General features: G+C 44.6%; 47 protein-coding genes and 1 tRNA gene (1 of these 48 running past the window's edge). 26 read left to right on the top strand and 22 right to left on the bottom strand.

Going from position 1 to position 57671, the window contains the following annotated elements; genetic code table 11:
* Positions 1-318, top strand: partial view of a potassium channel family protein gene (locus AACT19_RS05660; protein WP_076645682.1) — the final stretch only. It extends 432 nt beyond the left edge of the window; only the last 318 of its 750 coding nucleotides appear in the window; the start codon falls outside the window, past its left edge; its stop codon occupies positions 316-318.
* Between the two features lie 51 nt (positions 319-369).
* Here AACT19_RS05660 and AACT19_RS05655 read toward each other — a convergent pair whose 3' ends face one another.
* The gene (locus AACT19_RS05655) at positions 370-1887 is read right to left on the bottom strand and encodes a CYTH and CHAD domain-containing protein (RefSeq protein ID WP_076645680.1); all 1518 of its coding nucleotides are present in this window, start codon (positions 1885-1887) and stop codon (positions 370-372) included.
* 207 nt (positions 1888-2094) lie between these two features.
* On the opposite strand from AACT19_RS05655, the gene AACT19_RS05650 reads away from it, so the two are divergent.
* From AACT19_RS05650 to AACT19_RS05640, 3 genes are all read left to right on the top strand, one after another.
* The gene (locus tag AACT19_RS05650) at positions 2095-2775 is read left to right on the top strand and encodes a TIGR00153 family protein (protein ID WP_004735960.1); all 681 of its coding nucleotides are present in this window, start codon (positions 2095-2097) and stop codon (positions 2773-2775) included.
* 128 nt (positions 2776-2903) lie between these two features.
* On the top strand, positions 2904-4166 hold the full coding sequence (locus tag AACT19_RS05645) for an inorganic phosphate transporter (protein WP_004735961.1): 1263 nt from the start codon (positions 2904-2906) through the stop codon (positions 4164-4166).
* A gap of 205 nt (positions 4167-4371) precedes the next feature.
* Complete coding sequence (locus AACT19_RS05640; RefSeq protein WP_017084748.1) at positions 4372-4983, top strand: TIGR04211 family SH3 domain-containing protein; 612 nt, start codon at positions 4372-4374, stop codon at positions 4981-4983.
* 128 nt (positions 4984-5111) lie between these two features.
* On the opposite strand, the gene AACT19_RS05635 is transcribed toward AACT19_RS05640, so the two are convergent.
* Positions 5112-6095 carry a general secretion pathway protein GspB gene (locus AACT19_RS05635; RefSeq protein ID WP_076645678.1) on the bottom strand — a complete coding sequence of 328 codons (984 nt, stop codon included), beginning with the start codon at positions 6093-6095 and terminating at the stop codon, positions 5112-5114.
* Entirely contained in the window at positions 6095-7765 is a 1671-nt protein-coding gene (locus tag AACT19_RS05630; RefSeq protein WP_207551954.1) for an ExeA family protein, read from the bottom strand. Before AACT19_RS05630 ends, AACT19_RS05635 begins: the two co-directional genes overlap by 1 nt.
* A 36-nt stretch (positions 7766-7801) precedes the next feature.
* Between AACT19_RS05630 and AACT19_RS05625 the strand changes: the two genes are divergently transcribed.
* Complete coding sequence (locus AACT19_RS05625) at positions 7802-9118, top strand: multifunctional CCA addition/repair protein (RefSeq protein ID WP_076645674.1); 1317 nt, start codon at positions 7802-7804, stop codon at positions 9116-9118.
* 100 nt (positions 9119-9218) lie between these two features.
* Here AACT19_RS05625 and AACT19_RS05620 read toward each other — a convergent pair whose 3' ends face one another.
* From AACT19_RS05620 to folB, 3 genes are read right to left on the bottom strand one after another with little or no spacing between them, the layout of a single operon-like run.
* Positions 9219-10022: an undecaprenyl-diphosphate phosphatase gene (locus AACT19_RS05620; RefSeq protein ID WP_004735967.1), complete on the bottom strand. Its 804-nt coding sequence runs from the start codon at positions 10020-10022 to the stop codon at positions 9219-9221.
* A 15-nt stretch (positions 10023-10037) separates the two neighbouring features.
* Positions 10038-10520: a 2-amino-4-hydroxy-6-hydroxymethyldihydropteridine diphosphokinase gene (gene folK, locus AACT19_RS05615; protein ID WP_004735968.1), complete on the bottom strand. Its 483-nt coding sequence runs from the start codon at positions 10518-10520 to the stop codon at positions 10038-10040.
* Complete coding sequence (gene folB / locus AACT19_RS05610) at positions 10517-10876, bottom strand: dihydroneopterin aldolase (protein WP_004735969.1); 360 nt, start codon at positions 10874-10876, stop codon at positions 10517-10519. The genes folK and folB overlap by 4 nt, the downstream gene beginning before the upstream one ends.
* 138 nt (positions 10877-11014) lie before the next feature.
* Here folB and plsY point away from each other — a divergent pair, with 138 nt between their 5' ends.
* Positions 11015-11611 carry a glycerol-3-phosphate 1-O-acyltransferase PlsY gene (gene plsY, locus AACT19_RS05605; RefSeq protein WP_004735970.1) on the top strand — a complete coding sequence of 199 codons (597 nt, stop codon included), beginning with the start codon at positions 11015-11017 and terminating at the stop codon, positions 11609-11611.
* Positions 11612-11703: 92 nt separating this feature from the next.
* Here plsY and AACT19_RS05600 read toward each other — a convergent pair whose 3' ends face one another.
* Together AACT19_RS05600 and tsaD are read right to left on the bottom strand one after the other, a co-directional pair.
* Complete coding sequence (locus AACT19_RS05600) at positions 11704-12519, bottom strand: alpha/beta fold hydrolase (protein ID WP_076645672.1); 816 nt, start codon at positions 12517-12519, stop codon at positions 11704-11706.
* Positions 12520-12697: 178 nt separating this feature from the next.
* Positions 12698-13714, bottom strand: coding sequence for a tRNA (adenosine(37)-N6)-threonylcarbamoyltransferase complex transferase subunit TsaD (tsaD, locus tag AACT19_RS05595; RefSeq protein ID WP_004735972.1), 1017 nt, complete (start codon positions 13712-13714; stop codon positions 12698-12700).
* 258 nt (positions 13715-13972) lie between these two features.
* Between tsaD and rpsU the strand changes: the two genes are divergently transcribed.
* The 7 genes from rpsU to AACT19_RS05560 all read left to right on the top strand — a co-directional run bounded on the left by rpsU (position 13973) and on the right by AACT19_RS05560 (position 21457).
* Entirely contained in the window at positions 13973-14188 is a 216-nt protein-coding gene (gene rpsU / locus AACT19_RS05590) for a 30S ribosomal protein S21 (protein ID WP_004396009.1), read from the top strand.
* 25 nt (positions 14189-14213) lie between these two features.
* Positions 14214-14657 (top strand): GatB/YqeY domain-containing protein, encoded by a 444-nt coding sequence (locus AACT19_RS05585; protein WP_009847797.1) that lies wholly within the window; start codon positions 14214-14216, stop codon positions 14655-14657.
* Between the two features lie 119 nt (positions 14658-14776).
* Positions 14777-16528 (top strand): DNA primase, encoded by a 1752-nt coding sequence (gene dnaG, locus AACT19_RS05580; RefSeq protein ID WP_017080230.1) that lies wholly within the window; start codon positions 14777-14779, stop codon positions 16526-16528.
* A 99-nt stretch (positions 16529-16627) separates the two neighbouring features.
* On the top strand, positions 16628-18472 hold the full coding sequence (gene rpoD, locus AACT19_RS05575; protein ID WP_009847799.1) for an RNA polymerase sigma factor RpoD: 1845 nt from the start codon (positions 16628-16630) through the stop codon (positions 18470-18472).
* Positions 18473-18635: 163 nt separating this feature from the next.
* A tRNA-Ile gene (locus AACT19_RS05570) sits at positions 18636-18711 on the top strand.
* Positions 18712-18831: 120 nt separating this feature from the next.
* Positions 18832-20036, top strand: a protein-coding gene (locus tag AACT19_RS05565) for an IS3 family transposase (protein WP_102456461.1) whose coding sequence is annotated in 2 segments (ribosomal slippage) — positions 18832-19219 and positions 19219-20036 — 1206 coding nt in all. Because the reading frame shifts where the segments join, the coding sequence is not laid out codon by codon here.
* 152 nt (positions 20037-20188) lie between these two features.
* Positions 20189-21457, top strand: a complete 1269-nt coding sequence (locus AACT19_RS05560; protein ID WP_017080208.1) for an O-acetylhomoserine aminocarboxypropyltransferase/cysteine synthase family protein — start codon at positions 20189-20191, stop codon at positions 21455-21457.
* Between the two features lie 111 nt (positions 21458-21568).
* On the opposite strand, the gene glmS is transcribed toward AACT19_RS05560, so the two are convergent.
* Positions 21569-23401, bottom strand: a complete 1833-nt coding sequence (glmS, locus tag AACT19_RS05555) for a glutamine--fructose-6-phosphate transaminase (isomerizing) (RefSeq protein ID WP_004736010.1) — start codon at positions 23399-23401, stop codon at positions 21569-21571.
* A gap of 107 nt (positions 23402-23508) precedes the next feature.
* Entirely contained in the window at positions 23509-24279 is a 771-nt protein-coding gene (locus AACT19_RS05550; RefSeq protein WP_004736011.1) for a DeoR/GlpR family DNA-binding transcription regulator, read from the bottom strand.
* A gap of 429 nt (positions 24280-24708) precedes the next feature.
* Between AACT19_RS05550 and pykF the strand changes: the two genes are divergently transcribed.
* Together pykF and AACT19_RS05540 are read left to right on the top strand one after the other, a co-directional pair.
* Positions 24709-26121, top strand: a complete 1413-nt coding sequence (gene pykF, locus AACT19_RS05545) for a pyruvate kinase PykF (protein ID WP_017077653.1) — start codon at positions 24709-24711, stop codon at positions 26119-26121.
* Between the two features lie 173 nt (positions 26122-26294).
* Positions 26295-26966 (top strand): GntR family transcriptional regulator, encoded by a 672-nt coding sequence (locus AACT19_RS05540; RefSeq protein ID WP_076645670.1) that lies wholly within the window; start codon positions 26295-26297, stop codon positions 26964-26966.
* Between the two features lie 700 nt (positions 26967-27666).
* Here AACT19_RS05540 and AACT19_RS05535 read toward each other — a convergent pair.
* From AACT19_RS05535 to AACT19_RS05490, 10 genes are all read right to left on the bottom strand, one after another.
* The gene (locus AACT19_RS05535) at positions 27667-29550 is read right to left on the bottom strand and encodes a sensor domain-containing diguanylate cyclase (RefSeq protein ID WP_076645668.1); all 1884 of its coding nucleotides are present in this window, start codon (positions 29548-29550) and stop codon (positions 27667-27669) included.
* A 111-nt stretch (positions 29551-29661) separates the two neighbouring features.
* Positions 29662-30156 carry an acetolactate synthase small subunit gene (gene ilvN / locus AACT19_RS05530; RefSeq protein WP_004735875.1) on the bottom strand — a complete coding sequence of 165 codons (495 nt, stop codon included), beginning with the start codon at positions 30154-30156 and terminating at the stop codon, positions 29662-29664.
* A 1-nt stretch (position 30157) separates the two neighbouring features.
* Positions 30158-31915, bottom strand: a complete 1758-nt coding sequence (locus AACT19_RS05525; RefSeq protein WP_054541385.1) for an acetolactate synthase 3 large subunit — start codon at positions 31913-31915, stop codon at positions 30158-30160.
* A 460-nt stretch (positions 31916-32375) separates the two neighbouring features.
* Positions 32376-34184 carry an AMP-dependent synthetase/ligase gene (locus AACT19_RS05520; RefSeq protein ID WP_004735877.1) on the bottom strand — a complete coding sequence of 603 codons (1809 nt, stop codon included), beginning with the start codon at positions 34182-34184 and terminating at the stop codon, positions 32376-32378.
* A 201-nt stretch (positions 34185-34385) separates the two neighbouring features.
* Positions 34386-35345: a transcriptional regulator LeuO gene (gene leuO / locus AACT19_RS05515; RefSeq protein WP_004735878.1), complete on the bottom strand. Its 960-nt coding sequence runs from the start codon at positions 35343-35345 to the stop codon at positions 34386-34388.
* 346 nt (positions 35346-35691) lie between these two features.
* A complete protein-coding gene (locus AACT19_RS05510) occupies positions 35692-36747 on the bottom strand; it encodes an MJ1255/VC2487 family glycosyltransferase (protein WP_076645666.1) in 1056 nt (351 codons plus the stop codon).
* Positions 36748-36804: 57 nt separating this feature from the next.
* Positions 36805-37329, bottom strand: a complete 525-nt coding sequence (locus tag AACT19_RS05505) for a phosphatase PAP2 family protein (RefSeq protein ID WP_076645664.1) — start codon at positions 37327-37329, stop codon at positions 36805-36807.
* A gap of 302 nt (positions 37330-37631) precedes the next feature.
* Positions 37632-40739, bottom strand: a complete 3108-nt coding sequence (locus tag AACT19_RS05500; protein WP_076645662.1) for an efflux RND transporter permease subunit — start codon at positions 40737-40739, stop codon at positions 37632-37634.
* Positions 40736-42073 (bottom strand): efflux RND transporter periplasmic adaptor subunit, encoded by a 1338-nt coding sequence (locus AACT19_RS05495; protein ID WP_076645660.1) that lies wholly within the window; start codon positions 42071-42073, stop codon positions 40736-40738. The genes AACT19_RS05500 and AACT19_RS05495 overlap by 4 nt, the downstream gene beginning before the upstream one ends.
* The gene (locus tag AACT19_RS05490) at positions 42073-42732 is read right to left on the bottom strand and encodes a TetR/AcrR family transcriptional regulator (RefSeq protein WP_017077646.1); all 660 of its coding nucleotides are present in this window, start codon (positions 42730-42732) and stop codon (positions 42073-42075) included. Before AACT19_RS05490 ends, AACT19_RS05495 begins: the two co-directional genes overlap by 1 nt.
* Before the next feature lie 568 nt (positions 42733-43300).
* On the opposite strand from AACT19_RS05490, the gene leuA reads away from it, so the two are divergent.
* The 5 genes from leuA (at position 43301) to AACT19_RS05465 (ending at position 49161) form a co-directional block, all read left to right on the top strand.
* Positions 43301-44848, top strand: a complete 1548-nt coding sequence (gene leuA, locus AACT19_RS05485; protein WP_076645658.1) for a 2-isopropylmalate synthase — start codon at positions 43301-43303, stop codon at positions 44846-44848.
* Between the two features lie 97 nt (positions 44849-44945).
* On the top strand, positions 44946-46037 hold the full coding sequence (gene leuB / locus AACT19_RS05480) for a 3-isopropylmalate dehydrogenase (RefSeq protein ID WP_004735886.1): 1092 nt from the start codon (positions 44946-44948) through the stop codon (positions 46035-46037).
* A gap of 117 nt (positions 46038-46154) precedes the next feature.
* Complete coding sequence (gene leuC, locus AACT19_RS05475) at positions 46155-47567, top strand: 3-isopropylmalate dehydratase large subunit (RefSeq protein ID WP_076645656.1); 1413 nt, start codon at positions 46155-46157, stop codon at positions 47565-47567.
* 14 nt (positions 47568-47581) lie between these two features.
* Positions 47582-48184: a 3-isopropylmalate dehydratase small subunit gene (leuD, locus tag AACT19_RS05470; protein ID WP_017096005.1), complete on the top strand. Its 603-nt coding sequence runs from the start codon at positions 47582-47584 to the stop codon at positions 48182-48184.
* Between the two features lie 194 nt (positions 48185-48378).
* The gene (locus AACT19_RS05465) at positions 48379-49161 is read left to right on the top strand and encodes a DUF547 domain-containing protein (RefSeq protein WP_029404982.1); all 783 of its coding nucleotides are present in this window, start codon (positions 48379-48381) and stop codon (positions 49159-49161) included.
* Positions 49162-49260: 99 nt separating this feature from the next.
* Here the strand turns inward: AACT19_RS05465 and AACT19_RS05460 are convergent, their stop codons facing one another.
* Both AACT19_RS05460 and djlA read right to left on the bottom strand, forming a co-directional pair.
* Positions 49261-49806: a DUF924 family protein gene (locus AACT19_RS05460; protein WP_076645654.1), complete on the bottom strand. Its 546-nt coding sequence runs from the start codon at positions 49804-49806 to the stop codon at positions 49261-49263.
* 58 nt (positions 49807-49864) lie between these two features.
* Complete coding sequence (gene djlA, locus AACT19_RS05455; RefSeq protein ID WP_017109327.1) at positions 49865-50719, bottom strand: co-chaperone DjlA; 855 nt, start codon at positions 50717-50719, stop codon at positions 49865-49867.
* A 149-nt stretch (positions 50720-50868) separates the two neighbouring features.
* On the opposite strand from djlA, the gene lptD reads away from it, so the two are divergent.
* From lptD to apaH, 6 genes are all read left to right on the top strand, one after another.
* Positions 50869-53220: an LPS assembly protein LptD gene (gene lptD / locus AACT19_RS05450; protein ID WP_019350504.1), complete on the top strand. Its 2352-nt coding sequence runs from the start codon at positions 50869-50871 to the stop codon at positions 53218-53220.
* Between the two features lie 43 nt (positions 53221-53263).
* Positions 53264-54559, top strand: coding sequence for a peptidylprolyl isomerase SurA (gene surA / locus AACT19_RS05445; protein ID WP_017087006.1), 1296 nt, complete (start codon positions 53264-53266; stop codon positions 54557-54559).
* Positions 54549-55538 (top strand): 4-hydroxythreonine-4-phosphate dehydrogenase PdxA, encoded by a 990-nt coding sequence (gene pdxA / locus AACT19_RS05440; RefSeq protein WP_076645652.1) that lies wholly within the window; start codon positions 54549-54551, stop codon positions 55536-55538. Before surA ends, pdxA begins: the two co-directional genes overlap by 11 nt.
* Positions 55535-56350: a 16S rRNA (adenine(1518)-N(6)/adenine(1519)-N(6))-dimethyltransferase RsmA gene (gene rsmA / locus AACT19_RS05435; RefSeq protein ID WP_004735898.1), complete on the top strand. Its 816-nt coding sequence runs from the start codon at positions 55535-55537 to the stop codon at positions 56348-56350. The genes pdxA and rsmA overlap by 4 nt, the downstream gene beginning before the upstream one ends.
* Positions 56351-56432: 82 nt before the next feature.
* Entirely contained in the window at positions 56433-56813 is a 381-nt protein-coding gene (gene apaG / locus AACT19_RS05430; RefSeq protein WP_004735899.1) for a Co2+/Mg2+ efflux protein ApaG, read from the top strand.
* 29 nt (positions 56814-56842) lie between these two features.
* The gene (apaH, locus tag AACT19_RS05425) at positions 56843-57646 is read left to right on the top strand and encodes a bis(5'-nucleosyl)-tetraphosphatase (symmetrical) ApaH (RefSeq protein ID WP_004735900.1); all 804 of its coding nucleotides are present in this window, start codon (positions 56843-56845) and stop codon (positions 57644-57646) included.
* The last annotated feature ends 25 nt before the right edge of the window (positions 57647-57671 follow it).

Here is a 57671-nt window from a genome sequence, read left to right as displayed (position 1 = left end):
GAACACAAAGATCCCAATGCCAACATTACCACTGGCCAAGATGCTTTGTGGTGGGCTTTCGTTACCATCAGTACCGTAGGGTACGGCGATCATTACCCCGTGACGAACTCAGGGAAATTAGTCGCCTCTCTGGTGATCATTTGTGGTGTGGGTGTTTTCGGTATGATTTCAGGCTTGATTACTTCTCTGATCACCTCCCCAACTCACCATGAGAGTCAACGAGCCGAAAACAAAGAGAAGCATCTTGAAAAGATCATAAAGCAACAACAGAAAATCCTAGAGCGACTAGAAAAGCTCGAGCAACAAACAAAAAAATAGGGCCGAAGCCCTATTTTCAAATTCATACTTATACTGATGCCGGTATTGAGTTTAGTCTTGCCAGTATGGCTCAACCTCAACACTGATTTGGCGTGTCTGTTCCATCGCATGCAGAATAGACACTTCTTGGCGAGCCAACCAACGCTCTAGCTGAACCTTCTCATCGCCTTCCAATTTATCAGTCAAAGGCTCTAACGTTTTAAGTGCTAGCAAGTCATCAATGCCTTGCACCATATCGGCCCATGGCAAACGGAAGCTGTTTCGTTCATCGTCATCATACAAACTCGCGAAACCAACGCCAGAATACAGATTACGCATCAAACGGTATTGCTGATCAATATACGCTTGGCTGGTCATCACTCGCTCTGGCGGGAAAGCTTCCATCAAATCGGCCCATGTGCGATCGAGTTGCTGCACGGAAAACCATTCGATACCACGAGCCATTTGCTCACGTGCCTTTTCATCTAAGAAAGGTTGCCAGCCACGAGACAAGATCCAACGGCTCAGATCTAATAATAACCCAGTGTATCGAGCAGAACTCAATAAGGTCAGCAGGTCTTCACGATCTGGCAGTTGCTCTTGCATCTCTTTAAGCTCAGCGACCAAGAACTTACGTGCATCTAGCTTACGCAGCACGTGGCCTTTATCTTCGAGCAAATCTTCGAAGTGGTCATAACTTTTTAGCCAATCAAGTTCTTGCTCAAGCCACTTAAGTTCTTGGCGTAAAATAGCACTCGCGCGTCTTGGAACAATATCACCATAGATAGTGAAGGTTTGACGAATAAAACTTAACGAATGGCTTATCTCATGTAACGCTTCAATCGATTGACGCTCAGTAAAAATCTGCTCGTGAGAGTGCCAATGAGCGAGAGCATGCTCTAAAGATTGAATGAAACACGATTCAACAGTATCACTTTTGTCAGTATCAACTAAGGTCAAAGGAGTGACTTCATCTCCTTGATAACCTTGAGCAAGACGGTAACCCTTAGCGGCTTTGCTGAGATTCCCTAAACGCATGCCACCTTGTTCGCAGAATTGACGAGACAATGTAAATAGAGCATCCGTTTGACCCGATTTAAGTTCCAATTCGACTTCGCAAATCGGTTCTTGCAGATCGCCTGACTCAACAAAGCCTTGATCGAACGCAACCTCAACCTGGCTGCCATCTGGCATACCAATCAACCACTGCTCACGCGTGAAGTTGGTAGAGAACAGAGGAGTCAGCTCAGCTTGCAACGTTTCGATGTCTTTACCCGCTGGCCAGATATCCTCTGGATGTAGGGCTAGCTTAGGTTCATTGCTATCGTGTTCTGCATTGTATTCAGGCCTTTGATGCAGACCAGCAACCACACGACCAGCGGTCTTTACGGTTTGTACAAATACGTCATCAAAACGTCGAATACGCAAGCCAATATCGTGCTTACGTAGCCAGTTGTCAGGGGTGTCAAAGTAGATGTTACCTAGCTCGCGACAACTGTGCTGAAGTACTTTAGTTTCAGCAATTTTATTGCGTAAAGTCTCTGAAAAATCAGGAGAAACAAAAAACTTCAGTTCTATCTCGGTTTCCATAGTTATACCTTTCTGTGAAGATAGGGACAGGATATTGCCAATTTGAAAACTCAGCAAGTCAGAAATATCGCCCTTATGATGATCTAAAACAGTTTTAATGAGACATTGATTAGGTTAACATGCGCGACTTTGTAGCCATCGCTTAACATTTCACCATGAATATGGTGTATGTTGTTTTAAGGTTATTATTTATTAGGTTGGATGACCATGCCAGTAAATACAATTATGGGGTTATTTGCAAAGTCCCCAATTAAACCTTTGCAGCGTCACGTAGTATGCGTGAACGAATGTTGTTCTCACCTAGTTAATTTCTTTGAAGTTTCTTCAAAAGGTGACTGGGAGAAAGCATCAGAAATTCGAGCTCAGATTTCTCACCTTGAGAAAGAAGCTGACGTACTAAAACGTGAAATTCGCCTTAAACTTCCTCGTGGTTTGTTTATGCCAGTTGATCGCACCGATATGTTGGAGCTATTAACTCAACAAGACAAACTCGCAAACCTAGCGAAAGACATTGCTGGCCGTGTATATGGTCGTCAACTCGTCATTCCAGCTCCAATGCAAGAAAACTTCATCGCTTACGTTAAACGTTGTCTAGATGCAGCGAACCAAGCACAAAACGTAATCAATGAACTAGACGAATTACTTGAGACTGGCTTTAAGGGCCGTGAAGTAACACTCGTTGCTGAAATGATTCATCAGTTAGATGTAATTGAAGATGACACGGACGCGATGCAGATCGAATTACGCCAACAATTAATGGCGATTGAAGACGATATGAATCCAGTTGACATCATGTTCTTATACAAAATTCTTGAATGGGTTGGTGGTATTGCAGATCAAGCACAGCGTGTAGGCGCTCGTCTTGAAGTAATGCTTTCTCGATCTTAAATCATACGCTAACTATATAACGAAGAGCATTTTTTAACCAAACCACTTATGCGCTGAGTATTCCTCTCGCTGAGCGGTTTTTTGCGTCTAAATTTGTTCCGCTTGTTATCAAACAACTAGGTATTACGATGGATATCCTTGCTAACTACGGCACTGTCCTGATTATTGTTGCAGCAGCTTTCGGTTTCTTGATGGCTATTGGTATTGGTGCAAATGACGTTGCGAATGCAATGGGCACTTCAGTAGGCTCTAAAGCTCTAACCGTAAAACAAGCGATCATTATCGCAATGATCTTTGAATTCGCAGGTGCTTACCTTGCGGGCGGCGAAGTAACTGACACGATCCGTAAAGGTGTTATCGAAACGTCTCTATTCGCTCATCAACCTGACGTACTTGTGTACGGCATGATGTCGGCGCTACTGGCTGCTGGTACATGGTTGCTTCTAGCATCATACATGGGCTGGCCAGTATCAACGACTCACTCGATCATCGGTGCAATCATCGGTTTCGCGTGTGTGTCTGTAGGTACAGAAGCCGTAGACTGGAACAGCGTTCAAGGTATTGTGGGGAGTTGGATTGTCACACCGTTGATTTCCGGCATTTTTGCCTATCTCATTTTTGTCAGTGCCCAACGACTGATATTCGATACAGAAAATCCGTTGTTTAACGCTAAGCGTTTTGTGCCTGTGTACATGTTCATTACGACAATGGTTATTGCACTTGTAACAATCAAGAAAGGTCTTAAGCACGTTGGCCTTCACCTAAGCGGCACTGAAGCATGGCTATGGGCAGCAGGTGTTTCTGCTGTAGTCATGGTTGGCGGTTACTTATACATTCAAAAGAAATTTGCTAATCGCGAAGAAGACCATGGCTTTGCCGGTGTAGAAGGTATCTTCAGCGTTCTAATGGTTATTACCGCTTGTGCGATGGCATTCGCTCACGGTTCTAACGATGTAGCCAACGCGATTGGTCCATTGTCTGCTGTAGTATCAACCGTTGAGAATATGGGTGAACTTACAGCGAAAAGCAGCATTGCGTGGTGGATTCTTCCATTAGGTGGTATTGGTATCGTTGTTGGTCTTGCTACCATGGGTCATAAAGTAATGGCAACCGTGGGGACTGGTATTACAGAACTAACACCTAGCCGTGGCTTTGCCGCTCAACTAGCAACGGCATGTACGGTTGTACTTGCTTCTGGTACTGGCCTTCCGATTTCAACCACGCAAACATTGGTTGGTGCGGTTTTAGGTGTAGGTTTTGCTCGTGGTATCGCAGCACTCAACCTAGGCGTTGTGCGTAACATCGTTGCTTCGTGGATTGTAACGCTACCTGCAGGTGCTCTACTTGCTGTTGTGTTCTTCTACGCAATTCAGGCTATGTTTACTATGTAATAGCCCTGGCGTTAGTAAATATTAGCGTCAGAAAACGGTGAGCTTCGGTAATGATATGTAAATACCATGTCATTATTGACTCAAACGCACAGAAAGGGAGGCTTTGCCTCCCTTCTTTGTTGCACCGCATAAAGAAACTAAATATTATTTGCTCATTGAGGCTGACTCATACGCCTACCCAATTTGAATCGTTAAGGGATTTACTGTGAAAAAACTGATTAGCTTAGTTTTGCTCGCAATGCTTGCGGCTCCAGCTGCCTTTGCACAAGACCGTTATATTGCTGACAAACTATTTACTTATATGCATTCTGGCCCAAACAACACATTCCGTATCATCGGTAGTGTTGATGCTGGTGAAAAGATTACTTACCTACAAACTAACAAGAGCACGGGTTACACCCAGGTTCAAGACAACCGCGGCCGTAAAGGCTGGGTAGAAAGCAAATTTGTAAGCACTCAAGAAAGCATGGCTCTGCGTATGCCTAAGCTAGAGAAAGAGCTAACTGAAGTTAAAGGCAAGCTAGCGAATGCTCGTCAAAGTGCTGACAGCGAGAAAGCTGGCCTAGCGAGCTCTCTAGACTCTCGTAACAAGCAAATTGCTGAACTTGAGCAAAACTACAGCGAGATTAGCCAACAGCTAACGAGCTCTCAAACAGAGAACCGTGAGCTACGCGCTAAGCTAGACACACAAAAAGATGATCTACTACTGAAGTACTTCATGTACGGTGGTGGTGTTGCTGGTATTGGTCTACTTCTTGGCCTTATCCTGCCGCACATCATGCCTCGTCGCAGAAAGTCACCAAACGGCTGGTCGTAAGCTGACCGCTTTTCCTGTTTGGCTTATCTTGCGCTATACAGAGTAAATTCAGTATCGAATATCAAAAAGGAGCACCTCGGTGCTCCTTTTTATTTGTCTGTTCTCTAAGTCTTTTGGACTTCTAGCTTTTAGCCTTTCCACTCGTACAGAGCGGGGATTTCTATTTTCTGTTGATTAAACTCGATAATCACTGATTGCGGCTTAATTTCGAGTAACTGAATGTCTCTTCCAATCCAATCCCCTTGCGCCACTTCTTGACCATTCACTTTGACCCAGCGCTTGGTTTCGCTACTCGAGTACATGTGAGTTTGTAGATCTAACTTAGGTAATGCCCCTGATAAGCTATTGGTGTGCGTTTCCAACTCAATGACCTGAGACCCTACCTGTCCTGCTGGACGCGAGTCCATTGGCTCAGGTGCGCTTTGTTGCTCACCCATCATTGATTCAAGCTTTAAGGCCAAATCGGGGGGTAACTCACTGAGATCTAGCCCTTGCAGTAAATCACGGTCCGATTGCAGAGCCGTATTCTCATTGTTTACACCTGGCTGAACCTCTTGCTGAGCTAGTGATAACTCTGACTCTTCTGATGTTCGCGCACTACTATCTGAACTAGCCACAGGCACAATAGCTCCACCAGCAACATTCGTACTTTCAGAGCCAATCTGCGCATACACCTCTTGGCGTGGCAGTGCTTTCAAAGGTTGGATTGCCGGCGCTGGGCGAACGGCGAATAATACTTCATCTTCTGCATCCACTGACACAGCATCTACATTGGCTATATCAGCATCAGCGATTTGAGGCTCAAGGTCTGATTGAGATTTTGATTCAGGCAGAGCGACATAGGCAGCTTGGCTAGTCGAGTTTTGTTGTTGGTTATACGATTGATAAGCCAGAACACCACCCACCAACAAAGAAGGCACCAAGATAAGCAGTAGCCCCATTGCTAACGATGAGCCTCGTTTATTGCTAATCCCTTTAACAGAACTTGGCACATGATGATTTTGGTAGCCTTTGAAGCTGGGGCGATTAAAAGATGATTGTTTAAGAGACGCTTGGTTAAGAGGCGGCTGCTTAGCAGACGACTGATTAAGCTCATGCATAATGCGTGACATTAACTTGCGCCTCCATCGAGTGACATCAACTTAGGCGAATCGAGTTGAGCCAATCTTTGTAATCTTGCCAGCGTGCGTTTTCCTGCAATGCCATCGACTGACATCCCTTGCCACATTTGAAACGCTTCAATTTTCATTTTTAACTCATAATCAAATACATCACTGCCCGATACGTCTTCACCCAAAACTTCAGACAATAGCAGATCAAGTAGTGCAATCGCCTCACCTTGATAACCCTCTTTGAGCGTCTCTCTGAGTGGCTGTTTCCAAATCGCGACATAATCACCTTGCCAGATTTTCTTTAAGGTACGCTTAGGCATCACCAAGAGCTTTTCGTTAACGAGGAGCTCGACAGACTCCTCAGACGCACCATAAAGCACAACAAACACTGGCTCTTGATCGATATCCAGATTAAGGACCACGGGTACGCCAAGCTCTAACAATGTATCCAAATTTGACTGTTGTTGCTCGCACACAAAGACACTTTGCGGCTCACTTAAGCACAAGCCATCACGCAGTGAAGACTGATACCCCCAGAGCGTATACAAGTCCTTGATAGCGAGAGAACGATTGGTTCCCTGCATCAAGTGCTGTTGAATATCTTGTGGCAAAGCAAACTTGGAAGATTTTGGCTCAGCAACCAACTGAGGTTCATTCGCCACCAAAGAGCGCTGAGCCTGTGCAGACACTTCTGTTTTCATTTCACTTGAAGTCTCAGTCGACTGCCATGAATTGATATAGCTTGGAGCAAAATTAAAGGTCGCCATTGCGAGGCCGACACTTAATGTAGCAATCCCTGCGTATTGGAATAACTTAGGTACGACGAGAGAAGATCGAGGCTTTTCGACATGATACACATCGGCCTGAAACGACATAACTTGCTGACACGCTCGGTTAACCGTTTCATTGCTCGGTAATGGCTCACCATCATGAAAAGCCAATTGCAGGGCTTTGTCACACACCAAGTTAATGAGCCTTGGAATACCATGAGTATATTGGGCGATCAACTTGATTGAACGATTCGAAAACAGCATCTGCTCGCCACCCGCCGTTTCCAAACGAAACGCGATGTACTTGCCAGTTTCTTCAGTATTAAGAGGCAGTAAGTGATAGCGACCTGTAATACGCTGTGCTAGCTGACGTAATTGAGTGGTTTGTAAGTGCTGTTGTAATTCCGGTTGGCCGACCAACAGTACTTTTAACAGCTTGCGACTGTCGGTTTCTAAGTTGGTCAGAAGGCGTAGCTGCTCCAGCACATCAGCTGCGAGATGTTGGGCTTCATCGATCACCAATAAGGTTTGAATGCCTTCAGCATGACTATCGAGCAGGAAGTGATGAATGGCCTGACTCAGCTGTTTCAACGATGCTTGTTCAGGGTACTCGACCTCAAACTCATCACAGATAGCTTCCAGTAAATCCGTATTCGAAAACGTAGGGTTGAGTATAAGGCCAGCTTGAGTCTGATTATCGAGTGATGACAACATCGCTTTGGCGACCGTTGTTTTTCCTGTACCGACCTCACCAGTAAGCATCGCAAAGCCCCCACCCTCGCCTAAACCGGCTTGTAGGTTCTGCATCGCTTCTTGATGGCGCTGACTCAAAAACAAATAGCGAGAATTTGGTACAATCGAAAATGGCATCTCAACGAAGCCAAAATATTCCTTATACATGTGCTGCCCTATAATTACGATTAATGGAAAGTACCATTGCTTGCAGTAAAGTCCAGCAGTGATAAAACATTTCGAGGTGATAAGTTGCAAATATACGATAGCCTACCAAAAGACAATGGGCTACAACGCTACCTAGTCGGTGGAGCGGTGCGCGATAAGCTGCTCAACATTGATTGCTATGATAGAGATTGGGTCGTGGTAGGGAGTACCCCTCAAGAGATGGAAAACCTTGGCTTTACTGCAGTGGGCAAAGACTTCCCCGTATTCTTACACCCAAAGACGAAAGAAGAGCACGCACTGGCTCGCACCGAAAGAAAGTCAGGTTCGGGTTACACAGGTTTCGAATGTTACTTTGCACCAGATGTGAGCTTGGAAGAAGATCTCATGCGTCGAGATTTGACCATCAACGCCATTGCTCAAGACGATAAAGGCCAGCTTTACGATCCTTACCATGGCCAGAAAGATCTCTCTGATCGTGTTCTAAGACACGTCTCGGATGCTTTTGTTGAAGATCCTCTGCGTGTGCTGCGTGTGGCTCGCTTCGCCGCCAAACTTCACCACCTTAACTTCACGGTTGCACCAGAAACCATGGTGATGATGAGTGAGATAGTTCAATCCGGCGAACTGGCACATCTCACTGCCGAACGAGTTTGGCAAGAATGGCATAAATCCCTTAGCACTCCGCATCCTGAAGTGTTCCTTTCTGTATTGAAAGAGTGTGGTGCATTGGCTGTTGTGTTACCTGAAATTGACGCGCTGTTTGGTGTACCTCAACCTGAAAAGTGGCACCCTGAGATCGACACGGGTATTCACACTCTGATGGTTGCTCAGCAAGCTGCGCGATTAAGCTCATCGTTACCCGTGCGTTTTGCCGCTCAAGTACATGATTTAGGTAAAGGCGTCACGCCAGAAAGCGAATGGCCAAGCCACAAAATGCATTGCCATACAGGCTTAAAAATCATTAAGAAGCTGTGTGAAAGAGTCAGAGTGCCCAATGAATTCAGAGATCTCGCACTGTTAGTTTGCGAGCAACATTCTAATATCCACCGCGCAGGCGAGCTCAAGCCAACCACCTTTCTCAAGGTTCTGAACAAGTTTGATGTTTGGCGTAAGCCAGATAGGCTCGACGATATACTGCTTTGCTGCCAAGCCGATCACGCAGGCCGAAAAGGATTAGAAGATCAGCCGTATCCTCAAAAAGCGCGTTTTGAAGTTGCGTACCAAGCGGCACTTCAAGTCGAAGTAAAAGCGATTATTGCCGATGGTTTTAAAGGCAAAGACATTCGAGAAGAACAAGAGAAACGCAGAGCTATCGCGATTGAGAGCGCCCTATTAGAGCTCGCTGATAGTTAATCGCCATAGCGCTGATTACCATGCATTAAAAAACCCGCGACTAGGCGGGTTTTTCCGTTTCAATCTGTAGGACGAAACATTTGTCTACGTAAGTCGAGTGCTACTGCATCATCAAGAAAGCAAATAGACCAAAACCTAGAATCAGGCGGTAGATAACAAATGGTGTCATGCCCATACGTGAAATAAGCTTCAAGAAGAAGTGAATACAGATATAAGCACTGATGAAAGAAACCACGATACCCGTTAGCAAAGTGCCAACATGGATTGGGTCACCACTAGTCACCAACTTAAGACCTAAATAACCACCAGCCAGAGTGATGATTGGGATAGACATTAGGAAAGAGAATCGAGCAGCGGCTTCACGTGTGAAACCAAGGTAAAGTGCTGCGGTAATCGTCGCGCCAGAACGAGACGTGCCCGGGATGATCGCCATTGCTTGAGCAAGACCAATAAACAGCGCCTTTTTCCAACCCGCTTGGTATTCGTCATCACGCAGGCTTGAGTTTTTATCCACCCACCATAGCAACAGACCAAAAATGATCGTCGTCGTTGCAATCACCCACGCACTGCGCAAGTAAAGCTCAACAATATCTTTCATCAACAAGCCAAAGATACACGCGGGAATCGTCGCGAGAATGATCATCCACGCCAGCTTCGCTTCTTTACTGCGATCACCTTTAAACACGGAACCAAAGAATGCGCTCAACAGAGAGACCACTTCTTTGCGGAAATAGATAACGACGGCAGCCAGAGTACCGACATGGACCGCAACATCAAAAGCCAAGCCTTGATCTTCCCAACCTAAAACAGCCGAAGGAAGGATTAAGTGTGCAGAACTGGAAATAGGTAAAAACTCAGTAAAGCCTTGCACCAACGCCAACATAAACGCTTCAAAATAACTCATTACTTACCTTAAAAATTATAGTGTTATATCTACGACAGAGAGCGAATCTAATTGCTGCATCTTCTGCCATATTTCACTGACGGTTCTTCCATCTTGCGGGATCACTCTCGCAGGACAGAGATCATAAAGTGGTTGTGTTACAAAAGGATATTTATAGATATCACTGCGTGGTAATTCTGGTTCGCTTTCAGAAACCACGTCTCCAAACAGCACAATATCAAGATCGAGCTTTCGATCTTGAAGTTTATGAGCATCTTGAGAGCGACCCCATTTAAACTCAATTTTACGAAGTTGCTGTGAAAATTCAGTCAATGAGAGTGATGTGTCGAGCTCTATCACAAAGTTATAAAACGAATGGCTTTCAAACCCTACAGGCTCACAATGATAGATCTTAGAGCATTTAAGGTTAGTCCCTAACGATTGAAGCTCTGTCCATGCCACCCTTGCATGCTTGTCGCGGTCTATGTTCGTACCAACACCAACATAGGCTATTGTCATGCTTGACCTCGTTCGATGATCACACCGACGGCTTTTGCTTGTGGCACTGCGCCAGGCTTCGCTAAACGGATTTTAATCCAAGGCACTGAAAACTGAGTCATGATTAGTTCAGCGACTTCTTCTGCCACACGCTCAACCAATAGGAATCGGCCATTCGCAATGTGGTCAAGTACGGCTGTGCTGACTGTCGAGTAATCCAAAGCATCAACAACATCATCACTCTTACCTGCAGGGCGGTTGTCATGAGCCATTTCAATATCAAGCACAAGTTTTTGTTTGATCTCTTGTTCCCAATCGTAAACACCGATCGTTGTAATTACTTCTAGCTGTTCAATGAAAACTTTATCCAGTGCCATGACTTGTCCTTTTAGAGGTCGGATACCCATATGGGGGAAAAAAACGTATTATTCGTGTAATTCCAGATATGATATCAATTACTCTTGGATTGAGCATTATTTTCCCATCGTTAGACTTATAACCGTTTAAGGAAAAACATGACCCCTTTGGCACTTATCATGATCATTGCGGCCTATTTGCTAGGTTCAATTTCGAGTGCGGTCTTGATATGCCGAGTCTTAAGACTTCCAGATCCAAGAACGGTAGGCTCCAACAATCCAGGGGCCACCAATGTACTGCGTGTGGGCGGCAAAGGCGCCGCTGCAGCCGTGCTACTTTGTGACATGCTTAAAGGCACCATTCCAGTCTGGCTTGGCTACTACCTCAACATCGACTCGATCATTTTAGGCGTCGTGGCGATTGCTGCATGCCTTGGTCATATGTACCCAATATTCTTCCACTTTAAAGGTGGTAAAGGCGTCGCAACGGCACTCGGAGCCATCGCCCCAATTGGATTTGATCTAACGGGCATGATCATGGCGACTTGGTTGGTTGTGGCGTTTTTGTTTCGTTATTCTTCTTTAGCGGCACTGGTTACTGTGTTGCTCGCACCTTTCTACGCTTGGTTAGTCAAACCTCAATACACACTGCCTGTGGCCATGTTGTGTTGTTTGATCGTCCTACGTCACCATCAGAATATTCGTCGCCTACTCGATGGCAGTGAACCAAAACTCGGGCAAAAAAAATCGGCTTAAACTGTCATGTCTAAGCCGAACCATTTTTAAACCGAGATAAATTTAAACCGACACAAGTCTCAATCGATCAATACTATTCAGTCTTTAAGAGCTTACAGCAGATGTTTATCTAAAAACGTCTTCAGCATTGTGTTCACAAACTCTGGTTGCTCTAGCGAGCTAATATGACCAGCACCAGGAATCACCACTAACTCACTGCCCGTAATGCAATCGTGCATTAAGTATGACTCAAGTGCCGGACGTGGCTTATCTTCTTGTCCAACGGCAATCAAAACTGGCAGTGCAAAGTTCTCTACCGCTTCAATCATATCGCGACGCCCAAACACCATTCGACCGATTCGTGCGACTTCTTCTGCTGTATCACCCTGAAGTTCAGACAAATGCTGAGTAAAGCTCTCAACCAAAGCTGGTGAGTTTGTTTGAGCATCATTGGCGAAGAACAGTGGAACAACCGCTTCTACAATCGGCTGAGGAACCATTTTGGTTTGAGTAATGGTGTCTAACATGCTGAAGTATTTAGCATGAGCAACTTCTGGCTCTAAACCAACAAAGGTATCCATAAGTACCAGAGACTTGATTCGTGCAGGAGCTAACTCCGCCAACTCTGTTCCCCACATACCGCCAACCGATAAGCCAACCACAGAAAATTCATCGATCTTTAAATGATCAAGCAGAGCCAAAACGTGCTGAGCGTAATCTTTCAAGTTACGCATCGAAGCTGGTGCAGCTTGAGACTCACCATGAGACCAAAGCTCTGGAACAATACAGCGATACTGAGTTTTTAATGCATCGATCTGCGGCTTCCACATTGCACTATCCCAAAGGTAGCTGTGGCCTAACACAACAACAGGGCCTTGACCTTCGTCTAGGTACGCCATCAATTGATTGTCTACTGTAAACTTGTTCATTTTCTTCCCTAATCTCTGTTAGCAATTATTTATCGACACATAGTCGGTAAGCTAGGATATAAAAACGGCCGCACAAGGCGACCGTTTATCGAAACACACTGGTTTATTCTGCGCTTAGCTTTTGTTGATCGACGGTTTCTCGTTGAACGATTGCTACTAGCCAAGCGATTGCTATGAGCTAAGCAATTGGCTCTAGTTGGTCAATTGGCCAACGCGGCGTGGCATGAACAGACAAATCAGCCGTTTCACCATTTTTAAGGCGTTGCATACCCGCATAAGCAATCATCGCACCGTTATCAGTACAGAATTCAGTTCGTGGGTAGTAAACCTCACCACCGATTTTCTTCGCCAGCGCTTCAAGCTCAATACGTAGCTGTTTGTTGGCACTAACACCGCCAGCAATCACGATACGTTTCATGCCCGTCTCTACCAAGGCACGCTTACACTTGATTACCAAGGTCGCACAAACGGCTTCTTGGAACGCGTAAGCAATATCAGCACGAGTTTGGTCATCATTGTCATTAGCGCGAATGGTATTTGCCGCGAACGTTTTCAAACCAGAAAAGCTCATATCTAGCCCTGGGCGATCGGTCATTGGACGTGGGAACTTAAAGCGCCCCGGAGTCCCTTTTTCTGCAAGTCGAGATAACAGCGGGCCACCCGGGTAATCTAAGCCCATCAGCTTCGCGGTTTTATCAAATGCTTCACCCGCCGCATCATCAATCGATTCACCAAGGATTCGATATTCACCAATGCCTTTTACTTCAACCATCATTGTATGACCGCCAGAAACCAGCAGAGCAACAAATGGGAATGGTGGAGGATTGTCTTCTAGCATTGGCGCAAGAAGGTGACCTTCCATATGGTGCACTGGCACAGCAGGCACGCCCCACGCATAAGCAATACTGCGACCAATCGTTGCACCCACAAGCAATGCACCAACCAAACCAGGGCCAGCAGTGTAAGCCACGCCATCAATGTCTTTCGACGTTAGGTTCGCTTCTGCCAATGCCGCTTTAATCAGTGGAATAGTTTTTTTTACGTGGTCACGCGACGCTAGCTCAGGTACCACACCACCGTAATCGGCGTGCAGTTTTACTTGGCTGTATAACTGATGAGAAAGCAGCCCTTGCTCATCATCATAAATTGCGATTCCTGTTTCATCACAAGAGGTTTCAATACCAATAATGCGCATAATTTTCTCGGCACGCTTTCGTCTAAAATGGGAAATTAGCGCAATATTACCCTGCCTAAGCTCTTCAAACAAATATTGTACAGACTATAATCGACAAAGTGCTTTACAAAGCCACTGTGATCGGATTAAAATTCCGCACCATTTTTGATCAAGCTGGTTAATGGCCAAACGCGAATAGAGAGTTAGCTCGATGGGTAACTTCTCTGATTTGGTACTGAGTAACCAGCGATAATGAATAACCCCTGAGGTGAAAGGCATATGCCAATAGTTAAAGTACGTGAAAACGAACCGTTCGACGTTGCACTACGTCGTTTCAAGCGCTCTTGTGAAAAAGCAGGTATCCTTTCTGAAGTGCGTCGTCGTGAGCATTACGAAAAGCCAACTACAGTTCGCAAACGCGCTAAAGCAGCAGCTCAAAAGCGTCACGCTAAAAAGCTAGCTCGCGAAAACGCACGTCGCGTTCGTCTGTACTAATAACTTAATCCATAAGGACTGAGTTATGGCTCTTATTGAACAACTCAAAGAAGAGCAAAAATTAGCGATGAAAGCCAAGGACAAACCGCGCCTTGGCACTATCCGCTTAGCTCTTTCAGCAATTAAGCAACGTGAAGTTGACGAACGGATCACTCTGAACGACGACGACATTATTGCTATATTAGTTAAAATGGTTAAGCAACGTCGCGATTCTGTTGCTCAATATGAATCGGCAAATCGTCAAGATCTTGCTGACGTGGAAAAAGCAGAAATTACGGTACTTGAAGGCTTTATGCCTCAACCGCTAACTGAAGAAGAAGTTATTGCACTACTTGATAGCGCAATTGCAGAAGCTCAACCTGCGGGCATGCAAGACATGGGTAAAGTAATGGCTATCTTGAAACCACAAATTCAAGGGCGTGCAGATATGGGTAAAGTTAGTGGTTTAGTTCGTTCTAAACTCGCTTAATCCCAAATCAAATTGCAACAAGCCGTGCAATCCTTCGGAACGCACGGCTTGTTTGTATCTGTAACCTATTCAAACTATTATTATCCACACTCTCAGTTAGTGCATTTTTCTAAGGTTTTATGGCAGGACACATCCCGCGTAGTTTCATCGATGATCTCCTAGCGCGTCTCGACATTGTCGATATTGTGGACGCACGCGTGAAACTTAAGAAAAAAGGCAAAAACTATGGTGCTTGTTGCCCATTTCACAACGAAAAGACCCCTTCTTTCAGCGTAAGCCAAGAAAAACAGTTTTATCACTGCTTTGGTTGTGGCGTACACGGCAATGCTATCGACTTCATTATGGAGTTCGAACGTCTCGATTTTGTTGAAGCGATTGAAGAGCTGGCCTCATTTTTAGGACTTGATGTCCCTAGAGAACAGCGCAGCGGTGAAATATCCACGGCGCCAAGAGCCAACAGCGAACAAAAACGTAACCTCTACGATTTGATGGGCGGCATCAGTAATTTTTACCGCTCTCAGCTGAAAATCTCAGCTAACAAACCTGCGATTGATTACCTAAAAAATCGCGGTCTTTCTGGTGAAATCGTACAGAAATTTGGCATTGGCTACGTCGCTGATGAATGGGACTTGGTTCGTAAGAACTTTGGCCAACAAAAAGAAGCCCAAGACATGCTCGTTACTGGCGGCATGTTGATAGAAAACGATAAAGGCAACCGATACGATCGATTCCGTGGACGCGTGATGTTCCCGATTCGTGACCGTCGAGGACGAGTAATCGGGTTTGGTGGTCGTGTTTTAGAAGACGGCACGCCAAAGTATCTAAACTCGCCAGAAACGCCGATCTTCCATAAAGGTAAAGAGCTTTACGGCCTTTATGAAGTGTTACAAGCATACCGTGAACCGCCTCAAGTACTTGTGGTTGAAGGTTATATGGATGTTGTCGCACTAGCGCAATACGGCGTCGATTACTCAGTGGCATCACTGGGCACCTCAACAACCGGTGATCACGTTCAGATGTTGTTCCGCCAGACCAATACTGTGGTTTGTTGTTACGATGGTGATAGAGCAGGTAAAGAGGCCGCGTGGCGCGCACTAGAAAACGCGCTTGAATACCTGAAAACAGGTAACACACTCAAGTTTCTGTTCTTGCCAGACGGTGAAGACCCAGACAGCTATATTAGAGAACACGGTCAGGCTGCTTTCGAACAGCTGGTCCACAATGCGACGCCGCTTTCGACCTATTTGTTCGATAACCTGATAGAAATACACAAGCTGAATTTAGGAACAACAGAAGGAAAATCGGCACTGCGTGCACACGCGAGCGCCTTGATTAGTAAAATTCCTGACAGTTACTTCCAAGAACTGCTCGAAAAATTGCTCGATGAGCGAACTGGATTTGATAACCAATTGAGGCGTGCTCGCGTTCACACAAAGAACCCGACACCTCAACCGCATAAAGAGCTCAAGCGCACTCCAATGCGTGAAGTTATCGCTTTGCTTATCCAAAATCCGAGCTATGCTGATATGGTACCGGACTTATCAAGTGTCAAAGGCTTACAGCTGCCTGGACTAAGTTTATTCGTCGAAGTACTTGATATCTGCCGAGTGAACCCCCATATCAGCACAGGCCAATTATTAGAACATTGGCGAGAGAACAAACATGAGGCACTTCTGTCTCGTCTCGCGAGCTGGGAAATCCCCCTCGACGAAGACAATCAAGAAGACATATTTTTAGACTCATTGGACAATATCCTTGCCCAGTGCGTTGAAAAACAAATTGAAAACCTGCAGGCCAAAGCAAGAAGTGTCGGTTTATCAGCCGAAGAAAAAAGGGAGCTACTAGCTTTAATGCTAGATCTAAAAGCGTAACCCTGTTTGATTAGTCAGCATTTAATAAATTTGTTAACATAATTGGTTTGCATTTGAGAATGCAACGTCCTTCACCAGACCTGAAGTTGGATATCATCTATGGATCAAAATCCGCAGTCACAGCTAAAATTACTTGTTATTAAAGGCAAGGAACAAGGCTATCTGACCTACGCCGAAGTAAACGACCACCTACCTGCAGAAATCGTGGATTCTGAACAGGTAGAAGACATCATTCAAATGATCAATGACATGGGTATCAAGGTAGTAGAAACTGCACCTGACGCTGATGATCTAGCTCTAAATGATGACGATGCTAATATAGATGAAGATGCAGCTGAAGCTGCTGCTGCTGCGCTTTCAAGCGTAGAAAGCGAGATTGGCCGTACTACTGACCCAGTTCGTATGTACATGCGTGAAATGGGTACAGTTGAACTACTGACTCGTGAAGGCGAAATCGACATTGCGAAGCGTATTGAAGATGGTATCAATACCGTTCAATTATCTGTTGCTGAGTACCCAGGCACTATTCCATACATCTTGGAACAGTTTGACCGCGTACTCGCTGAAGAGATTCGCTTAACAGATCTAATCAATGGCTTTGTTGACCCAGACGACGATGGCACAGCTGCGCCAACGGCGACTCACATCGGTTCAGAGCTCGCTAAAACTGATCTAGAAGACGAAGACAAAGAAGAAGCAGAAGACGACGAGGAAGAAGAAGAGGAAGATACAGGTATTGATCCTGAGCTTGCTCTTGAGAAGTTCACAGCGCTTCGCACTAGCTACCAAAACCGTCAACTAGCAATCAATGAATACGGCCACGAAAGCCCGAAAGCAACGCTTGCAACAACAATGATGCAAGACGTATTCAAAGAATTCCGTCTGACGCCAAAACAGTTTGATTACCTAGTAAACGAACTGCGTACTTCGATGGATCGCGTACGTACTCAAGAACGCCTAATCATGCGTCAAACGGTTGAGTACGGCAAAATGCCGAAGAAATCTTTCATTGCTCTATTTACTGGCAATGAATCTAGCGAAGCATGGTTGGACGAAGTTCTTGCTTCAGACAAGCCATACGCAGAAAAGATCAAACGTAACGAACACGACATCCGTCGCTCTATCCAAAAGCTGGATATCATCGAACGTGAAACGTCTCTTACTGTTCAAAGCATCAAAGATATCAGCCGTCGTATGTCTATCGGTGAAGCGAAAGCTCGTCGTGCGAAGAAAGAGATGGTTGAAGCGAACTTACGTCTAGTAATCTCGATTGCTAAGAAGTACACAAACCGTGGTCTACAATTCCTGGATCTAATCCAAGAAGGTAACATCGGTCTGATGAAAGCGGTAGATAAGTTTGAATACCGTCGTGGTTACAAGTTCTCTACTTACGCTACGTGGTGGATCCGTCAAGCAATCACTCGTTCGATTGCCGACCAAGCTCGTACTATCCGTATTCCGGTTCACATGATCGAAACGATCAACAAACTAAACCGTATCTCTCGTCAAATGCTACAAGAGATGGGTCGTGAACCGCTTCCGGAAGAGTTGGCTGAGCGCATGCAAATGCCTGAAGACAAGATCCGTAAAGTACTGAAAATCGCTAAAGAGCCTATCTCAATGGAGACACCAATCGGTGACGACGAAGATTCGCATCTAGGTGATTTCATCGAGGATACAACGCTAGAACTACCTTTAGACTCTGCTACAGCAACAAGCCTACGCGGCGCAACTAAAGACGTTCTTGCAGGCCTAACGCCTCGTGAAGCGAAAGTACTGCGTATGCGTTTCGGTATCGACATGAATACTGACCACACTCTTGAAGAGGTTGGTAAACAGTTCGACGTAACTCGTGAACGTATCCGTCAGATCGAAGCAAAAGCACTGCGTAAACTTCGTCACCCAAGCCGCTCAGAAACTCTGCGTAGCTTCCTAGACGAGTAATTACACGCTTTAGTGTGGTTAGCTTTTAAGCATAAAATAAAAAAGGTGAGCGTTGGCTCACCTTTTTTGTACCTACGTGATTTAAGTGGCTAAGATGTAAGCGGAATTGCCCCTCATAGTGTCTAGACACCATTGATTGGTTCCCCTATAATCTATGCCCTACGGCCCCTTAGCTCAGTGGTTAGAGCGCACGACTCATAATCGTTCGGTCCCCAGTTCAAATCTGGGAGGGGCCACCAAATTAGAAAAGCCAGAACAGTTCACGCTGCTCTGGCTTTTTGCTTTTCTAGCCCTTTATCTTCTAGCTGTACCGTCCTAAATATGGTTGACACATTTCCAACATGAAATTGGAGAGTGTCATGAAAACAACAAGTAGACGTACTCAACGAGATTATTCTCTTGCCTTTAAATTGGCAGTCGTAAGCCAAGTTGAAAAAGGCGAAATGACTTATAAGCAAGCTCAAGAACGTTATGGGATCCAAGGTCGCTCTACCGTTTTAGTTTGGCTTCGCAAACATGGTCAACTAGATTGGTCTAAAGGAATAGAACAATCGAGAGCGTTAGGAGCGACTATGTCAAACTCTTCCTCAACTCAAACCCCAGAGCAACGAATCAAAGAACTCGAGCAGCAATTAGAAGAGACTCAGCTCAAAGCTGAGTTCTTTGAAGCGGTTGTAAAAGTCATGGATCGAGATTTCGGTGTCCGAATCTCAAAGAAGCGCAAGGCCGAGTTATTAAGGAAAAAACGGTCAGAAAGTTGACCGTCACTAAAGCTTGTCACTTCATAGGTATTACACGACAAGCTTTCTACAAGCGCTGTGTTGCAGAAATTCATCAGACAAAGAAAGATGAATCAGTACTCGGTTTTGTGAAGGAGCAAAGGATGATGCACCCTCGTATAGGAACTCGTAAGATCAAGTATTTACTTGCTCAGAACGATATTGAAATAGGGCGAGACCGCTTATTCTCTCTGCTGAGAATGAATCGATTATTAGTCCAGAATCGAAGGGCTTATCATCGAACCACAAACAGTAATCATCGCTTTTACTGCCATCCTAATCGTGTCAAAGAAGGCTTAATACCGGAAAGACCAGAGCAATTATGGGTTGCCGATATTACTTATCTAGCAACGCGGCGTGGTAGTACTTATCTCAGTTTAGTGACGGACGCTTACTCAAGAAAAATCGTGGGCTATCACATAAGTGATGATATGAAAGCTCGCACGGTCAAGCAGGCCTTTTTAAACGCGTTGAAAGAACGGAAGAATACAGGTGAGCTTGTACATCACTCAGATCGAGGTGTTCAGTACTGCTCTGTTGAATACCAAGAGTTGCATCGACAGTATGATGTATCTTGCTCAATGACTGATGGCTATGACTGTTATCAGAATGCGTTGGCAGAGAGGATCAACGGAATACTGAAGATGGAGTATCTGTTGAATAAGCCTAATGATTTAGATGAAGCAAAGAAAATGGTCGCCGAATCAGTAAAAATCTATAATGAATATAGGCCTCACACAGCTCTAAAATACAAAACGCCCGATGAAGTACATCGAGCGTTTTAGTCAATCAAGTGTCAACCCATATCAGGACGGGTCAAGCTCAACGCTCTGCCCCATTCGCCCAGTTTCTTCTATGTGACTAAACATACTTTTCTTTTATAAAAAAATCGGCAATATGAGAGTACACAAATCATTCAATAGTTCAGGGAAGACTCATGAAAGACGAAACGCTCTCGATTCACTTCGGCTACGACACAGATCCAACAACCAAATCGGTTGCGACTCCTATTTACCAAACCGTTGCTTATGAATTCGATGATGCACAACACGGCGCCGACCTGTTTAACCTTGCGGTGCCGGGCAATATCTACACTCGCATAATGAACCCAACCAACGATGTGTTGGAAAAACGCATGGCAGCCTTAGAAGGCGGGATTGCAGGCTTAGTGGTGAGTGCAGGCAGCGCGGCGATCAACTACGCGATTCAAACGTTGGCACAAATCGGTGACAACATCGTTTCAACACCTCAGCTTTACGGCGGTACTTACACCCTATTTGCTCATATGCTACCAAACCAAGGGATCGAAGTTCGCTTTGCTAAAGACGATAAACCAGAAAGCTTAGCGGCTCTGATCGATGAAAAGACCAAGGCGGTTTATTGTGAAAGTATCGGTAACCCAGCAGGTAACATTATCGACTTAGAACGTGTTGCTGAGCTTGCTCACGCACAAGGTGTACCTGTGATTGTCGATAACACGGTGGCGACACCTGTGTTGTGTAAACCTATCGATTTCGGTGCCGATATTGTGGTGCACTCGCTAACCAAATACGTTGGTGGTCACGGAACGACGTTGGGTGGTGTTATTGTCGATTCAGGCAAATTCCCATGGGCAGAGCACAAAGATCGCTTCCCGGTCTTTAATCAACCAGAACCTTCTTACCACGGTGTGGTGTATACCGAAGCCTTTGGTGAAGCCGCATTTATTGGCCGCGCTCGAACCGTTCCATTGCGTAATACAGGCGCAGCACTGTCACCCATGAATGCCTTCATGTTGATGCAGGGTCTAGAAACGTTGTCGCTACGCATGGAGCGACACACCGAGAATGCACTGAAAGTAGCAGAATACCTTAAGCAACATGAGAATGTGAGTTGGGTAAGCTACGCGGGGTTACCAACCTCTGAGTTCTACCCATTGGCTGAGAAATACATGCAAGGTAAGCCGTCTGCCATTTTATCTTTTGGCTTGAAAGATGGTTATGAAGCCGGTGTTCGTTTCTATGATGCGCTGCAAATCTTCAAACGTTTGGTCAACATTGGCGATGCAAAATCTCTCGCTTGTCACCCTGCTTCTACAACACACCGTCAATTAAGCGAAGCGGAACAAAAGCAAGCAGGTGTGTCACCAGAGATGATTCGCCTCTCAGTAGGTATTGAACACATTGACGATATCTTGGCTGACCTAGAGCAAGCACTTAATGCTTAACGCTTAACGCCGTTAAAGCTAGATCTAACGCTGATCGTTAGCTAACAGACACAAAAAAGCCCATCACAGGATGGGCTTCTTATTATCTAATTTTCTTAGATAGGCTGGCGATTACTCAACTGTTACCGCTTTCGCTAGGTTACGAGGTTGGTCAACATCGGTACCCTTGATTAGCGCCACGTGGTAAGACAACAGCTGCATCGGTACTGTGTAGTAGATAGGTGCTGTTACTTCACTTACGTGAGGCATCTTGATGATCTTCATGTTCTCATCGCTTTCAAAGCCTGCATCTTCATCTGCGAATACGTAAAGTAGACCGCCACGAGCACGTACTTCTTCAACGTTTGATTTCAGCTTCTCTAGCAAGTCGTTGCTTGGTGCAATAACGACGACTGGCATATCTGCATCGATAAGAGCCAAAGGACCGTGCTTAAGCTCACCAGCCGCGTATGCTTCTGCGTGGATGTAAGAGATCTCTTTCAGTTTCAGAGACGCTTCCATCGCGATAGGGTAGAACTCACCACGACCCAAGAACAGTGTGTGATGCTTGTCTGCAAAATCAGGTGCTAGCGCTTCGATCTCTTTATCAAACGCCAATGCTTTCTCGATATCAGCAGGCAGTTGATGCAGTGCTTGAACGATCTCTGCTTCTTTCTCTTCATTGATGCGACCTTGTAGACGACCAATTGACGTTACCATCATCAGCATTGCAGCTAGTTGAGTGGTGAAAGCTTTAGTAGAAGCAACGCCGATCTCTGTTCCTGCGCGAGTCATGAAGGCAAAATCAGATTCACGAACCAGTGAAGAACCTGCAACGTTACAGATAGTCATTGCTGACATGTAACCTTTTTCTTTTGCAAGACGAAGTGCAGCAAGCGTATCCGCCGTTTCACCAGACTGAGACAAAGTCACCAATAGGCTATTCGGACGAACAACGAAATCACGGTAACGGAATTCAGAGGCAATCTCTACGTCACAGCTTACGCCTGCTAGAGATTCAAACCAGTAACGAGCTGCCATGCCTGAGTTGTAAGACGTACCACATGCGATGATCTGCACGTGTTCAACCTTGCTTAGGATCTCTTCCGCTTTAACACCGATTGCGTTAGTGATAACCGAAGTGTCAGAGATACGGCCTTCCATTGTGTTGATCAGCGCTGTTGGCTGCTCAAAGATCTCTTTCTGCATGAAGTGACGGTATTGACCTTTGTCACCTGCATCGTGTTCTGCGTTTGATTCAACGATTTCACGCTCAACACGCTCGCCCGCCACATCAAATACTGTTACATCACGACGAGTCACCTCAGCAACATCACCTTCTTCTAAGTACATGAAGCGACGAGTTACGCTTAATAGCGCTAGTTGGTCAGAAGCAAGGAAGTTCTCGCCCACACCAAAACCGATAACGATTGGGCTACCAGAACGAGCAACAACGATACGGCTAGGATCTTTACGATCAACCGCCACCGTGCCGTATGCACCGTCTAATTGTTTCGCTGTCTTTTGAAGCGCTTCAACCAATGAAGCTGACGTGCGAAGTTCCCACTCAACTAAGTGAGCGATAACTTCTGTATCTGTTTGTGAAGTGAACACGTAGCCACGCTCTTGCAGCAGAGCGCGCAGTGTTTCGTGGTTTTCGATAATGCCATTGTGTACAACAGCAATGTCGCCAGACATGTGTGGGTGTGCGTTTGCTTCAGAAGGCTCACCGTGTGTCGCCCAACGTGTATGAGCAATACCAGTACCGCCAATGACATGTTGTTGATCGACTGCGTCTGCTAGCTCTTGTACTTTACCAAGGCGGCGTACACGAGTTAGGTTAGATTCGCTATCAACTACAGCGACACCCGCCGAATCGTAGCCTCGGTATTCTAGGCGGCGAAGACCTTCTACTAAAATTTCAGCTACATCACGCTGTGCTACTGCACCAACAATTCCACACATAGTTTCACTCCATCAATTTCGTTTCATTCCTATTGGCAGCAAGCAAAGGCCAGATCTTTATTAAGATCAATTATAGGAAGGTAAATGCATAATACTTAAATTTGTTTTTACGCTGGATCGGTCAGGATCACTCGAACATCATGTGATTCTATACTTGCTTTGGATTCTTCGCCTAAGTCTGTATCGGTAATTAAGATGTCAATGTGTTCCCATGCCAGCTCTAAGTTCGGGATCTTTCGTCCCACCTTTTCCGACTCAACCATCACGATCACTTCTCGTGACACTTCAGCCATTACTTTACTTAGACCAACCAATTCATTGAACGTGGTTGTGCCTCTATCAAGGTCGATACCATCAGCCCCGATAAATAGTTGATCAAAATCGTAAGCTCGAAGTACTGATTCTGCGACTTTGCCTTGAAAAGAATCCGAATGGGTATCCCAAGTGCCGCCGGTCATTAGCAGTGTTGGTTCGCTTTCCAACTCATTAAGTGCATTAGCAACATGCAACGAGTTGGTCATCACAACCAAACCACGCTTGCTATTGAGCTGCTGAATTAGCGCCCCTGTCGTGCTACCGCTATCGATCACAATGCGATTATGGTCGCGAATTAAATCTGCAGCGGCTTTCGCTAATGAAATCTTTCGAGTCGAAACTTGTGGACCCAGTTCTTCGTTCACAACCTCTTTCGGTAATGAAATCGCACCACCATAACGGCGCAAAAGCTGACCGTTTTTCTCTAAAGACGCTAAGTCCTTTCTAATCGTGACCTCTGAGGTTTCGAATTTAGCGGATAGTTCATCAACACTAACCTCCCCCTTTTCGTTAACGAGGTTAGAAATAGCATGTCTTCTGAGCTGGGTGTTTCGTTTCGACATTTAAAAAAGGCCAGTAAGTTTCGTTTTGAAACATATTATAGTTACAACGAAACTATTTAGTCCATTTATTTTGATCCAAAAAATTAATAAATAGCGATAAAACCTTGTCCTAAGACAATTGTTAAGCAGTGATATTGAACTGATTAGGTGGTAGAATCCGCACCCGAAAAGAAAAAAAATTACAAAACTGACTGTTATTTTTTTGCAACTTACCTCTTATATAGTGGGGTAAGTCACATAAAACCGATATTGAATCAAAATCTTTTGGTCATAAAATGACTAAAATTGATGAAAGACTTACAACTCTGAAGGACATATTGGAAGTCCCGCGCTTTTACACAACAGGCACAAAATGTTGATGTAGCGGACCAATCTTCAGACCTTAAATAAATTTCAAATTGTAACAATACTTACCGGAGAGTACCTTCCATGAAAAAGACCAAAATCGTATGTACGATTGGCCCTAAAACTGAATCTGTAGAGAAGCTAACTGAACTAGTAGATGCTGGCATGAACGTTATGCGTCTTAACTTCTCTCACGGTGACTTCGCAGAACACGGCACTCGTATCGCGAACTTCCGTACAGTAATGGAAAACAAAGGTGAGCAACTTGCTATCCTTCTAGATACTAAAGGTCCAGAAATCCGTACTATCAAACTTGAAGATGGTAACGACGTAGATCTAGTAGCTGGTCAAGAGTTCACTTTCACAACTGACGCAACAGTTGTTGGTAACAAAGACGTAGTAGCAGTAACTTACCTAGGTTTCGCTAAAGACCTAACTGCTGGTAACACTATCCTTGTTGATGACGGCCTAATCGAAATGGAAGTTATCGCAACAACAGAAACTGAAGTTAAGTGTAAAGTTCTTAACAACGGTGCTCTAGGCGAAAACAAAGGTGTTAACCTTCCTGGCGTTTCTGTTCAACTTCCAGCTCTTTCTGAGAAAGACAAAGCTGACCTTAAGTTTGGTTGTGAGCAAGGCGTTGATTTCGTAGCTGCTTCTTTCATCCGTAAAGAAGACGACGTTAAAGAAATCCGTGAGCTTCTAAACGCTAACGGCGGCGAGAACATCCACATCATTTCTAAGATTGAAAACCAAGAAGGTGTAGATAACTTCGATTCAATCCTTGAAGCTTCTGACGGCATCATGGTTGCTCGTGGTGACCTAGGTGTTGAAATCCCAGCTGAAGAAGTAATCTTCGCTCAGAAGATGATGATCGAGAAGTGTAACCGCGCACGTAAGATGGTTATCACTGCAACTCAAATGCTTGACTCTATGATCAGCAACCCACGTCCAACTCGTGCTGAAGCGGGTGACGTTGCGAACGCAATCATGGATGGTACTGATGCAGTAATGCTTTCTGGTGAAACTGCTAAAGGTAAGTACCCAGTTGAAGCTGTAACTATCATGGCTCAAATCGCGAACCGTACTGATTCAGCTCTTAAAGCTGAGCTAGGTTCTCGTCTAGACAGCCCACGTCTACGCATCACTGAAGCAGTATGTAAAGGCGCTGTAGACACAGCAGAGAAGCTAGCTGCTCCTCTAATCGTTGTTGCAACTGAAGGCGGTAAGTCTGCACGTTCAGTACGTAAGTACTTCCCAACTGCAAACATCCTTGCTCTAACAACTAACGAAAAGACAGCTGCACAGCTAGTTCTAACTAAAGGTGTTAAGCCAGTTCTTGTTGACTCTATCGAGAACACAGACGCGTTTTACATCAACGGTAAAGAAATCGCTCTACAATCTGGCCTAGGTAACAAAGGCGACATCGTAGTTATGGTTTCTGGTGCTCTAGTCGCTTCTGGTACTACAAACACGGCATCTGTTCACGTTCTATAAGAATGAACCGATACGCATAAAATATAAAAGAGGGCTTCGGCCCTCTTTTTTTATGAAACAAATCTTGCCTAACTTTTCAGTACGCTGTATTATCAATCACAGTAGAATTACGTACTGTTAACTTCCATGGGCTCTTTCTAAGAGACGGATTAGCAGACTAGAATCAAATATGCATGAGGTTTGTAATGTCTAGTCCTACGCTCACAGACAAAGTATCAAAGATGATTCGCCAAGATATTCTTAATGGTGAGTTAACCCCTGGCCAAAAACTCGTTGTTGCTGAGCTAAAAGCACGATACAACGTAGGCGCATCTCCAATTCGTGAAGCCTTAGTGCAGTTATCTTGGAGTAAATACGTAAAGCTAGAGCCACAAAAAGGCTGCTGGGTATCTCCGGTCTCAAAGAAAGAACTCAATGACCTATACGAAAGCCTTCGACTGGTCTCTTCCGTTCTGCTTAAAAAAGCGATCTCAGCTGGCGATGAAAGCTGGGAATTAGAAGTGTTGACCTCTTACCACAAGCTATCACGCCTTCAGAACGTAGAAGAAGAATTTGATTCTGTTGAATGGGAAGAACGCCACCAACAGTTCCATGTCGCGTTGCTTGAAGGTGCTGATTCAGAGAACATGTTTAAGTTCTTTGATGAACTTATTAACCAAGTTAAACGTTACCGCTTCTTAGCAATGTCAGCTGAAACAGCATCTGATGATCTGTTCAATATTGATGAGCACGAAATGATCATGAAGCTAGTACTCTCTAAGAATGCAGAACAAGCAACAGAGTTACTTGATCAACATTTACTAGGTTCAATGAAACGAATTGAAGAAGTTATCGAAGCGGCATAACGCCAAGATAGATTCTAACCAAATAAAAACGGAGCCCAACGGCTCCGTTTTTTGTTTCCAGTATCACGACTGAACTACCACCCAAAAAACTCTTTGTGATGAGTATTGAGCAGTACAACCATAGGTAAAAAATACAGTGCACTCAGTTGAAAGCCAAGAATGACTAATGTGCCTATGGTTAACCTCACTAAAAAATCGACAAACATACCAGGCCTCTTTTAACCAGACAGTATGATCCCCAAACTCTTGCTACAGCTAACCTAATTCTACTGTTATCTCTCAAGCCATTGATAAGGCAAGCTAACCAGCTGAATTAAGTTAACGGTGTCATCCCTTTTATATCGGGTAAACACTCTGTTTATTGGTTCGCTTAACACGACGTAACCTGAAGCAAGATAGTTTACTTATTGTTTATTTTAGCTCAAATTTTCATCAGAATTAGACTTTAGTCTAACTACATAAGACTTGTGACATAGGTCGCCTCAAAAGTGAGATTCCTAGTATATATGTTGAAAGGCACTGCTGAAGGCTAGCTTTAAAAGATACGAAGCGAGAAAGATGGCTTGATAGGAAAATGGTTAGTCACTTAAAACGTAAATCTTTTTAAGGGCTAAGTCTATTGAAAGCCAAGTGAAGCAGTGAAAGCTAAGTAAACCGTGAAAACCAGTGAAATATTAAAGACTAATCGAGTAATGAAAGATTAAGCGACATCAGCATGACTAGGGCACATAGAGACGGTATTGCGCCCAGACGATTTAGATTCGTAGAGCCCAACATCGGCACATTTGTATGAGCGAGTGCTGTTGCTTGTCAAATCAGTGAAACCGACACTCACCGTCACTTTAGTCCCTGAGGATAGCTCTATTTCTATTCGTAATCGATCCAATACACGTTTCGCTTCCGGCAGCGAGGTGTGTGGCATCAGTAATGCAAACTCCTCCCCCCCAACGCGAGCAACAAAATCAGTATTGCGTAGGCTGTCTTGCAGAAGCCTTGCAACACTTGCAATCACTCGGTCGCCTTCATCGTGGCCAAGTTCGTCATTGATTCGTTTGAAGTTATCAATATCGACTAAAGCTAAGCAAGTGGTCGCTTCATTAGGGTAACGCTCGACCAAGCGAGAATAATACGCGAGCTGCTCTTCGAACTTTCGGCGGTTCCAAAGGTTACTCAAAGAATCTCGTTCACTTAAGATCCTCAAACGCACCTCAAGCTCCTTCCTTACAGAAATATCAACCAAAGACGTAATATAGTAACTGATCTTTCCAGAGCGATTCTTAACGGCTTGTACTCGCATGATGACGGTGAAAGGGATACGTAACTTGTTCTTACACAGAACTTCCCCCTCCCATACTTCTTCTTGCTCTAAGTGTTGCCAGATTGAATCACTCGAGAGTGTCTGCTCGGTATTTTCAAGCAACAGCTGTAATGCATTTTGACCGATAACTTGAGTTTTGCAGTACCCCGTCATGTTCTCAAACTCGTTGTTGATCATCATAGTACGATGCTGCTTATCAGAGATCATGACGGCCGACATGCCGCTCAATGCGGCACGTGCCAACTTACTTTCTAGACTTCGACGTCGGTAATGAGTCACTAAATAAGCAAACGGAAACGCAAAAACTAGTACCGTTAGCAACACAAACACTTCTTCTTGAGAGAGGTCACTTAAGCTCGGTTCAGCTCGATCCATCAGTTGTTTCTGATTAAGTTGAATCAGTAAATGGACCTTTTGATTATTCGCGAGCATCACCGTGTTAAACGCAAACAAATTGCCATCTTCAAAAACGTGCCCCACCTGATCATTAGAGATCGCTTCCCATGCCTTTGGTGCGATGTTTTTCAGGTTGTAGCCTTTTCTTTCTGGAATAGAATCGCCAAACAGCTTACCGCTATGGTTACTCGCTATGTAATAACTCGCTTCATTAAGAACTTCTGCTCTAAGATCATTATCAGGTGAAAAACTAAGACGCGACGATAAACCCCATACGTCGAGATTAATAACAAGGTAGCCCACTCTTTTCTCAGGTGTTTCTACGGGGGTAAAGACACGAATAACCGGCATATAAGGGAAGGTGATCTCACCATGTTCCATTTCAAGCTCAATGCCCCAACCGCCAATTTGTTCAGCTTCTAGTTTTTGAGCGTATTGAAAGTAGCTCGAGTCAGATTTATCTTGAAGTTGTTGCGGTACCGTTATGTGGCCTGAATCAGCGGAGTAGTTGACACGAACCAGCTCTTTACCCGAGATATCTAGCAGGTGGATCTGTGTATACCATTTTTGGTTCACGAGGACAGACTGCCAAACCTCTTCAAGTAGATCTTTGGTTTGGTCAGAGGGAGAAGAGGCAAAGTTAACCAAGCTTTGGCTGTGGCTTAACAGGCCCATTACGGAAACTAATTGAGTCTTAAGAAGATCGTAGTCTCGCTTAGCGTACACCAATTGATGGACAGCTTGCTTAGCCGAGTAGTCAAAACTCTGCTGCTTCACTTCTTTATATCGCTGCAAGTAATATAGAGCGACAGCTGAACAGAGTGTGATTGAGATGATTAGTAATGTAATTATTGATTTTTTATTTCGCATTACTAGCTCAGGAAGAAAAAGAGAGCGCAAGATTATAGCACTCTAGGAAATTAACAAAATAAAAGCCGCTTAAAAAAGCGGCTTTAAAACTATTTTTTAAATACTTCTTGTTTAGGCTTTCAACGCTCGTTCACCACGTGCGATGCCAACAACCCCACTTCGAGCCACTTCAAGTACTTCCGTTACTTCAGACAATGCCTGAATGAAAGCATCCAGCTTCTCGCTAGTGCCGGCCATTTGCACCGTATATTGCGAAGCCGTTACATCAACGATTTGGCCACGGAAGATATCCGCGGTGCGCTTCACTTCGGCGCGAGCAAAGCCGCTAGCGCGTACTTTTACCATCAATAGTTCACGCTCGATATGCTCAAGCTCAGACACTTCTTGTACCTTAAGTACGTCGATTAACTTGTGTAGCTGTTTTTGGATCTGCTCAAGCTGCATTTCGCTCGAGTTAGTGGTGACATTCAGACGAGAAAGCGTTGGATCATCCGTAGGAGATACATTCAAAGACTCGATGTTGTAGCCACGCTGAGAAAACAAGCCAACCACTCGAGAAAGTGCACCTGGTTGGTTTTCCATTAATAGTGAAAGGATGTGTCTCATATTATGTTCTCTCCGTTTTGCTTAGCCACATGTTATCCATACCCTCGCCTTTGATCTGCATTGGGTATACGTGCTCGGTGTCATCCACACTGATATCGACAAATACCAAACGGTCTTTCATCGCCAGTGCTTTTTCCAAACCTGATTCCAGTTCATCCGGAGATGAAATACGCATGCCAACGTGGCCATAAGCCTCAGCAATCGCAGCAAAATCAGGAACAGAGTCCATATATGAATTAGAGTAACGACCTTGATAAACAATGTCTTGCCACTGTTTTACCATGCCTAAGAAACGGTTGTTAAGGTTAATAATCTTAACGGGAATATTGTATTGCAGCGCAGTCGACAGCTCTTGGATATTCATTTGAATACTGCCGTCACCAGTAACAATCACAACTTCTTCATCAGGTTTCGCAAACTTAACGCCCATACCAGCAGGTAGGCCAAAGCCCATTGTGCCTAGACCACCAGAGTTAATCCAACGGCGTGGCTTGTCAAACGGGTAGTACAAAGCAGCAAACATTTGGTGTTGACCTACATCAGAAGCAACATAGGCATCACCATTGGTTACTTTATGAAGTGTTTCAATAACTTGTTGTGGCTTAATACGACCAGACGTTTTGTCATATGCCAAGCAGTCACGCTCTTGCCACTGTTTAATTTCACTCCACCAGCTTTCCATCGCTTCTGCATCGTTAGTTCCACCTTGCTCAATAAGCAGGTTAACCATGCTCTCTAGTACTTTTTCCGCTGAACCTACAATCGGTAGATCCACTTTTACGTTTTTAGAGATAGAAGATGGGTCGATATCAATGTGCATGATCTTCGCATCAGGGCAGTACTTATCTAGGTTATTGGTGGTTCGATCATCGAAACGTACGCCAATACCAAAGATCAAGTCCGCATTGTGCATCGCCATATTGGCTTCATACAAACCATGCATGCCCAACATACCCAAAGAGTTCTTATGGGTACCAGGGAAAGCGCCAAGCCCCATTAGGGTGCTTACCACGGGTAAATTCAGTGCCTCTGCTAATTTTAACAGCGGCTTATCTGCCTCAGAAATAACTGCACCACCACCGACATAAAGTACCGGCTTCTTCGCTTCAAGAAGGGCTTTTAGCGCCTTTTTGATCTGACCTTTATGACCCGTAACCGTTGGGTTATACGAACGCATTTTGATCGTTTCTGGGTATTCATAAGGAAGCTTGATTTGTGGGTTTAAGATATCTTTTGGCAGATCAATAACCACAGGACCAGGACGTCCTGTCGTTGAAATATAGAATGCTTTTTTAACGACTTCAGGGATATCTTCCGCTTTCTTAACGAGGAAGCTGTGTTTAACGATCGGACGGGATACACCCACGATGTCACACTCTTGGAAGGCGTCATTACCAATTAAGCTATTTGGTACGTTACCAGAAATAACTATCATTGGAATTGAGTCCATGTAGGCGGTGGCAATACCAGTAACGGTATTGGTCGCTCCCGGACCAGAACACACTAGTACTACGCCCGGCTTACCGGTAGAACGAGTATAGCCATCTGCCATATGGGTAGCGGCTTGTTCGTGTCGTACTAATACGTGTTTAATTTCAGCAGTTTTAGCATGCAGCGCATCATAGATATCAAGTACAGAACCACCTGGGTAACCAAAGATTTGTTCTACACCCTCTTCAATTAGAGACTGCACCACCATTTCAGCGCCGGATAACATTTCAGCGCCGGATGACATGGCTGTTTCAGGTTTTGTTGTCATATTGCTCTCCTCACCAGTTTCCAACCATATTTGGTGAACATGTTGGGCTGGTTTTTCATAGTCTAGGGCTTATTCGTAGCCTAATTCGAAATACTTCCACTTTTTCGGCTATGGCTGTCTGTCGTGATAACAACAAACAGTAATACGAAACAACTTTAACGCTTTATTATCATCTGGTCTAACACCTGTTATCCGATAATTACGTCAAAAAACCAACTATTAGCTGAAAGCATTAAATAAAACCCAAACCAAACCCAATAGTTAGATTTAAAAACCAATTAACACCTAAAAAAAAGAGCTTAATATTCAAATGAATCACGGTTTATCGATTAATTACGCCTTTATTGGTGTGCGCTTTCGCACATTGTGCTGTGTCAGCAGGCATAAAAAATCCCCCTAAAAATGCAATCACATTCGTAGGGGGATTTTTAAACAACTGAAAATTTATCTAAGCAGAAAACTACTTATCTTTAGGCTTTTCATTGTACATTTCTTCGATTTCGTCTTGATACTTATCGTTGATAACTTTACGACGCAATTTTTGAGTAGGTGTCAGTTCGCCATCATCCATAGAAAATGCTTTTGGCAGCAACTTGAATTTCTTCACTTGCTCAAACTTAGCTAGCTCTTGCTGTAAGTCATTCACACGCTTCTCTAGCATCTCGACAATCTGGTGATGTTTAACAAGCTCAACACGGTCGTGATACTTGATATTCAGCTCTTTGGCATACTCTTCTAGAGAGTCATAACAAGGAACGATCAGCGCAGAAACGAATTTGCGCGTATCAGCGATAACGGCAATCTGTTCGATAAAGTGATCTTTACCAATCGCGCCTTCAACCACTTGCGGTGCAATGTACTTACCGCCAGAGGTCTTCATCAATTCTTTAATACGATCAGTAATGAACAGGTTACCATTTTCATCAAAATGTCCCGCATCACCAGTCTTTAGGAAACCGTGCTCGTCAAACGTCTTAGCGGTCTCTTCTGGCATCTTGTAGTAGCCACGCATCACCATTGGACCACGAACAAGAATCTCATCCTTAGCACCAATTTTCACTTCAGCGCCCGGCATCGACATACCAATTGAATCAGGGTTAAAACAGCGGTCATCCCAGCACGATACTGTTGCCGTGGTTTCTGTCATGCCGTAGCCAAGTTTTACGTTGATACCGATCGCGTGGAAGAAGCGACCAATGGTTTCATCAAGCTTCGCGCCACCACATGGCATGAAGTTGATGTTACCGCCTAACAGAGCTCGCAGTTTAGATAACACAAGCTTATCGGCAAGCGCATGGCTCTTCTTCAGCATGAATGATGGTGTGCGACCTTCTTGGTGACAAACAGAAAGCTTCGCACCCATGTTCACCGCCCAAGTAAAGAGCACTTTACGGATAAACGGTGCTTTAGATACTTTCTCGTGAATCGCTGAGAATATCTTCTCGTAGAAACGAGGAACTGCAGACATAACCGTTGGCTTAACATCACTCAGCGCATCACGAACTTGCATTGTGTCTTGCAAGTAACAGTTGGTTGCGCCTTTATAAAGGACATAGAAAGTCCAAGCACGCTCAAATACATGTGATAAAGGTAAGAAACACAATGAGACGTCGTCTTTGCTTAAGCTAAGGCGCTCATCATGGCCTTTTAGTTGATAGCCAACGTTCGTGTAATCAAGCATTACACCTTTTGGCTGGCCTGTTGTACCAGAGGTATAGATAAGTGTCAGTAAGTCATCCATACAGGCATCCGCAAGACGAACATCAAGTTCAGCTTGCTGATCTTCAACACCACGAGCCATGAATTCTTTCCAAGAGACGGCAAAGCGATGTCCTTGCAGATCGATATCATCAGACATCGCCACAACAACTTCTAGCTGTTCACACTCTTCAAAAAGGCTAACCGCCGCATCAAATTGAGCTTGCTCGCCAACGAATAAGATCTTCACATCTGCATTTTGGATAATGTAAGAAGACTGCGCCGCTGTGTTGGTTGGGTAGATTGGTACCGTTACAAGACGCGCTTGTAAAGATGCAAAATCTGCCACAGTCCACTGAGGCATATTGTTCGAAAAGATACCGATCTTATCCTGAACTCTCAGTCCGTGAGCCAACAGTGCTAATGAAAGCGTATCGATTTGTTGTCCAAACTGTTCCCAGCTAATACCTTGCCATACATTGTCGACTTTATGCTTCAAAGCTGTACGGTTGCCGCCTTGGGCAATTTGGTCACGAAGTCTTTTTACGATATGAAAATCTAAATTGGCCATCTCTTTACCTTTGGCTTACACCTGTAAGCTTTTTTGAGCGCACAAGTGTACCTCTGATCATGGAAAAGGCAACTGATGAAGCTCAAAGTTATAAGTAATAGTACGTCTCACGCTAAGTTTTCTATCAACAAAAATAGCAGGTACAAAAAAGCCCCAAGCCAGACTCCCAGCTTAGGGCTTACAAATCATAGGGATTAGTGCTTAGTTAAGCGCCACGACTTCGCCACAGATCATCATTAACTGATCTCGTAACCAAATGTGTCCTTTATCCTTTTCACTTGATTCGTGCCAGCTTAGGAAGCCAGAAATTGCCGCATTATCGAATGGGAAATCTAAAATCTGAAGCTGATCTTTGTTCGCTGCATGCTCAACCATCCAACGAGGTGCAATCGTCACAAGCTCAGATTGACCAACAACGTAAAGTACGTTGCTTAAGCTCGTACCTTCGTAGAAAGGCGTGCAATCTAGGTCACGGTAAGCTTGCTCCGAGAAGCTGCGTTGACCATGGATGCGAGACAGTTTTGCGTGCTTTTCGTTAAGCAGCTCTGCCGCTGAAACTTCACCGTTGATACGTGGGTGAGAAGCAGAAGCAACAACAACTAATTCGTCTTGGAAGATCTCAGTGCTTGAAAAGCCCTGCTCATCAAAACGAGCGTAATCAATAACGAAGTCGATTTCTTGGTAGCGCATACGCTCAGAAAGTTGACGATCGAATTCTGCATCCATGTGCAGTTTAACGCTCGGTGCTTGGTCGTTGATTGTCGACATGATCTTAGGTGCAAAACGCATGTCACAAGGGCTACAAATCGCAAGTTTGAACAGACGAGAAGACGACTCTGGAGAGAACACAGAACTTGGCAGTTCATTGCGTACTAACTGCAGTGCTTGGCGGATTGGACCAAACAACTGACGAGCACGTTGAGTCGGCTGAATACCACGACCTTGACGCATGAATAGTTCGTCGTTAAACATCACTTTTAGACGAGCAACAGCGTTACTTACAGCAGGCTGAGACATACCCAGATTATGAGCTGCACGTGTAATGTTTTGCTCTTGCATAACTGCATCAAATACAGTCAAAAGATTTAAGTCGACTCCACGAAGTGTGCTTTCCATTCTGTAGCTTGCAATAGCACTCATTGCGTCTTTTTTCTCTAACATTCAAGTTGCCTCTTGTCGGTTCGACAGCGTTAAATTGGTAATGGTATAGGAATAGATAACCACTAATTCTTATATTTATCAGACCGATGTTTTTCGGATTACCATTACTATTAACCAATAAATCTCGAGCTACCAACAAGATTGATAAAGAATAATTTTATTTTACCTTAATGATTAAATAACATCTAAAAATCAATTATTTATAGAGTTATAAAAAAACATAAAATGCATCACTTATGAGTTTCATTTCGACTTATTTAGCTGTTCTATCGTTTGGTTACATTTGTTACAATTTATTGAACCCATGAATTGTTTGACTGGTTGATTCAGAAATAACACTTATGAGTTAAGTGAGCGATGCATAACTAGGAAAATCGACCTTGTCCCAAAGTTGCTTTCTTAAGTCATCTTGGTTGGACCAATTGCCCGCTAACACCCACTCAACAAGTGCACCTGCCACGTCGGGATAAGTGACCACTTCAGCTTGTTTTTCACCGAGCCAACTGCGCATGATAGCCGCATCTAAAAAGGTCATAGTTTGAGCTAATCCAAGAGCCTCTAGCGTCGCCACATTGCTCTGTTGTTCGAACTGCCCTTCGAGTGGTTTAAGAAGCAATTTCTTCCCCAAAGTTAAGGCTTCCGATGGCAATTCAAAGCCGCCATTCGCAACCACACCAGAGCACTGATTGAGGTCGAATTGGAAGCCAGCATGACTGAGTGGTTTGAACTCAATATTTTCGACTCGGCTATGCTCAATAACATCCGGGTGGTAACAGACAAAGTTGTGCGAAATGAACTTCATCAGCAGCTCTGAGATCGACTCAAGATCCTCAAACGGCAAATAGACCAACGTAAAGTTTTGTGCTGCTTTTGTTTGTTGATCACCAGCCAGCGTGTGAACGATAGGCGGCAGTATCGGTTGTTCAAAGTGATACCAATGCAAACCAATCGAGTGCTCAGTTGGGGCGAAATGTTGAATCACCGAATGTTCAATCCAGTTGCCCCCTTCTTTAGGTACATCGTAGCGGAACGCATTCTGGTGGCTTATGCCAATGCATGGCACACCTTGCCTCTTAGCTGCCCATGCAGTCACAGGCTCAAAGTCATTCAACACTAAGTCATAAGGCGTCAAATCGATCTGATTAATCTCACTGAGAAATCGCCAGATGTTGTTCTTGATGAATGTCTTGCCGTATTTAACCTGCCCCTGCTCGCTGTAAAAAGTTAAGCCGCTGCGGGTCTGATAATTACCAAACGCTTCCATCGAGAAGTACTTGCTCTCGTCTCGCCCAGAGAACAGAAAGTCGACATCGATATTTTGCTGACGAAAAGCCACAGCCATTGCCCTCGCTCGAGCGATGTGCCCATTCCCTGTGCCTTGTACGCCATATAAAATTTTCATGCATGTTCCTTTATGTTTGCCACTTAAGCTCGGCAGTGGTTGTTGCCAACAAAATGATTACAGGATGAAGCTGATAGCAAGGCTAGTACAAGCGATGCCCAAGGCTGCGCCAATCAGTACGTCCGTTAAAAAGTGCACACCAAGTAGGATTCGAGAGCCAGCAATCGCAGTCGCCCAAATCAGGCTAAAGAGGTACAAGCTCGGATAGAAATGTCCGATTAGAGTCGCCATAACAAAAGCCGCAGCGGAATGCCCAGAAGGCAGGCTGTATTTATCAGATGGCACAATATGGGAGTAAAGCAATGAAGAGAATTCAGCGGGTCTGCGACGCTTGAGGGTATTTTTGGCAAACCAGTAAATAGGTAACTCGATTGCAAAGGCAGTTAAGCCCACCAATAGAAAATCTCGACCGGTGTAACTGTCAGCCAGTAGTGCAACCAAAGCAATCAAAACGTAAAGGTGTCCATCTCCAGTATGAGACACCGCCTTACTGAGTGTCGCCTGTTGTCCGCTATAACGGCTCTTTAAACAGAAAACAGAAAATGCCACATCCCAGCGGACAATAGGTTCGATAGTACGCATACAATCTCCTTAACAATCCTTATTCAGTTAAGGCTCAAGTTATGCTCCTGAAATGACAGTTAAGTGACGTTTTGAATGAACTAAAATGAATTTTGAGGCGAATTGACCGCTTTCGCTAAGCAAGCTGATGGGGCCTAGAAACTGCCGATAAAAATAAAGCGACCCAAGGCCGCTTTATTCTTCTACGTTTTTACTTCTTTATATAAGCAAGCAAACGCTACTTCTATCGTGTTAATGGTTATAGCGTTCGATAATGATAATAGCGCTAAAGGTTATAGCGCTAAAGGTTATAGCACTAAAAGTTATAGCGCTAATGGCTCATGCTTTTTCACTAAACCAAAGTCCGCTAATATTGCGTAAGCCGCTGGGATCATAAACAGCACCAATAAGGTTGAAGCAAATATGCCAAACACAATCGAAATAACCAATGGTTGGATAACCTGAGCCTGCAAGCTGGTTTCCGTCAACAGCGGTAGCAAACCAGCTGCGGTCGTCATTGAGGTCAAGAATACCGCTCGGAAACGCTCGCGACTGGCTTTCACCACCGAGTCATGCACGCTATCTCCCTCATCGACATGGTGACGAATGTACTGCACCAACAAAATGGAATCATTAACCACAATCCCGGCAAGCGACACAAAGCCCATCATGCTTGGCATACTCAAAGAGTGGCCAAGTATCCAGTGACCAACCACCACCCCAATAAAGGCGAGTGGAATTGCTAGCATCACGACCACAGGCTCTAAGTAGCTTCGGAATTGATAGCTAAGAATCGCAAACACGCCGAATAAACCAAGCAAGAAGCCTTTACCCATCGAGGCTCCTGTCTTCGCGGCATCTTTAGCCTCCCCTTCAAAATCAAAGCGTAATCCTGGGTATTTTTGAATAAGCTTGGCTGCTTCATCTTTTTGGAACTGAGCCAAAATAGCTGATGAGCTCGCCTTCTTATTATCAATATCACCAAAGATACTGATGGTTCTCAAGCCATCAATACGCTGGATTCGCACGTAGTTACGTTGGAAATCTAATGTCGCCAATGTTGCTAGCGGGATCTGACTGCCATCTGCAGTGATGATTGGGAAGTTAGCCAGTTGCTGTAAATCGCCAGCCTGTTCTTTATCAAGACGCACTTCGATCGAGATGTTCTCAACACCGATTTGAATCTCGTCTGCTGTTTGTCCAAAAAAGGCTGCACGTAACTGAGACGCAATCATCTGCCCATTCACATTGTAGGTTTCAGCTCCAGGGCGAAGTTTAACTAAGATCTCTTCCTTACCCATGCGCATGTCATCAAGCACACCATGCACTCCGTCAAACTGATTGAGGTACTCCTGAATCTCCAGAGAAGCAGACTTCAATTCAGCCAGATCATCATGCTTGGCACGGATCTCGATAGCACGACCGCCCGGCCCCATAGTAGGTTGCTTGAACACTAATGAAATAGGATCAGCCAAATCGCCGATATCCTCTCGCCATGCATTGATGAAATCATCGATAACGGTGTTACGGCTCTCTGCACCGCGTAAGTCTAGGCGCACAGTGGCTAAGTGTGGGCCTGATTCGTTGGCGTCTGCGTTAGCATTGAATTGGCTGGTGATATGCTCAACCAATTTATTACCGTCCTCAACCTCTTCGCTCCATTGCTCATTCAAACGCTCAGCAGAAGCGACAATTTTGTCTACAACTCTCTCGGTTTGAGACAATGATGCGCCCGGCGGAAGAATGATACGCGCCTCGGCAATATCACCATCAAGCTCAGGGAAAGGTTGGAACTTAACAACGCCACCAGCAATCAAGGCTACCGAAAGCAACAGCAGGGTCAGCACTCCGCCCATAAAGGCGTAGCGGAATGTCACCACTTTCTCAACCATGTTCATCAAAGTGGTATTACGAAAGTTCTCAAACTTCTCTAACAACACAACTTTGAAGCGCAGCGCTGGCTTGTCATTCTTTTCTTTGTGTAATGAATGAGACAAGTGATTAGGCAAAATCAGGAAGGCTTCAATCAAGCTCAACGACAGCACTAATATCAATACTTGAGGAACAGCCTTAAGCACCGCGCCCATCTCTCCATCGAGAAACAGCAAGCTACCGAAAATACACACCGTAGTTAAGAAAGAAGATAACACTCCGGGAAGCACTTTCTTAACGCCGTTGTACACTGCATCATCAACGTTTTGCCCCCGATCTAAATGGGACGCTATCGATTCGGCTATCACGATGGCGTCATCCATCATGATACCAATCGCCATTAGCAAGCCAACCAATGACATGATGTTAATCGATAAACCAAGGTTAGCCATTAAGAATAAGCCACCTAGGAAGGCAACCGGTAAGCCAGCCGCAACCCAGAATGAATAGCGTAAACTGAAGAACAGCCACATGGTGGCAAATACCAGCACAATACCTTGCCAGCCATTGCGAACCATCATGGTAAGGCGATCCCACAGCACAGAGGAGAGATCGTTGGTCATTTGTAGCGTCACGCCATCAGGGGCAATCGCGCTCTGATCTTCAACGAAACGCGTCACGTTCTCTTTGATTCGTAACGCATCATCTTCTTTGTTTTTACTGATTTTCAACAGAGCCGATGGCTTTCCATCAAACAACACCTTCTGTTCATCAAGCTCAAAGCGGTCGGTTATTTTTGCAATGTCTCTCAGACGGATCACTGATCCATTAGGCGCAGAGCCAACCACGATGCTTTCCAGCTCAACCGGTGTAATTCGTCTTTCATCAAAACGAATCAGAAAATTCTTGTCTGGTGTTTCAACGTTACCGCTTGGCAGTTTTACATTCTGACGGCCAATCTGGTCTGCGATATCACCGACACTCAAACCCAGCTGGCGAATCGCTTGAGTATCCAGTTCAACGCGGTATTGATGATCAGAGAAGCCGCTAACATCGACCAGTGAAACATCATAATCAAGCTTCATGATACGTTTGAGGTCTTCAGCGTAGGCCTTAAGCTCCGGCCACGACGTTTCTGCTGTGATGGCGATATCAACAACTGGTTCATTCCAATCCAGTTCTTGAACAACAGGCGATTCAATCTCAGTCGGGAAATCATTGATCGAGTTGATTTGAGTTTGTACATCCACCAGCATTCGGCCGATATCCGCTTTCTCATTCAACTTCAGGATTAGACGTGCGCTACCTTCGATGGCTTCACACTGAGTCTCTTCAATGTTAGCTAGGCCATCGACGGCATCTTCCATTCGCACACACAAGCTTTCTTCCACTTCTTGTGGTGATGCACCGGGATACACGATGGCAGCCATAATGTAAGGCGGATCATAAGCGGGGAAGGTTTCACGCTTGATGGTTGATAATGAGCTGATACCCATGATCAATAACCCAAGCATCAACAAGTTTGCCGCTGTTGGGTGCCTAGAAAAGAACTTGATCATGACGCACTCTCCTGAGTATCCGATTCAAGCTTAATCTCTGTAGAGTTCGACTCTTTCAGTAACATGCCTTCGATAGCTGGCAGGACGTCATTAAGAACCAATTTATCTCCCGTTTGTAGCTCGCCACTCACAACCACTTGGTTATCTCTGCGATAAAGCACTTCAACATTCACCACTTGCAAGCGCTGATTGTCATCCATCAGGTAAACCTTGTCACCGTGCAATGCTCGCTCTGGAACCACCCAACTCAGATTGGCTACACCTTCAATCTCAGCTTTTACAAACATGCCGTTGACCAAAGGGGTCGCATTGCTTGGCTGCAGTTGTGAATAGTCTTGAGCGATCTCGAGAATAATTCCTGCTGTCGCTTGGTTTTCATCAACCGTCTCACTGATTCTTGCTACCTTCGCAGGCCAACTCAGTTTCAGGTTGCCGCTGTTAAGTTGAATCGTCGCTTTGATTGGCGCTTCATAAGGATTAGGGATTCCTGCAACATCGCGAGGGAATTGATTAAAGCTCGAGGCTAAAGTTTGCATATCGTGAATAGAAAGTTGCGCCTCCACTTCCATGACATCAATTCCGTGAGCAACAAACATCTCTTGCTGAAGGTTAACCACTTGGTTTTGTTCGATATCAACCTGGGCAATTCGCATCGCTCTTGGCAAAATGATGGTGGTCTTATCGAGAGAGCGCTGCGCCTCTTTCACTTTAGATACATTGACCTTAATCACCGCTTCCGCAACACGTTTTTCATCTGGCATTAAAGCGATTTGGTTCGCGATATCCAACACTAGCTTCTGTTGAGACAGTGCACTTTGTTGTTGCAGGTCGACATCCGATTGAGAAGTCAGCCCTTTCTTACGCAGATCTTGTTTACGTTGTAGCTCTTTGTTGCTGATCACTAAGCGATTCTTTTCGATCTTAAGAGTCTGATTCAGGTTGTCTTCTTCTTGATTCAATTTTGCTAATGAGGTTTGGCTTGATTTTAGATCCGCCTCTGCTTGTATCAGTTTCAATTCGTAATCCAATGGATCAACCTTGAGCACAACCGTTCCCGCAGGGATCACCTGACCTTTCTCAAGATCCGGATGACGATAAACGATCTGTCCAGTCACCTCGGCAATCGCTTTCCATTCGACTTTCGGCACCACTTTGCCAAAGCCAACCGCTAACGGTGCTATCAGTTGTTGCTCTAGGCTTACTGTATCAACTAAGCGAGCTCTATCACCCGCGGGCTTGGTTGGAAGATCCGGCTTCAAGTTAATTGCAACCACAAGGCCAATGACACCAACCGCAAGTGCCGGAAAGAAGAGTAGTTTTTTATTTATTTTCATTATCTTTGGTCCTGCACGGAAGAAGGGCTAGGCGTGTTTATAAAGCCTTCTGTCATCAATTGAATGTTGTGTTCGATTAAACGGTTAAGAAATTCTTCATTAATCTCAATACCATGGATTGCTAATAGAGGGGGCGGCGCAATGAACGGAAATACCATCAAGCTTATATACGACACGCGACAGAGCTTGGGATCCATCTCTTTTCTTAAGACACCCTGTGCCACCAACTTTTCAAAAATGACATCTTGGGCTGGCTTGGCCACATCGAGGAAAACCTTTTCGAGCAACTCTCTTTGCACTTCAGAGGGAGGCATATTCATCACTTGGGCAATCAAGCGAGGAAACTTGGGGACCTTGACCATCTCTTTGTAGTAAGTCCGCATTAAATCAAGAAAGTTCTCATGACTGCTTTCTTCAACCAACCTTTGCATCTGCAATTGCATCGGTCGTAGGGTTTCACGTAGCATCGCCTCAAATAACCCAGCCTTACTGCCAAAGTAATAACGGATCATCGCAATGTTCACACCCGCACGATCAGCAATCAGACGTGTCGAGACCTTGTCGTATGGCTGAACAACAAACAGATCGCGAGCATGCTCAATCAATAACTGTCGAACATCTAAGTTCTGTTGAGGTCGCCCCGCTTTTCGTGCCGTCATGGCAAAAATCCATCTCTATAATTAATCACCCGATTAATTATAGAGATAAACAGGCGTAACAGTAGAAGATTAATTACTCACTATTTAATCAAGTGATTAATTAATTGGGTAACGCTTGTGATTTTTTTGGTGAATCGTTCCATCAAAAAGATTTACTACAAAGTTTTAACCTACACATCAGCCAAACGATAAACTAACCCGCCAATACAAAACCACCAATCAGTCGATTTATCCAACTACAGAATAAAAAACAGCACAAACCAAACCAAAACACTGCCAATGTACGCTGATATTGGATTTTCTTGTTTGACGCTCAGAATAAATTACGGTAAATATGGTGTTAACAGTTTATTTACGGATATTTGTGTAATGATTTTTTCTTCTTCTCTACTGCTGAAACTTCTCCTTATCGTGAACCAATCGCGCGGGTAAGTTGTGGGTCAAGAACTACACAAATATTAAAACCCGCACTGAGCGGGTTTTTTTGTAACTGGCACTTTTAAAAGAACATCATTCTTAATAATAATTTGGATAGCAATCGATTCATTATCGATATAAGGAAGCACCCATGAACGATCAAGTAATAATTTTTGATACTACCTTACGTGACGGCGAGCAAGCATTGGCTGCAAGCCTTACGGTAAAAGAGAAGTTACAGATCGCTTATGCTCTTGAGAGACTGGGTGTCGATGTTATCGAAGCTGGCTTCCCTATCTCTTCGCCAGGTGATTTTGAGTCTGTACAAACCATCGCTAAACACATCAAAGACAGCCGTATTTGTGCACTTTCTCGTGCCGTAGCGAAAGATATCGACGCCGCTGCAGAAGCGCTTAAAGTTGCTGACCAGTTCCGTATTCACACCTTCATCTCTACATCGACGGTTCACGTACAAGACAAATTACGCCGCAGCTACGACGATGTTGTCGAGATGGCAGTGAAAGCCGTCAAACACGCGCGTAACTACACTGACGATGTTGAGTTCTCATGTGAAGATGCCGGTCGTACCCCTATCGACAACCTATGTCGTATGGTTGAAGCCGCGATTAACGCTGGCGCAAAAACCATCAATATTCCAGACACGGTAGGCTATACAGTACCGAATGAGTTTGGTGGCATTATCAAAACGCTATTCGAGCGCGTACCCAACATCGACCAAGCGATCATCTCTGTTCACTGTCACGATGACTTAGGTATGTCGGTTGCAAACTCAATTGCCGCTGTGCAAGCGGGCGCTCGTCAAATTGAAGGCACAATCAATGGTATTGGCGAACGTGCAGGTAACTGTTCTTTAGAAGAAATCGCAATGATCATCAAAACTCGTCAAGAGCTTTTGGGTGTTCACACCGGCTTGGATCATAAAGAGATTCACCGTACCAGTAAGTTGGTTAGCCAGCTTTGCCACATGCCAATTCAAGACAACAAAGCAATCGTCGGTGCTAACGCATTCAGCCACTCTTCAGGTATTCACCAAGATGGCATGCTTAAGAACAAGAACACTTACGAGATCATGACGCCTGAGTCTATCGGTTTGAAAAACAAGGCATTGAACCTAACAAGCCGTAGTGGCCGAGCGGCTGTTAAGAGCCACATGGACGCGATGGGCTATAAAGACAACGAATACAATCTAGATTCATTGTACGAAGACTTCTTGAAGCTGGCTGACCGTAAAGGCCAAGTATTCGATTACGACTTAGAAGCACTAATGCACTTCGCGAACCTACGTGACGAAGATGACTTCTATAAACTTAACTACCTAAGCGTACAATCTGGTAGTGTTATGTCTACCACCAGTATCAAGCTCCAATGTGGCGATGAAGAGAAATGCGAAGCGGCTGTCGGTAACGGCCCTGTAGATGCTTTATACCAATGTATCTACCGCTTAACGGGTTACGAAATTGCATTGGATAAATTCGACCTGACCGCGAAAGGCGAAGGCGAAGATGGCTTAGGTCAAGCCGATATTATTGCGAACTATAAAGGCCGTAAGTACCACGGTACGGGCGTTTCAACGGATATCGTTGAAGCTTCTGGTCAAGCGCTATTGCACGTTATCAATAGCATTCAACGTGCAGACACCATCGCTGAAATGAAGCAGCAAAGAATCGCGACAGTTTAAGCACCCAATAACAGAGCCCTAGAGCCGCTGTTGTTGGCTTTAGGGACAAAATTTAAAACGAGCCAACTAGCTCAGTAACAAGAATTAAAGGATTAACATGACTGATAAATCATACAAGATTGCCGTACTACCTGGTGATGGCATTGGCCCAGAAGTAATGCAACAAGCACATAAAGTGCTAGACGCGATTGAAAAGAAGCACGCGATTAGCTTTTCTCGCGAAGAGTATGATGTTGGTGGTATCGCAATTGATAATCACGGCTGTCCACTTCCAGAAGCGACAGTAACGGGTTGTGAGGAATCTGACGCGGTACTTTTCGGCTCGGTTGGCGGTCCTAAGTGGGAACACCTTCCACCAAACGATCAACCAGAACGTGGTGCCCTACTTCCTCTACGTAAGCACTTCCAACTGTTCTGTAACCTACGTCCAGCGCAAATCCACAAGGGGTTAGAGTCGTTCTCTCCTTTGCGTGCTGACATCTCAGGTAATGGTTTCGACATCGTTGTTGTTCGTGAATTAACTGGCGGCATCTACTTCGGCCAACCTAAAGGTCGTGAAGGAGAAGGCGCAACAGAGAAAGCCTTTGATACTGAGGTTTACCACCGTTACGAAATCGAACGTATTGCGAAGATTGCTTTTGAATCTGCTCGTCTACGTAACAAAAACGTTTACTCAATCGATAAAGCAAACGTTCTTCAGAGCTCTATCTTATGGCGTGAAGTGGTTGAAGAAATCTCGAAAGACTACCCAGATGTCACGCTAAACCACATGTACATCGACAACGCGACCATGCAGTTAATCAAAGATCCGTCTCAGTTTGATGTAATGCTATGTTCAAACATCTTCGGTGACATCATCTCTGATGAGTGCGCAATGATCACGGGTTCTATGGGTATGCTTCCTTCTGCAAGCTTGAACGAAAGTAACTTCGGCCTATACGAACCAGCAGGTGGCAGCGCTCCAGATATCGCAGGCAAGAACATCGCGAACCCAGTCGCGCAAATTCTTTCTGCAGCGCTAATGCTTCGTTACAGCCTAGGCGAAGAAGCCGCAGCTCAAGATATCGAAACAGCGGTATCTAAAGCACTTTCTGCAGGCGAGCTAACCGCTGACCTTGCAGGCAAAAACCAAGCGCTGACTACCTCTGAAATGGGCGACAAGATCGCTGAGTACATCTTAGCTTCATAAGCTAGATGCTTAGATTAGAAGCAAGTACATAAGAATAATATCAAGCCAAGTCAGCTTAAATAGCATGACTTGGCTCGAAACAAACACTGGGACTGATGCTCCCAAGGAAGAAAAGCTATGTCGACAAACCAGCAAGCAAAAACCTTATACGAAAAAGTTTATGACGCTCACGTTGCGGTTGCAGCGAAAGGCGAAACGCCAATTCTTTATATCGATCGTCACTTAGTCCATGAAGTAACGTCACCTCAAGCCTTTGATGGCCTGCGTGAAAAAGGCCGTAAAGTTCGCCAAGTAGGCAAAACTTTTGCGACCATGGATCACAACGTATCGACACAAACTAAAGACATCAATGCTTCTGGCGAGATGGCTCGTATCCAAATGGAAACGCTATCGAAGAACTGTGAAGAGTTTGGTGTCACGCTCTACGACCTAAACCACAAATACCAGGGTATTGTGCACGTAATGGGCCCTGAGTTAGGTATTACTCTGCCGGGCATGACCATCGTTTGTGGTGACTCACACACGGCAACTCACGGTGCATTTGGTTCTCTTGCATTTGGTATCGGCACTTCTGAGGTTGAACACGTTCTAGCGACTCAAACGCTAAAACAAGCTCGCGCTAAAACCATGAAGATCGAAGTAAAAGGTAAAGTAGCAGAAGGCATTACAGCCAAAGATATCGTACTCGCGATCATCGGCAAGACAACGGCAGCTGGTGGTACTGGTTATGTAGTTGAGTTCTGTGGTGAGGCGATTACTGACCTTACGATGGAAGGTCGTATGACGGTATGTAACATGGCAATCGAGCTGGGCGCGAAAGCGGGTCTAATCGCTCCAGATGCAACGACATACGAGTACATCAAAGGTCGTAAGTTTTCTCCTGAAGGTCAAGATTTAGAAGCAGCGATTGAATACTGGAGCACACTAAAAACCGATGCTGAGGCAGAGTTCGATGCGGTTGTAACGCTAGAAGCCGCTGACATCAAACCACAAGTCACTTGGGGAACAAACCCAGGTCAGGTTATCTCAGTAGACACACCAATCCCTGCACCAGAAAGCTTCGCAGATCCTGTTGAAAAAGCATCTGCTGAAAAAGCTCTGGCTTACATGGGCCTTGAAGCGGGTAAATCTCTATCTGATTACAACGTCGATAAAGTTTTCGTGGGTTCTTGTACTAACTCTCGTATCGAAGACATGCGCGCAGCAGCAGCGGTAGCAAAAGGCCGCCAAGTAGCGAAACATGTTCAAGCATTGATCGTTCCGGGTTCTGAGCAAGTAAAAGCACAAGCTGAAGCTGAAGGCCTAGATAAGATCTTTATCGAAGCAGGCTTTGAATGGCGCCTACCGGGTTGCTCTATGTGTCTTGCAATGAACAATGACCGTTTAGGTCCACAAGAGCGCTGTGCTTCTACATCAAACCGTAACTTTGAAGGTCGCCAAGGCCGTGATGGTCGTACGCACCTAGTTAGCCCTGCAATGGCAGCCGCAGCGGCAATCGCTGGTCACTTTGTCGATATTCGTGAACTTTAATTAGAGGATTTAACATGTCAGGTTTTCAACAACACACCGGATTAGTCGTTCCTCTAGATACGGCCAACATCGATACTGATGCGATCATTCCAAAGCAGTTTCTACAGAAAGTGAACCGTATTGGCTTTGGTAAGCACTTGTTCCACGATTGGCGCTTCCTTGATGACGCAGGCCAGCAACCAAACCCTGAGTTTGTAATGAATGCACCACGCTATAAAGGCGCTTCAATTCTACTGGCTCGTGAAAACTTTGGTTGTGGTTCATCTCGTGAACATGCACCTTGGGCGCTTGCCGATTACGGTATTCAAGTGATGATCGCGCCAAGCTTTGCAGATATTTTCTACGGTAACTCGATCAATAACCAGATGGTTCCTGTTCGTCTTACTGATCAAGAAGTTGATGAGATTTTCCAATTCGTTGAAGCGAATGAAGGTGCTGAGATCGACGTTGATTTAGAAGCAATGAAAGTCAGTGCAAATGGAAAAGAGTACTCGTTTGAAATTGATGAGTTCCGTCGTCACTGCTTGCTGAATGGCCTAGATAACATCGGCCTAACGCTTCAACACGCAGATAAGATTTCAGAGTTTGAAGCTAAGATTCCTAGCTTCCTGAAATAGCATCACACAGTTTTGTGTGCATATAAAAGGTTGGCCTAGTGCCAACCTTTTTTATTTGGCTGAGCTTTTAGCTTAACTTAATGTGCTTATTAAGCTCAGCCCTTTATTCAGAGCAGTTCCGCTATTTAACTGAAGAGCTATGAAAGAAAATCGTAAAGCATAAGGTCTTAGTAGTCAGTCATCAGGAGAATGCCATGAAACAACTACTTTTTATTGTCAGCCTACTTTTCTCAACCTTAGCTTGGTCTGCGCCTAAATCTGATCTTTGGCCATACTGGAACCAAAGCGACGAAACCAATCTAGAACAGGTATCTCACCAAGATTGGCAGCAATTTCTCGATAACTACTTAGTTAAACAAGGGCAAAATACCCTAGTTCGCTATCAAGCAGTGAACACCGCAGATAAGACAAAACTCAAGCAATACATCAAGAGGTTAGAGCAGTTGAATCCACTCGACTACTCAAAATCGGAACAATATGCCTACTGGGTTAACCTATACAACGCAGTGACTGTCGATCTAATTCTCGATGCTTACCCAATAAAATCCATCACCAAGCTCGGCGGACTGTTTAGTTTTGGGCCATGGGGAGATGATGTGGTAATCGTTAACGGGAAGTCACTAACACTCAATGATATTGAACATCGAATCTTAAGACCGATTTGGCAAGATCCACGTACGCATTATGCAGTGAATTGTGCGAGTTTGGGATGCCCTAACTTACAGTCTGAAGCTTTTACCTCTGGCAATACTGCAGCCTTGTTGGAACAAGCTGCTAGTGATTTTGTAAATAGCGATAAGGGCGTGTTGATTGGAAACAACAAACTACAACTATCATCGATTTACGATTGGTTTGCTGTGGATTTTGGTACAGAGAAACAACTCATTCAACACTTAGACCAGTATCGAACAAAGCCGGTGACGAACACTGAAAAAATCAGTTATGACTATGATTGGTCGCTTAACCAAGCAAACTAGTTTTAACGTTAAAGCTCATGAATGCAGCTAAACAAAAAGAGGCTAGAGGTTTTTATTAACCGCTAGCCTCTTCTCAATTCTTTGACCGTATTTCTACAATTAAAAGCTTGAACCCGGTTGCTGCAAGAACTCAACCTCTTCAGGAGTCGAAGTTCGCCCTAGCACCTCATTACGATGAGGGTAGCGACCAAAACGCTCAATGATGACCTTGTGCTTAAACTCAAAATCAAGATTATGTGCTAATCCCGTTTGAGAAAAGAGCTCCACGGCTTGTTCATGAACCAACAAAGATTCACTGTGCATATAAGGCATATACAGGAAGCTTTTTTGTTGCTCGTTAAGCTGGTGATCAAAACCACCCGCTACCGCCTCTTGGGCTAGAGCCAACGCCATCGGATCAGCCGAAAAAGCTGTCGGACTGTTTCTACCAATATTTCGAGAAAACTGATCAAGCACGATAATTTCAGCCAAGCGCCCTTCTGCATTTTGTCGCCATTCAAATAGCTCACCTTGGATAGCGGCTTTGTGCAGTTTAGCAAAACGAGACTCAATCAAAGTATCGATCTCTTCACCGCCAGTAAACCAGTCTTTTGGCGTCAGTTCATCGAACCAAAACTCTAGAACATCCTGATACGTTACCGTCATATAATTCCCTTTAATAAAAAACCGAGTCATTTAATATCATGACTCAGTCTATATTCAATTACTTAAAACCTTTTACTTTCTTTATCAGATCATAAGCGTTCTGAATTTCTTGCGATTTCTCTTTCGCAACATTCATCATCTCAGGCGGTAAGCCCTTCGCCATCAGTTTATCTGGGTGATGCTCATTCATCAGCTTGCGGTAAGCTTTCTTCACCTCTTTACCGTCGGCACTTTCACTCACACCGAGAACTTTAAACGCATCGGCCAGTTGGTTTTGTTGCGAAGCCTGTTGCCAACCCGATGATTGCCCATGGCCTTGATGGCCACCAAAGCTTCCACCTTGCTGTTGAAAACGAAATGCTGCTTCTTGCATCTGCAAGCGGCGCTCTAGCTGTTCTGCAGAAAATCCAAGGCCTTGCGCTATCTTATGCAGAACCTGACGTTCACTCGGGTGCAAGCTTCCATCAGCAAATGCTGCGGACACTTGTAGCTCCAGAAAAAACTGCAGAAGATCAAAACGACCACCCGATGAGATTTTCACACGCTCAAGCACATCGCTTAACGGGAAGTCACTCTCTTTGCCGTCACGGAAAGCATCTTGAGCCGCTTTACGTTGTTCGCCATGCAGGTTCATACGCTCCATCATTGTAGAAGCGAGCTGAATCTCTTCTGGCGTGACCTGGCCTTTGGCTTTAGCAACATGTCCCATAACCGCAAAAGCCGCTTTAAAGAACTCGTTTTGCCTTTCTGCTTGGCTTGGTCCACGGCCAAAACCAGAACTGTTGAACCCCGATTGGTTTAAACGTCGAGCCTTATCAAATTGATGCCCCAAAAATAGGCCAAAAACTAAACCGAGCGGCCCTCCAAATAAAAAGCCAAAAAACGCGCCCAAAATTTTGCCAAATATTTGCATTATGTGTTCTCTATCTATGAATTTTATCTGAGTAACGCTGTCTGATGATGCTGAATGCTAATATTTCCTTTATCATAAGGAAAATGCTTTATTAATTGGATTGATACTAGATCAACCCTTCATCTAGTGACACAGGATAGTTCAACTTCATGCAATCTTTTTCCCGCACCTTGTTAGCCGCGTCTATAAGTACGGCATTATACGTGTCGACAACTCAAGCTGAAACAATCACCGATAGTAGTGTGCAGGAAATGCCCTCTATAGATCAATGCTTGATCGAGCCCGCTGCAGAAAACGAGACACAGCTACCCGCTCATGTTGAGTCAGATCGCTTAGAAGCTATCAATGGTGACAAGGCAATATATTCGGGTGACGTAAGAGTTACGCAAGGGAACAAGACCATCCTTGCCGATAATGTAACCCTACACCAACAAGAAAATATCGTTGTAGCTGAAGGCAACGTTAACTTTAGTGATGGTCAAATCAAATCAGTGTCAGACAGAGCAACCAACAATCTGACTACCGATGAAATGACGCTAGAAAATACCGACTACGAATTTCTTTGCGAACCAGGTCGCGGTGATGCGGTTTATATCGCAAAAACAGGCAAAGCGGTTTATGAGATCGAAGATGGCTCGATAACCTCTTGCCCTATCGGTGATAATGCTTGGCGTTTAAGAGCCTCAAGTATTGACGTCGATCAGAATAAAGAACAAGCAACCTTCTATAATCCACGCTTTGAAATCCAGAGCGTGCCGGTTTTCTACCTTCCTTATTTAACTGTTCCTATTGGCGACACTCGTAAAACCGGCTTCTTATATCCAACCGTCTCATACGGCTCAAGCGATGGTTTTGAAGCTGAAATCCCAATTTATTGGAACTTAGCACCCAACTACGATCTAGAAACCACTTTCAAGTACATGCAAGAGCGCGGCACACAACTCAACAGTAAGTTTCGTTATCTAAGTGATTTTGGTGAAGGTAGTATCAAATCTGAATACTTACCAGATGACAAAAAATATGAAGCAAAAGGCGATCGTTGGGGCGCGCAACTAGAGCACTCCGGGATATTTCAAGAATCTTGGTTGTTCGAAGTTGATTACTCAAAAGTCAGTGATATAGATTACTTTACCGACGTTAGCTCAAGCAGTATCGGTAACCGTGAAGATGGCCAGTTATTACAAGAAGGCCAAGCTACATACCGTTCTCAAAACTGGGATGCATCGGTGCTTGTCCGAGATTTTCAGGTCTTAACTCCAAACAACCAACCTTATCGTCTCATGCCACAACTCGAGTATAACTACTATGCTCCTGAAGTGATGAAGTACTTAGACTTCGACCTCATCAGCCATGTTTCAGTATTCGATACTGACGCTTCAGACAAACCATCTGCCACTCGTGTGCACGTTGAACCTGGCATTACAATTCCGGTTGGAAACACTTGGGGCACATGGACAACAGAGGCTCGACTACTCGGCACATACTATCAACAAGATCTTGATGGTGTTGATACATCAAGCGACGAATACAAAGATTTAGAAGAATCAGTAAGCCGAATTATCCCTGAGTTCAGAAGCCACGCAGGTATCGTTTTAGAGAGAGATACAACGCTAATCGGGAGCTACACGCAAACACTCGAACCTCAAGTTCAGTATCTTTATGTACCAGAAGAAGATCAATCTAACATAGCTCTGTACGACACAACATTGCTGCAAACGGATTACTACGGCCTATTTAGAAGCCGTAAATACAGTGGCGTTGACTTCATTGCGGCAGCCAACCAAATTAGCTACGGTGCATCTTCTAGGTTCTTTGATAATGAATATAGGGAACGCTTAAATGTGTCTTTTGGGCAAATTTTTTATATTGACAAAGATACTAAACGTACTCCTGAAGGCACAGATCCAAACGATAAATCTAACTACTCCTCATGGGCTGTAGAGGTCGATTTCAACTACGATGATTACCTCTTTTATCATGGTGGTGTGCAGTACGATATCGACGCATCAGAAATGCAACTTGCTAATAGTACAATAGAATACCGTTTTACTGGCGGTTACGTACAAACCAACTATCGCTATGTCACAAAAGAGTATATAGAAGATAATGTTGGCGACACTATAACCAACATAAATCAAATAACAAAAGACGGAATCTCTCAATTGGGATTATTAGGTGGTTATCAAATCTCTGCTAAATGGAATGCTAGTGCCCAGTACTTCTATGATCTAACAACTGAAGAAGAACTAGAATGGTTAACTACCCTAAACTATAGGTCTGATTGTTGGTATATAGGCTTCACATACAGCAATCAATTACGCAGTTGGGAAGGTGATTTTGTTACCAACCCTAACGCAACACCAGTTTACGAAAATAACTTCAGTGTGAACTTCGGTATTGTTGGTTTTGGTACCAACATTGGCTCAGATTCTGGTGCTGTAGGTGAAAGCAGCTCTGATAATGCACTGAGCTACGGCCGACCATTCTTCTTAAACAACTAATTTTCTTTACTGATAAAACATCAGTAAATTTAAAGGATTACACATGACATTGTGGAAACGCACATTAATTGCCATCGCAGCAGCTTGCACTGTATCAGTAAGCTACGCAGCGCCGGTAGAACTAGACAGCGTAAAAGTTATCGTTAACGAAGGCGTGATCTTACAAAGCGACATCGATGCTTCAATGAAGACGCTGCGCGCAAATGCTAAGAAAAGCGGCCAAACACTACCATCGCAAGACGTGCTCAATGAGCAAGTGCTTGAAAAACTGATCATCGATACCATTCAAACACAAGAAGCAGAGCGTATTGGGGTTCGTATCGATGATGCTCGACTTGATCAAGCAATCGAAGGCATCGCGAAAGACAACAACCAGACTGTAGAACAATTAACAGCATCGGTTGCTGAAGAAGGCCTTAGTTACAATGCATTTCGCGAACAAGTAAGAAAAGAGATTGCGGCAAGTGAAGCGCGTAACGCCTTAGTGCGTCGTCGTATCAACATTCTTCCAGCTGAAGTCGATAACCTTGCGGATATCTTGGCGCAAGAGACTAACGCGACCGTTCAATACAAAATCGGCCACATCCAACTTCGCTTTAATGATGACCAAACCAAAGAAGAACTAGAAGCTCAAGCTAAAGAAGTGGTTGAGGAACTCAACTCAGGCAAAGATTTCAGCACCATGGCTTATACTTATTCAAAAGGTCCTAAAGCACTACAAGGTGGTGACTGGGGTTGGATGCGTAAAGAAGAGATGCCTACCATTTTTGCAGACCAAATCAAAATGCAGAATAAAGGCAGCATCATCGGTCCTTTCCGAAGTGGCGTTGGTTTCCACATTCTAAAAATTGAAGATGTTAAAGGTTTGGAAACGGTAGCGGTAACGGAAGTTAATGCTCGTCATATCCTAATTAAACCGACCGTCATCTTAAGTGACGACGGTGCCAAGGAGCAATTAGAGGAAATCACGCGTCGTGTAAACGCGGGTGAAGCGAGCTTTGGTGAACTTGCGCAACAATACAGCCAAGATCCAGGCTCTGCAGTGCAAGATGGTGAACTAGGCTACCAAACACCGGATTTGTATGTACCTGAATTTAAGCACCAAGTAGAAACGCTTCCTGAAGGTAAGATCAGCGCACCATTTAAAACCGTGCATGGCTGGCACATTGTTGAAGTACTAGACCGTCGAGAAGTAGACCGTACCGATTCAGCTTTGAAAAACAAAGCTTACCAAATTCTATTTAACCGTAAGTTCAACGAAGAAGCTGGTGCTTGGCTGCAAGAAGTAAGAGCAAGTGCCTTTGTTGAAATGGTTGAGGATGACCAAGATGACAACTAAACGCCTTGTCATTACGGCAGGTGAACCAGCGGGAATTGGGCCAGATTTGACTCTCGCCTTATCCCAAGAAAGCTGGCCACATCAGCTCATAGTTTGTGCCGATAAAACCCTACTAGCAGAGCGAGCTGAAATGTTAGGGATCAAGGTTGAGCTGTTGGATTACGATTCAACTGCGCCCAAGCAACCTCAACGCTCCGGAACACTAGTTGTGAAACACGTTCCACTGGCTGAAACTGCCGTAGCTGGCCAACTCAATGAAGCGAACGGTCATTACGTATTAAATACTTTAGAAACCGCAGCAATTGGCTGTATGAATGATGAATTTGATGCTATTGTCACCGGCCCTGTTCACAAGGGTGTAATTAACCGAGCTGGCGTTGCTTTTAGCGGCCATACCGAGTTCTTTGCAGAGAAGTCCAATACACCGCTCGTGGTGATGATGTTGGCAACAGAAGGGCTGCGTGTTGCGCTAGTAACAACGCACATCCCACTAGCTTATGTATCTCAATCAGTAACCGAAGACAGATTAGAGCAAATTATTGCAATTCTGAATAAAGATTTGGTTGAAAAATTTGCTATTGAGAAACCAACTATCTACGTGTGTGGCTTGAATCCACATGCTGGTGAAGATGGTTGCTTGGGACGTGAAGAGATAGAAACCATCACCCCGACGCTAGAAAAAATTCGCCAAAAAGATGGCATCAATTTAGTTGGCCCATTGCCAGCAGATACCATCTTTAATGAAAAATATTTGCAAGATGCAGATGCTGTTTTAGGTATGTATCACGACCAAGTACTCCCGGTATTGAAATACAAAGGGTTTGGTCGCTCAGTGAACATCACGCTTGGCTTACCGTTTATTCGCACATCAGTCGACCACGGTACCGCCTTAGACTTGGCAGGGAAAGGCCAAGCCGATACAGGGAGCTTTAGAACAGCGCTCACGCACGCCATTGAATTAGTAGAGAAAAAGCAATGAGAAATGATGTCCACTTAGGGCACAAAGCGCGTAAACGTTTTGGTCAAAACTTCCTTAACGATCCATACATTATTGATGGCATCGTATCGAGCATTAACCCACTACCAGGTCAAAACTTGGTAGAGATCGGTCCTGGTCTAGGCGCAATTACTGAGCCAGTGGGTAAGCTTGTCGATAAATTTACCGTTATCGAATTGGATAGAGATCTGGCTGAACGTCTTCGCAACCATCCTGATCTGGCTGATAAGCTAACGATCTATGAAGGCGATGCAATGAAGTTCGATTTCGAACAACTTGTTAAGCCAAACAACAAGCTACGTATTTTCGGTAACTTGCCATACAACATCTCGACACCATTGATGTTCCACCTTTTTGAGTTCCATAAAGACGTGCAAGACATGCACTTCATGCTTCAAAAAGAAGTGGTTAACCGATTAGCGGCCGGCCCAGGTACTAAAGCTTATGGTCGTCTTACGGTAATGGCTCAATACTACTGTAAAGTGACGCCTGTGCTAGAAGTGCCACCAACGGCCTTCGTTCCGCCACCGAAAGTAGATTCTGCAGTAGTACGCCTACAGCCATACGAAGTGCTACCTTACCCGGCAAAAGATCTGAAATGGCTAGATCGTGTATGTCGTGAAGGCTTTAACCAGCGTCGTAAAACGGTTCGTAACTGCTACAAGAGCCTAATCGACAAAGAAGTACTTGAAGAGTTGGGTGTTAACCCTGGCATGCGTCCTGAGAATTTAACGCTCGAGCAGTTTGTCGACATGGCAAACTGGTTGTACGACACTCACAGCGCTGACAAATAATTCTAAAAGGCTCCTACACTTCGGTGAGGAGCCTGTTTTTTATGTAATACTTTAAAGCATACCAACAACAAAAGGTGCGAATATGGATATATCTACGCCTTGTATCAAATGTCAGGTTCACTCTAAATACATAGAGGAACAATCTGAACCAACGAAGAACCGCTACGTCTTCGCCTACATCATTACCATCAAAAACCTCAGCAAAACAACGGTTCAACTCATGTCTCGCCGCTGGCTGATTACCGACTCCAACGGCAAACAACTCACCATAGAGGGTGATGGCGTAGTTGGGCAACAACCCGTGATTGAGGCCAACGACGAATACACTTACACCAGTGGTACCGTCATCGAAACTCCTGTGGGTGTTATGCAAGGTCATTATGTGATGACAGATAACAAAGGCATCGACTTCATAACTGAAGTGGATCCATTTAGACTCGCGATCCCTAATATTCTTAATTAGCCGTACATCTGTACCTACAGGAAATTATTGTGTCGAATTATATTGTCGGAGACATCCAAGGGTGCTTCGACGAACTTCAATTACTGCTTGAAACCGTCAACTTTGACAAACAACAAGATACCTTATGGGTCGCTGGTGACTTGGTCGCTCGAGGTCCTAAATCATTGGAGACACTACGCTTTATTCGTAGCCTAGGTGACGCAGCTAAGGTTGTATTAGGTAACCATGACTTGCATCTACTTGCGGTTTCCTTAGGGCTCTTTCCAGCTAAAGCAAAAGATAAGACTCAACCTATTCTTGATGCGGAAGACCGTGAACAGTTGCTCGAATGGTTAAGACAACAGCCTTTAATTCAGGAGCATACAGAGTTCGTGATGTCTCATGCTGGTATCTCACCTCAATGGGATCTAGAGCGAGCACGGATTGAAAGTCTGGAAATAGCTGATTTATTAAAATCCGATCAGTGGCAATGGCTTATCGAGAATATGTACAGCAACACGCCTGACTTATGGCGTCAAAATTTAGAAGGGATTGAGCGCTATCGCTATGCGATCAACAGCCTTACTAGAATGCGATTCTGTTTTACTGATGGTCGTCTCGATATGGCCTGTAAACTTCCACCAAACGAAATTACAACTGAGCCGCTAGTGCCTTGGTTTGACCTACCACAACGTATAAAGCTGGATAAAACAGTTATTTTTGGACACTGGGCTGCGCTAGAAGGTTACTCAGGAAAAGAGGTGATTGGACTTGATACTGGGTGTGTGTGGGGGGGAGACTTGACGATACTTCGCTGGGAAGACAAACAGTTTTTCACTCAAAAAGCGCTATAGAAACACGAGATACGAGATACGAGAT

It is taken from the genome of Vibrio sp. 10N.222.47.A9, from assembly GCF_963872585.1.
Taxonomy (GTDB): Bacteria; Pseudomonadota; Gammaproteobacteria; order Enterobacterales; family Vibrionaceae; genus Vibrio; species Vibrio splendidus.
The sequence above is the reverse complement of the archived record's forward strand: the minus strand, read 5'-3'. Positions and strand labels throughout refer to the sequence as shown.

What these genes read in the sequence shown, in the direction of transcription:
- AACT19_RS05630 (WP_207551954.1), bottom strand. Translation starts at nt 7,765, where the DNA reads ATGTATAAGGAATATTTTGGCTTCGTTGAGATGCCATTTTCGATTGTA.
- rpsU (WP_004396009.1), top strand. Translation starts at nt 13,973, where the DNA reads ATGCCAATAGTTAAAGTACGTGAAAACGAACCGTTCGACGTTGCACTA.
- AACT19_RS05460 (WP_076645654.1), bottom strand. Translation starts at nt 49,806, where the DNA reads ATGACGGTAACGTATCAGGATGTTCTAGAGTTTTGGTTCGATGAACTG.
- pykF (WP_017077653.1), top strand. Translation starts at nt 24,709, where the DNA reads ATGAAAAAGACCAAAATCGTATGTACGATTGGCCCTAAAACTGAATCT.
- ilvN (WP_004735875.1), bottom strand. Translation starts at nt 30,156, where the DNA reads ATGAGACACATCCTTTCACTATTAATGGAAAACCAACCAGGTGCACTT.
- AACT19_RS05560 (WP_017080208.1), top strand. Translation starts at nt 20,189, where the DNA reads ATGAAAGACGAAACGCTCTCGATTCACTTCGGCTACGACACAGATCCA.
- AACT19_RS05585 (WP_009847797.1), top strand. Translation starts at nt 14,214, where the DNA reads ATGGCTCTTATTGAACAACTCAAAGAAGAGCAAAAATTAGCGATGAAA.
- AACT19_RS05525 (WP_054541385.1), bottom strand. Translation starts at nt 31,915, where the DNA reads ATGACAACAAAACCTGAAACAGCCATGTCATCCGGCGCTGAAATGTTA.
- leuD (WP_017096005.1), top strand. Translation starts at nt 47,582, where the DNA reads ATGTCAGGTTTTCAACAACACACCGGATTAGTCGTTCCTCTAGATACG.
- surA (WP_017087006.1), top strand. Translation starts at nt 53,264, where the DNA reads ATGACATTGTGGAAACGCACATTAATTGCCATCGCAGCAGCTTGCACT.
- AACT19_RS05500 (WP_076645662.1), bottom strand. Translation starts at nt 40,739, where the DNA reads ATGATCAAGTTCTTTTCTAGGCACCCAACAGCGGCAAACTTGTTGATG.
- AACT19_RS05495 (WP_076645660.1), bottom strand. Translation starts at nt 42,073, where the DNA reads ATGAAAATAAATAAAAAACTACTCTTCTTTCCGGCACTTGCGGTTGGT.
- dnaG (WP_017080230.1), top strand. Translation starts at nt 14,777, where the DNA reads ATGGCAGGACACATCCCGCGTAGTTTCATCGATGATCTCCTAGCGCGT.
- AACT19_RS05600 (WP_076645672.1), bottom strand. Translation starts at nt 12,519, where the DNA reads ATGAACAAGTTTACAGTAGACAATCAATTGATGGCGTACCTAGACGAA.
- rpoD (WP_009847799.1), top strand. Translation starts at nt 16,628, where the DNA reads ATGGATCAAAATCCGCAGTCACAGCTAAAATTACTTGTTATTAAAGGC.
- plsY (WP_004735970.1), top strand. Translation starts at nt 11,015, where the DNA reads ATGACCCCTTTGGCACTTATCATGATCATTGCGGCCTATTTGCTAGGT.
- AACT19_RS05650 (WP_004735960.1), top strand. Translation starts at nt 2,095, where the DNA reads ATGCCAGTAAATACAATTATGGGGTTATTTGCAAAGTCCCCAATTAAA.
- AACT19_RS05655 (WP_076645680.1), bottom strand. Translation starts at nt 1,887, where the DNA reads ATGGAAACCGAGATAGAACTGAAGTTTTTTGTTTCTCCTGATTTTTCA.
- AACT19_RS05620 (WP_004735967.1), bottom strand. Translation starts at nt 10,022, where the DNA reads ATGAGTTATTTTGAAGCGTTTATGTTGGCGTTGGTGCAAGGCTTTACT.
- lptD (WP_019350504.1), top strand. Translation starts at nt 50,869, where the DNA reads ATGCAATCTTTTTCCCGCACCTTGTTAGCCGCGTCTATAAGTACGGCA.
- AACT19_RS05540 (WP_076645670.1), top strand. Translation starts at nt 26,295, where the DNA reads ATGAGGTTTGTAATGTCTAGTCCTACGCTCACAGACAAAGTATCAAAG.
- AACT19_RS05520 (WP_004735877.1), bottom strand. Translation starts at nt 34,184, where the DNA reads ATGGCCAATTTAGATTTTCATATCGTAAAAAGACTTCGTGACCAAATT.
- tsaD (WP_004735972.1), bottom strand. Translation starts at nt 13,714, where the DNA reads ATGCGCATTATTGGTATTGAAACCTCTTGTGATGAAACAGGAATCGCA.
- folK (WP_004735968.1), bottom strand. Translation starts at nt 10,520, where the DNA reads ATGACAATAGCCTATGTTGGTGTTGGTACGAACATAGACCGCGACAAG.
- leuO (WP_004735878.1), bottom strand. Translation starts at nt 35,345, where the DNA reads ATGTTAGAGAAAAAAGACGCAATGAGTGCTATTGCAAGCTACAGAATG.
- AACT19_RS05550 (WP_004736011.1), bottom strand. Translation starts at nt 24,279, where the DNA reads ATGTCGAAACGAAACACCCAGCTCAGAAGACATGCTATTTCTAACCTC.
- glmS (WP_004736010.1), bottom strand. Translation starts at nt 23,401, where the DNA reads ATGTGTGGAATTGTTGGTGCAGTAGCACAGCGTGATGTAGCTGAAATT.
- AACT19_RS05635 (WP_076645678.1), bottom strand. Translation starts at nt 6,095, where the DNA reads ATGTCACGCATTATGCATGAGCTTAATCAGTCGTCTGCTAAGCAGCCG.
- AACT19_RS05465 (WP_029404982.1), top strand. Translation starts at nt 48,379, where the DNA reads ATGAAACAACTACTTTTTATTGTCAGCCTACTTTTCTCAACCTTAGCT.
- AACT19_RS05505 (WP_076645664.1), bottom strand. Translation starts at nt 37,329, where the DNA reads ATGCGTACTATCGAACCTATTGTCCGCTGGGATGTGGCATTTTCTGTT.
- djlA (WP_017109327.1), bottom strand. Translation starts at nt 50,719, where the DNA reads ATGCAAATATTTGGCAAAATTTTGGGCGCGTTTTTTGGCTTTTTATTT.
- folB (WP_004735969.1), bottom strand. Translation starts at nt 10,876, where the DNA reads ATGGCACTGGATAAAGTTTTCATTGAACAGCTAGAAGTAATTACAACG.
- pdxA (WP_076645652.1), top strand. Translation starts at nt 54,549, where the DNA reads ATGACAACTAAACGCCTTGTCATTACGGCAGGTGAACCAGCGGGAATT.
- AACT19_RS05645 (WP_004735961.1), top strand. Translation starts at nt 2,904, where the DNA reads ATGGATATCCTTGCTAACTACGGCACTGTCCTGATTATTGTTGCAGCA.
- leuA (WP_076645658.1), top strand. Translation starts at nt 43,301, where the DNA reads ATGAACGATCAAGTAATAATTTTTGATACTACCTTACGTGACGGCGAG.
- leuB (WP_004735886.1), top strand. Translation starts at nt 44,946, where the DNA reads ATGACTGATAAATCATACAAGATTGCCGTACTACCTGGTGATGGCATT.
- apaG (WP_004735899.1), top strand. Translation starts at nt 56,433, where the DNA reads ATGGATATATCTACGCCTTGTATCAAATGTCAGGTTCACTCTAAATAC.
- leuC (WP_076645656.1), top strand. Translation starts at nt 46,155, where the DNA reads ATGTCGACAAACCAGCAAGCAAAAACCTTATACGAAAAAGTTTATGAC.
- AACT19_RS05535 (WP_076645668.1), bottom strand. Translation starts at nt 29,550, where the DNA reads ATGCGAAATAAAAAATCAATAATTACATTACTAATCATCTCAATCACA.
- AACT19_RS05510 (WP_076645666.1), bottom strand. Translation starts at nt 36,747, where the DNA reads ATGAAAATTTTATATGGCGTACAAGGCACAGGGAATGGGCACATCGCT.
- AACT19_RS05490 (WP_017077646.1), bottom strand. Translation starts at nt 42,732, where the DNA reads ATGACGGCACGAAAAGCGGGGCGACCTCAACAGAACTTAGATGTTCGA.
- rsmA (WP_004735898.1), top strand. Translation starts at nt 55,535, where the DNA reads ATGAGAAATGATGTCCACTTAGGGCACAAAGCGCGTAAACGTTTTGGT.